Origin of the sequence: Gracilinema caldarium (genome assembly GCF_029265695.1) — a bacterium.
Taxonomy (GTDB): Bacteria; Spirochaetota; Spirochaetia; order Treponematales; family Breznakiellaceae; genus Gracilinema; species Gracilinema caldarium_A.
Map to the genome: position 1 here is coordinate 1 of NZ_JAJUHW010000012.1, position 56845 is coordinate 56845.

Annotated in this window: 58 protein-coding genes and 1 pseudogene (1 of these 59 cut by a window edge); 36 read left to right on the forward strand and 23 right to left on the reverse strand. The window is 50.9% G+C overall.

The annotated features are described in order from the left end of the window. Both Q7P68_RS05695 and Q7P68_RS05700 read left to right on the forward strand, forming a co-directional pair. Positions 1 to 295: FKBP-type peptidyl-prolyl cis-trans isomerase (locus Q7P68_RS05695; RefSeq protein WP_304223885.1), on the forward strand; the 295-nt coding region annotated here is incomplete at its 5' end. 8 nt (positions 296 to 303) lie between these two features. Then, positions 304 to 960 carry a hypothetical protein gene (locus tag Q7P68_RS05700; RefSeq protein ID WP_304223888.1) on the forward strand — a complete coding sequence of 219 codons (657 nt, stop codon included), beginning with the start codon at positions 304 to 306 and terminating at the stop codon, positions 958 to 960. A gap of 72 nt (positions 961 to 1032) precedes the next feature. Here the strand turns inward: Q7P68_RS05700 and Q7P68_RS05705 are convergent, their stop codons facing one another. Next, entirely contained in the window at positions 1033 to 2046 is a 1014-nt protein-coding gene (locus Q7P68_RS05705) for an FAD:protein FMN transferase (protein ID WP_304223891.1), read from the reverse strand. A gap of 123 nt (positions 2047 to 2169) precedes the next feature. Here Q7P68_RS05705 and mgrA point away from each other — a divergent pair, with 123 nt between their 5' ends. After that, positions 2170 to 3165: an L-glyceraldehyde 3-phosphate reductase gene (gene mgrA, locus Q7P68_RS05710; protein WP_304223894.1), complete on the forward strand. Its 996-nt coding sequence runs from the start codon at positions 2170 to 2172 to the stop codon at positions 3163 to 3165. Positions 3166 to 3171: 6 nt separating this feature from the next. Further along, positions 3172 to 3966: an inositol monophosphatase family protein gene (locus Q7P68_RS05715; RefSeq protein ID WP_304223897.1), complete on the forward strand. Its 795-nt coding sequence runs from the start codon at positions 3172 to 3174 to the stop codon at positions 3964 to 3966. On the opposite strand, the gene Q7P68_RS05720 is transcribed toward Q7P68_RS05715, so the two are convergent. Genes Q7P68_RS05720 through Q7P68_RS05755 form a run of 8 tightly spaced genes read right to left on the reverse strand, consistent with a single transcriptional unit; the run spans position 3961 to position 13718 of the window. Continuing rightward, positions 3961 to 4233, reverse strand: a complete 273-nt coding sequence (locus tag Q7P68_RS05720; protein ID WP_304223899.1) for a PG0541 family transporter-associated protein — start codon at positions 4231 to 4233, stop codon at positions 3961 to 3963. The two genes, Q7P68_RS05715 and Q7P68_RS05720, sit on opposite strands and share 6 nt — an antisense overlap. Next, complete coding sequence (locus Q7P68_RS05725; RefSeq protein WP_304223901.1) at positions 4230 to 7433, reverse strand: efflux RND transporter permease subunit; 3204 nt, start codon at positions 7431 to 7433, stop codon at positions 4230 to 4232. Before Q7P68_RS05725 ends, Q7P68_RS05720 begins: the two co-directional genes overlap by 4 nt. 9 nt (positions 7434 to 7442) lie before the next feature. Then, a complete protein-coding gene (locus tag Q7P68_RS05730) occupies positions 7443 to 8387 on the reverse strand; it encodes an efflux RND transporter periplasmic adaptor subunit (protein WP_304223903.1) in 945 nt (314 codons plus the stop codon). 2 nt (positions 8388 to 8389) lie between these two features. Next, positions 8390 to 9790 carry a TolC family protein gene (locus tag Q7P68_RS05735; protein WP_304223905.1) on the reverse strand — a complete coding sequence of 467 codons (1401 nt, stop codon included), beginning with the start codon at positions 9788 to 9790 and terminating at the stop codon, positions 8390 to 8392. Continuing rightward, positions 9787 to 10992 (reverse strand): TetR/AcrR family transcriptional regulator, encoded by a 1206-nt coding sequence (locus tag Q7P68_RS05740; RefSeq protein ID WP_304223906.1) that lies wholly within the window; start codon positions 10990 to 10992, stop codon positions 9787 to 9789. The genes Q7P68_RS05735 and Q7P68_RS05740 overlap by 4 nt, the downstream gene beginning before the upstream one ends. 58 nt (positions 10993 to 11050) lie before the next feature. Beyond that, the gene (locus Q7P68_RS05745) at positions 11051 to 11977 is read right to left on the reverse strand and encodes a sensor histidine kinase (protein ID WP_304223908.1); all 927 of its coding nucleotides are present in this window, start codon (positions 11975 to 11977) and stop codon (positions 11051 to 11053) included. 45 nt (positions 11978 to 12022) lie between these two features. Continuing rightward, positions 12023 to 12547: a cob(I)yrinic acid a,c-diamide adenosyltransferase gene (locus tag Q7P68_RS05750; protein WP_304223910.1), complete on the reverse strand. Its 525-nt coding sequence runs from the start codon at positions 12545 to 12547 to the stop codon at positions 12023 to 12025. After that, on the reverse strand, positions 12519 to 13718 hold the full coding sequence (locus tag Q7P68_RS05755) for an alanyl-tRNA editing protein (RefSeq protein WP_304223911.1): 1200 nt from the start codon (positions 13716 to 13718) through the stop codon (positions 12519 to 12521). The genes Q7P68_RS05750 and Q7P68_RS05755 overlap by 29 nt, the downstream gene beginning before the upstream one ends. 93 nt (positions 13719 to 13811) lie before the next feature. Here Q7P68_RS05755 and Q7P68_RS05760 point away from each other — a divergent pair, with 93 nt between their 5' ends. Together Q7P68_RS05760 and Q7P68_RS05765 are read left to right on the forward strand one after the other, a co-directional pair. Next, positions 13812 to 14570, forward strand: coding sequence for a TrmH family RNA methyltransferase (locus Q7P68_RS05760; protein ID WP_304223913.1), 759 nt, complete (start codon positions 13812 to 13814; stop codon positions 14568 to 14570). Further along, the gene (locus Q7P68_RS05765) at positions 14548 to 15852 is read left to right on the forward strand and encodes a sensor histidine kinase (protein WP_304223915.1); all 1305 of its coding nucleotides are present in this window, start codon (positions 14548 to 14550) and stop codon (positions 15850 to 15852) included. Before Q7P68_RS05760 ends, Q7P68_RS05765 begins: the two co-directional genes overlap by 23 nt. Here the strand turns inward: Q7P68_RS05765 and Q7P68_RS05770 are convergent. Continuing rightward, entirely contained in the window at positions 15836 to 16336 is a 501-nt protein-coding gene (locus tag Q7P68_RS05770; protein WP_304223917.1) for a putative metalloprotease CJM1_0395 family protein, read from the reverse strand. The genes Q7P68_RS05765 and Q7P68_RS05770 overlap by 17 nt on opposite strands. 119 nt (positions 16337 to 16455) lie before the next feature. Between Q7P68_RS05770 and Q7P68_RS05775 the strand changes: the two genes are divergently transcribed. Continuing rightward, positions 16456 to 18147: a CsgG/HfaB family protein gene (locus Q7P68_RS05775; RefSeq protein WP_304223919.1), complete on the forward strand. Its 1692-nt coding sequence runs from the start codon at positions 16456 to 16458 to the stop codon at positions 18145 to 18147. Positions 18148 to 18226: 79 nt separating this feature from the next. Here Q7P68_RS05775 and Q7P68_RS05780 read toward each other — a convergent pair whose 3' ends face one another. After that, positions 18227 to 19588 carry a nickel-dependent putative hexonate epimerase gene (locus Q7P68_RS05780; protein ID WP_304223921.1) on the reverse strand — a complete coding sequence of 454 codons (1362 nt, stop codon included), beginning with the start codon at positions 19586 to 19588 and terminating at the stop codon, positions 18227 to 18229. Further along, complete coding sequence (locus Q7P68_RS05785; protein ID WP_304223922.1) at positions 19585 to 20955, reverse strand: ATP-dependent 6-phosphofructokinase; 1371 nt, start codon at positions 20953 to 20955, stop codon at positions 19585 to 19587. The genes Q7P68_RS05780 and Q7P68_RS05785 overlap by 4 nt, the downstream gene beginning before the upstream one ends. 165 nt (positions 20956 to 21120) lie before the next feature. Between Q7P68_RS05785 and Q7P68_RS05790 the strand changes: the two genes are divergently transcribed. The 3 genes from Q7P68_RS05790 to Q7P68_RS05800 all read left to right on the forward strand — a co-directional run bounded on the left by Q7P68_RS05790 (position 21121) and on the right by Q7P68_RS05800 (position 23648). Beyond that, positions 21121 to 21339 carry a SlyX family protein gene (locus Q7P68_RS05790; protein ID WP_304223924.1) on the forward strand — a complete coding sequence of 73 codons (219 nt, stop codon included), beginning with the start codon at positions 21121 to 21123 and terminating at the stop codon, positions 21337 to 21339. Positions 21340 to 21436: 97 nt separating this feature from the next. Then, entirely contained in the window at positions 21437 to 21661 is a 225-nt protein-coding gene (locus Q7P68_RS05795; protein ID WP_304223926.1) for a NifU family protein, read from the forward strand. Between the two features lie 13 nt (positions 21662 to 21674). Beyond that, positions 21675 to 23648 (forward strand): YgiQ family radical SAM protein, encoded by a 1974-nt coding sequence (locus tag Q7P68_RS05800; protein ID WP_304223928.1) that lies wholly within the window; start codon positions 21675 to 21677, stop codon positions 23646 to 23648. Positions 23649 to 23664: 16 nt separating this feature from the next. Here Q7P68_RS05800 and trpA read toward each other — a convergent pair whose 3' ends face one another. The 6 genes from trpA to Q7P68_RS05830 all read right to left on the reverse strand — a co-directional run bounded on the left by trpA (position 23665) and on the right by Q7P68_RS05830 (position 30953). Next, positions 23665 to 24519, reverse strand: coding sequence for a tryptophan synthase subunit alpha (trpA, locus tag Q7P68_RS05805; RefSeq protein ID WP_304223931.1), 855 nt, complete (start codon positions 24517 to 24519; stop codon positions 23665 to 23667). Beyond that, positions 24516 to 25742 (reverse strand): tryptophan synthase subunit beta, encoded by a 1227-nt coding sequence (gene trpB, locus Q7P68_RS05810; protein WP_304223935.1) that lies wholly within the window; start codon positions 25740 to 25742, stop codon positions 24516 to 24518. The genes trpA and trpB overlap by 4 nt, the downstream gene beginning before the upstream one ends. Next, on the reverse strand, positions 25742 to 27358 hold the full coding sequence (gene trpF, locus Q7P68_RS05815; RefSeq protein ID WP_304223937.1) for a bifunctional indole-3-glycerol phosphate synthase/phosphoribosylanthranilate isomerase: 1617 nt from the start codon (positions 27356 to 27358) through the stop codon (positions 25742 to 25744). The genes trpB and trpF overlap by 1 nt, the downstream gene beginning before the upstream one ends. After that, positions 27351 to 29000 carry a bifunctional anthranilate synthase component II/anthranilate phosphoribosyltransferase gene (locus tag Q7P68_RS05820; RefSeq protein WP_304223940.1) on the reverse strand — a complete coding sequence of 550 codons (1650 nt, stop codon included), beginning with the start codon at positions 28998 to 29000 and terminating at the stop codon, positions 27351 to 27353. The genes trpF and Q7P68_RS05820 overlap by 8 nt, the downstream gene beginning before the upstream one ends. Then, complete coding sequence (locus Q7P68_RS05825) at positions 28997 to 30412, reverse strand: anthranilate synthase component I family protein (protein WP_304223942.1); 1416 nt, start codon at positions 30410 to 30412, stop codon at positions 28997 to 28999. The genes Q7P68_RS05820 and Q7P68_RS05825 overlap by 4 nt, the downstream gene beginning before the upstream one ends. 256 nt (positions 30413 to 30668) lie before the next feature. Further along, positions 30669 to 30953, reverse strand: coding sequence for a hypothetical protein (locus tag Q7P68_RS05830; protein ID WP_304223944.1), 285 nt, complete (start codon positions 30951 to 30953; stop codon positions 30669 to 30671). Positions 30954 to 31166: 213 nt separating this feature from the next. On the opposite strand from Q7P68_RS05830, the gene Q7P68_RS05835 reads away from it, so the two are divergent. From Q7P68_RS05835 to Q7P68_RS05860, 6 genes are all read left to right on the forward strand, one after another. Further along, positions 31167 to 31943, forward strand: a complete 777-nt coding sequence (locus tag Q7P68_RS05835; RefSeq protein ID WP_304223947.1) for a TatD family hydrolase — start codon at positions 31167 to 31169, stop codon at positions 31941 to 31943. 11 nt (positions 31944 to 31954) lie between these two features. Further along, positions 31955 to 32965, forward strand: coding sequence for a tRNA dihydrouridine synthase DusB (gene dusB / locus Q7P68_RS05840; RefSeq protein ID WP_304223950.1), 1011 nt, complete (start codon positions 31955 to 31957; stop codon positions 32963 to 32965). A gap of 56 nt (positions 32966 to 33021) precedes the next feature. Beyond that, positions 33022 to 34104, forward strand: coding sequence for a diguanylate cyclase DgcA (gene dgcA, locus Q7P68_RS05845; protein ID WP_304223953.1), 1083 nt, complete (start codon positions 33022 to 33024; stop codon positions 34102 to 34104). A 5-nt stretch (positions 34105 to 34109) separates the two neighbouring features. Then, entirely contained in the window at positions 34110 to 34418 is a 309-nt protein-coding gene (locus Q7P68_RS05850) for a 2Fe-2S iron-sulfur cluster-binding protein (protein ID WP_304223955.1), read from the forward strand. A gap of 32 nt (positions 34419 to 34450) precedes the next feature. Further along, positions 34451 to 35083 carry a rhomboid family intramembrane serine protease gene (locus tag Q7P68_RS05855; RefSeq protein ID WP_304223957.1) on the forward strand — a complete coding sequence of 211 codons (633 nt, stop codon included), beginning with the start codon at positions 34451 to 34453 and terminating at the stop codon, positions 35081 to 35083. A 76-nt stretch (positions 35084 to 35159) separates the two neighbouring features. Then, complete coding sequence (locus Q7P68_RS05860; protein WP_304223959.1) at positions 35160 to 35855, forward strand: hypothetical protein; 696 nt, start codon at positions 35160 to 35162, stop codon at positions 35853 to 35855. Between the two features lie 84 nt (positions 35856 to 35939). Here Q7P68_RS05860 and Q7P68_RS05865 read toward each other — a convergent pair whose 3' ends face one another. Beyond that, positions 35940 to 36356, reverse strand: a complete 417-nt coding sequence (locus Q7P68_RS05865) for a secondary thiamine-phosphate synthase enzyme YjbQ (protein ID WP_304223961.1) — start codon at positions 36354 to 36356, stop codon at positions 35940 to 35942. Positions 36357 to 36494: 138 nt separating this feature from the next. Between Q7P68_RS05865 and pheS the strand changes: the two genes are divergently transcribed. The 10 genes and pseudogenes from pheS to Q7P68_RS05915 all read left to right on the forward strand — a co-directional run bounded on the left by pheS (position 36495) and on the right by Q7P68_RS05915 (position 45616). Further along, positions 36495 to 38099 carry a phenylalanine--tRNA ligase subunit alpha gene (gene pheS / locus Q7P68_RS05870; RefSeq protein WP_304223963.1) on the forward strand — a complete coding sequence of 535 codons (1605 nt, stop codon included), beginning with the start codon at positions 36495 to 36497 and terminating at the stop codon, positions 38097 to 38099. A gap of 38 nt (positions 38100 to 38137) precedes the next feature. After that, positions 38138 to 39880, forward strand: coding sequence for a phenylalanine--tRNA ligase subunit beta (gene pheT / locus Q7P68_RS05875; protein WP_304223966.1), 1743 nt, complete (start codon positions 38138 to 38140; stop codon positions 39878 to 39880). Positions 39881 to 39898: 18 nt separating this feature from the next. Then, positions 39899 to 40390: an adenosine-specific kinase gene (locus Q7P68_RS05880; RefSeq protein WP_304223968.1), complete on the forward strand. Its 492-nt coding sequence runs from the start codon at positions 39899 to 39901 to the stop codon at positions 40388 to 40390. A gap of 97 nt (positions 40391 to 40487) precedes the next feature. Beyond that, positions 40488 to 40721 (forward strand): AbrB/MazE/SpoVT family DNA-binding domain-containing protein, encoded by a 234-nt coding sequence (locus Q7P68_RS05885; protein ID WP_304223971.1) that lies wholly within the window; start codon positions 40488 to 40490, stop codon positions 40719 to 40721. A 68-nt stretch (positions 40722 to 40789) separates the two neighbouring features. Next, a pseudogene (locus Q7P68_RS05890) lies at positions 40790 to 41062 on the forward strand (type II toxin-antitoxin system PemK/MazF family toxin); the annotation flags it as partial. A gap of 35 nt (positions 41063 to 41097) precedes the next feature. Continuing rightward, a complete protein-coding gene (locus Q7P68_RS05895) occupies positions 41098 to 41961 on the forward strand; it encodes a VIT1/CCC1 transporter family protein (RefSeq protein WP_304223974.1) in 864 nt (287 codons plus the stop codon). Positions 41962 to 42028: 67 nt separating this feature from the next. After that, positions 42029 to 42760, forward strand: a complete 732-nt coding sequence (locus tag Q7P68_RS05900) for an ABC transporter ATP-binding protein (RefSeq protein WP_304223977.1) — start codon at positions 42029 to 42031, stop codon at positions 42758 to 42760. 2 nt (positions 42761 to 42762) lie between these two features. Beyond that, positions 42763 to 43698, forward strand: a complete 936-nt coding sequence (locus Q7P68_RS05905) for a SufB/SufD family protein (RefSeq protein WP_304223979.1) — start codon at positions 42763 to 42765, stop codon at positions 43696 to 43698. Then, a complete protein-coding gene (locus tag Q7P68_RS05910; RefSeq protein WP_304223981.1) occupies positions 43699 to 44928 on the forward strand; it encodes a sensor histidine kinase in 1230 nt (409 codons plus the stop codon). After that, positions 44915 to 45616, forward strand: coding sequence for a response regulator (locus Q7P68_RS05915; protein ID WP_304223984.1), 702 nt, complete (start codon positions 44915 to 44917; stop codon positions 45614 to 45616). Before Q7P68_RS05910 ends, Q7P68_RS05915 begins: the two co-directional genes overlap by 14 nt. A 38-nt stretch (positions 45617 to 45654) precedes the next feature. On the opposite strand, the gene Q7P68_RS05920 is transcribed toward Q7P68_RS05915, so the two are convergent. Next, on the reverse strand, positions 45655 to 45843 hold the full coding sequence (locus Q7P68_RS05920) for a hypothetical protein (RefSeq protein ID WP_304223986.1): 189 nt from the start codon (positions 45841 to 45843) through the stop codon (positions 45655 to 45657). A 246-nt stretch (positions 45844 to 46089) separates the two neighbouring features. Between Q7P68_RS05920 and Q7P68_RS05925 the strand changes: the two genes are divergently transcribed. The 3 genes from Q7P68_RS05925 (at position 46090) to Q7P68_RS05935 (ending at position 49132) form a co-directional block, all read left to right on the forward strand. Next, a complete protein-coding gene (locus tag Q7P68_RS05925) occupies positions 46090 to 47319 on the forward strand; it encodes an ABC transporter substrate-binding protein (protein WP_304223989.1) in 1230 nt (409 codons plus the stop codon). A gap of 67 nt (positions 47320 to 47386) precedes the next feature. Further along, on the forward strand, positions 47387 to 48271 hold the full coding sequence (locus Q7P68_RS05930) for a carbohydrate ABC transporter permease (protein ID WP_304223991.1): 885 nt from the start codon (positions 47387 to 47389) through the stop codon (positions 48269 to 48271). Positions 48272 to 48292: 21 nt separating this feature from the next. Next, positions 48293 to 49132 carry a carbohydrate ABC transporter permease gene (locus Q7P68_RS05935; RefSeq protein ID WP_304223993.1) on the forward strand — a complete coding sequence of 280 codons (840 nt, stop codon included), beginning with the start codon at positions 48293 to 48295 and terminating at the stop codon, positions 49130 to 49132. Between the two features lie 126 nt (positions 49133 to 49258). On the opposite strand, the gene Q7P68_RS05940 is transcribed toward Q7P68_RS05935, so the two are convergent. Continuing rightward, positions 49259 to 49477, reverse strand: a complete 219-nt coding sequence (locus tag Q7P68_RS05940; RefSeq protein WP_304223996.1) for a hypothetical protein — start codon at positions 49475 to 49477, stop codon at positions 49259 to 49261. 131 nt (positions 49478 to 49608) lie between these two features. Here Q7P68_RS05940 and Q7P68_RS05945 point away from each other — a divergent pair, with 131 nt between their 5' ends. From Q7P68_RS05945 to Q7P68_RS05975, 7 genes are read left to right on the forward strand one after another with little or no spacing between them, the layout of a single operon-like run. Further along, complete coding sequence (locus tag Q7P68_RS05945) at positions 49609 to 51114, forward strand: M16 family metallopeptidase (RefSeq protein WP_304223999.1); 1506 nt, start codon at positions 49609 to 49611, stop codon at positions 51112 to 51114. Between the two features lie 10 nt (positions 51115 to 51124). After that, a complete protein-coding gene (locus Q7P68_RS05950; protein ID WP_304224001.1) occupies positions 51125 to 52588 on the forward strand; it encodes a M16 family metallopeptidase in 1464 nt (487 codons plus the stop codon). Between the two features lie 9 nt (positions 52589 to 52597). Further along, the gene (locus tag Q7P68_RS05955; protein WP_304224004.1) at positions 52598 to 53632 is read left to right on the forward strand and encodes an SDR family oxidoreductase; all 1035 of its coding nucleotides are present in this window, start codon (positions 52598 to 52600) and stop codon (positions 53630 to 53632) included. A gap of 57 nt (positions 53633 to 53689) precedes the next feature. Beyond that, complete coding sequence (locus Q7P68_RS05960) at positions 53690 to 54238, forward strand: FKBP-type peptidyl-prolyl cis-trans isomerase (protein WP_304224007.1); 549 nt, start codon at positions 53690 to 53692, stop codon at positions 54236 to 54238. Next, a complete protein-coding gene (locus Q7P68_RS05965) occupies positions 54186 to 54617 on the forward strand; it encodes a NusG domain II-containing protein (RefSeq protein WP_304224009.1) in 432 nt (143 codons plus the stop codon). The genes Q7P68_RS05960 and Q7P68_RS05965 overlap by 53 nt, the downstream gene beginning before the upstream one ends. Before the next feature lies 1 nt (position 54618). Further along, positions 54619 to 55152, forward strand: coding sequence for a Gx transporter family protein (locus Q7P68_RS05970; RefSeq protein ID WP_304224011.1), 534 nt, complete (start codon positions 54619 to 54621; stop codon positions 55150 to 55152). Further along, the gene (locus Q7P68_RS05975; RefSeq protein WP_304224013.1) at positions 55118 to 55768 is read left to right on the forward strand and encodes a hypothetical protein; all 651 of its coding nucleotides are present in this window, start codon (positions 55118 to 55120) and stop codon (positions 55766 to 55768) included. Before Q7P68_RS05970 ends, Q7P68_RS05975 begins: the two co-directional genes overlap by 35 nt. 9 nt (positions 55769 to 55777) lie before the next feature. Here Q7P68_RS05975 and Q7P68_RS05980 read toward each other — a convergent pair whose 3' ends face one another. Next, positions 55778 to 56452 (reverse strand): tetratricopeptide repeat protein, encoded by a 675-nt coding sequence (locus Q7P68_RS05980; protein ID WP_304224015.1) that lies wholly within the window; start codon positions 56450 to 56452, stop codon positions 55778 to 55780. A gap of 141 nt (positions 56453 to 56593) precedes the next feature. Then, a protein-coding gene (locus tag Q7P68_RS05985) for a bifunctional metallophosphatase/5'-nucleotidase (protein WP_304224019.1) crosses the window boundary here: on the reverse strand, positions 56594 to 56845 show its final stretch. It continues 1653 nt past the right edge of the window; only the last 252 of its 1905 coding nucleotides appear in the window; the start codon falls outside the window, past its right edge; it ends in the stop codon at positions 56594 to 56596.

Below are 56845 nucleotides of genomic sequence, written 5' to 3' on the forward strand. Positions count from 1 at the left end.
AGGAACAGGTACAAAAGTACAAGCAGGTAATACTGTCTCGGTGAATTATAAGGGGATGTTCCTGAACGGTGAGGTCTTCGATGCCTCAGACTTTCATGGCGGCCCCTTCCAGTTTCAGGCCGGTGCAGGCCGGGTTATACCGGGATGGGACCAGATGGTGCTGGACATGAAAAAGGGCGAGAAACGAATAGCAGTGCTTCCCCCGGAACTTGCCTACGGAGAACGGGGGGCTGGCGGCGTTATCCCGCCGAACGCATTCCTCGTTTTTGAAATGGAACTCGTTGCCATAAAATAGGACTTCCCATGGGAATAAACGGGCCGGACGCCGAAGCCGATGCTGAAGCATTTGTAGAAGCGGCCTGGCATTTTAAAGACATCCTGGTAGACACATCGAGCCTTATAGTCCTTGCGGATATCGGGGCCCTGGAAACAGCCGCCAGATTGTGGCGGCTCGCGACCATTGCAGAAGCTGCAGAAGAGGCCGGGCCAGAACTTCGTGCTCAGCTTGGCATGACGGAGCAACAGGGAGGCGCTTTAGATCCGGCCGACAGTGCAGCGCGGCCCCGGATCAGAATTGTTCCCGCAGCACACGCAGCACACGCAGCACACGCAGCACACGCAGCACACGCAGCACACACAGCACACGCAGCGCCCACAGTACCCTCAACACAGGGCCTTATGACAAAACGAATGTCCACAGATCAGAAACTCGTCGAAACGGCAAAGTCCCATCGCTGGCCGGTCTTAGCGGAGGACAGAAAAATTCTCATCGCCGCAGAAGAAGCTGGCCTTGTCTGTTTTGACTGTCTTGTAGCCATAGAACTTTTTAAGGCCCTGTCAGCTGCAGGGCAAGCGGCTTATCCACGCTGGCACAGCAAAATCACAGAACGGAATACCTACACTGCCTACCGCCGTTCATGGGCAGAGCAAATAGCTATCGCATTACAGAAACTCATGTGACTTCTGGCGGGGCTTCTCGAGAAGAGCCCGCGCAATAGTGTCAATACGGACTAAACAACTCAAAACGCCAGCTCAATCAGCCCAACGGTACCGTTCACTCGTTACGGTGAAACTTGAGCGGACACCGGCGGTAGCCCTGAGCGTCCCATCATCAAAAATAAATATGCCTTCCGCGTTCCCCAGGGATTCAAGAAGCGCCTTGCCCTTTTCATAACCCAGGGCAAAAACGGTGGTAGAAAGACCGTCCGCATCGATGGAACGGTCAGTAACAATCGTAACCGAAAGCAGCTTGTTTTGTACCGGATATCCATCGACTGTTGAAAGGATATGATGATAGCGCACTCCGTCTTTTATCAAAAACCGTTCATACACACCAGAGGTTACCATGGTTTTGTTTTTTATCTCCAGAATACCCACATAGGCACCCCGTTCACCCGCAGGATCCTGAACACCAATCCGCCAGTTTTTGCCTCCCTGCTTTTGGCCGTAGGCAAGTACATTTCCGCCTAGATCAATAATCGCCCGTTCTATCTGATTCTTTTTGAGGATCCGGGCTATCTCATCCGCCGCATAGCCCTTGGCAATTGCGCCCAGGTCCAGCGCCATACCCGGCCTTTTCAAAAACACAGTACGCTGCGCTTGATCCAACTCCACATCTTTCCAATTGATAAGGGGTAACACTTTATTGATTTCTTCTGGGGCTGGAACACGGGCATTGTCGGTACCGATACCCCACAGCTTAACTAGAGGACCAACCGTCGGATCAAAGGCTCCGCCGGATAGTTCTGCATAGTGAAGCGCAGCAGACAGTACATCGATGACATCGGCATGAACGGTAACCGCTTCGCGTCCAGCGGCAGCATTCACCCTGTCCAATTCGGTGTCATCCTTGTTCACGCTCATATGGTCTTCTATTTCACGGAGACGCGAAAAAAGCGTTCGGTATAATTCTGGTTTTCCCTTTTCATAGAGGTTGATGGTACAAAGAGTTCCCAGCACATATTCGGTTTGGGCTGGCATCGGTTTTGCGCAGGCGACAAAGGTTAAAGTAAGACCCGCAATAATAATACTTACAATTCGTCTCATAATGCGAGCATACAAAGAAAGCATACTTGGGGCAAGCGGTAGTAGATTACTATTATGCTCATATAGACTGAAGACCATTGGTTTATTACACTGTTATTACCTAAAATATCCAGGAGGAGTCCCTTGTCGTACACAGCCAGCGAACACAGATACGCGGCCATGCCCTACCGCCGGTGCGGTCGGTCCGGGCTTGACTTGCCTGCCCTTTCTTTAGGTTTTTGGCATAACTTTGGCGGAACCTCTCCCTATGAAAATGCCCGTGCCATGGCCCGGACCGCCTTTGACGCAGGGATTACCCACTTTGATCTGGCTAACAATTATGGCCCTCCTCCTGGCAGCGCGGAAGAAACCATGGGCCGTCTATTAAAGGACGACTTTAAGCCTTACCGGAATGAACTTGTTATATCCACCAAAGCGGGGTATCTCATGTGGCCCGGCCCCTATGGGGACCGGGGTTCCCGAAAATACCTGCTGGCCAGCCTGGATGACAGCCTGCGCAGAATGGGTCTCGATTATGTAGATATCTTCTATTCCCATAGACCCGACTATGAAACACCATTAGAAGAAACGATGGGGGCCCTTGCCCAGGCGATCCGGCAGGGCAAGGCACTCTATGTGGGACTTTCTAACTATCCTGCGGAACGGACCCGAGAAGCCGCAGCCATATTGAGGGATCTCGGCGTGCCCTGCCTCATACACCAACCAAAGTACAACATGTTTGAGCGTTGGATTGAACGGGACCTGCTCTCGGCGTGTGCAGACGAGGGGATCGGAATTATGGCCTTTATGCCCCTCGCCCAGGGACTCCTGACAGGTAAATATCTACAGGGAATTCCAGCCGATTCCCGGGCTGCTTCAGAAAGCCCCTTCCTTAAATCCGAGCAAATTACTGAAACGGTGCTGGAAAAAATCCGCAGCCTGAACGCCCTGGCTGCGAACCGGGGACAGAGTCTAGCCCAAATGGCGATTGCCTGGACTCTAAGGGATAACCGAGTTACGAGCGCCCTTATAGGTGCAAGCCGGCCTGAACAGATTCGGGAAAATATCGGAGCACTGGCCAATCTTAGCTTTAGTACCGACGAACTAGCCGAAATAGACCGGATTGTGGGGAGGCCCTGAACTTTAATGAAACAAACACTCCTCACCGCCATGATTGCCGCAGCGAGGGAAGCCGGATCCTTTCAGCTTTCCGAATTCCGCCGCCGGGAACCCGGCTGGGGTGACACAAAGGCGGCCCACGATTTTGTCTCCTTTGTGGATGTGGAATCGGAGCGGCTCATTAAAACAAACCTCGTTAAGACCTTACCAGAAGCGGCCTTTTACGGCGAAGAAACCGAACAGCAGCGGGGAGCCAAATACACCTGGATTGTAGATCCCCTGGATGGAACCACCAATTTTCTCTCCGGCTTGGACCACTTTTCAGTCTCCATCGCCCTCTGGGAAGATGATAGGCCAAAACTCGCGGTCATTTATAAACCCGCCACGGAAGAACTTTTTACCGCCGCGGATGGCCAAGGAGCTTGGCGCAACGGGGACCTCCTGTCGCAAGCAGTTCCCATGGACTGCGGCGCTGCCCTTATTGCCACCGGAACTCCTTACCGGTCCCCCGATACGGCGCAAGCCTTTTACCATGCCTTGGACCAGGTACTTAAGAAATTCCGGGATGTTCGTCGCTGCGGCTCGGCAGCCCTGGACCTTGCCTACGTCGCAGCGGGCTTTTTCCAGGGTTTCTGGGAAGTGGACCTGCAGCCCTACGACGTGGCGGCCGGTCTCCTCTTGCTCAAGGAAACGGGACACCCCTACAGTACCTTTCAGGGAAGGCCCTACGATCCCTTTAAGCACCGGGGCCTCGTGACCGGCCGCCCCGGAGTATACGAAACCCTGCAGCGACAGGTCGCCGCCGCCTATGGGGATCTATAGTCCAAAGAGCTTAATGCCCTCGTGGGGAAATTTTTCTTTTACCACTTCTACGGCGGCGGCGATGCGGCGCCCCTCCGCTTCGTCGCACCAGATTATAAGAGCAAAGTTTTCTTCCGGCCATACCGCGTCTCCCATACGGGGACCGGAAGAGCCGACACCGTGAACTACGGGAATTTTGGTATATTCCTTAGCCACACCGGCCTTTGCAAAGGCATCAAAAAGGTCTTCTTCCACAGAACGATTGGCAAAAAGTTCTAGTCGTATCATTTCGCTGCCTCCTGGGCTGCTTTTTTGCTCAAGCCGGCAGCAATCCGCTCCCGGCGAGCCTCCGCACGGGCCTTGCGTTCATCAGCACGTTTATTAAAGATTGCATAAATAACGGGCATTAAAAACAAAGTCATCAGGGTACCGAAGGAAAGCCCCCCGAGGACGGTTTTCCCGATGGGAGCCACCAGTTCAGACCCTTCGCCGGGGAAAAATGCCATGGGAACGAGACCTAGCACGGTGGTGAGGGTTGTCATCAATATGGGTCTGAGCCGATTACCCGCCGCTTCCACACAGGCATCATGCAGACTTAAGCCCCGTTTCCGCAGCAGATTAGTATAATCCACAAGGACGATACCATTGTTTACGATGACCCCCACGAGAACGAGGAGCCCCACCGCGGTAAGGATATTAAAGACCTCTCCGGTCAGGGCGTAGATGGCTACTATGCCAATTACCGAAAGGGGGATCGTAAAGATAATGATAAAGGGGTCCCGGAAGGATTCGAACTGGCTTGCCATAACACCGAAGACCAGGAACACCGCCACAAGCATGATAAGGGCAAATTTACCCACATATTCCATGAGCTGCTGGTAGTCACCGGCATATTCAATGACCACATCATCCTCAGCGGGTATTTCCTGGGCGATAAGAGCGCGGATTTTGCTTTCTACCTTATTTATGGCCACACCCGCATTGGTTCCGGCAGTTACATGAATAACCCGGCCCTGGTTCTCCCTGCGGATAGTAATGGGACCGGTGGTCTTTTTATATTGGGCAAAACTGGCCAAAGGAATCTTCTGGCCCGCGGGACTCATGACAAAGATTTTATCCAGCGCCGGCAGCTCGCTCCGATCCGCCTGGGGCAGCATGAGTACCACGTCGTATTCACCGCCAGAGGTCCTGAATTTGGTGGCCGTAACCCCGTCTACCGCGGCCTTAAGCTCGTTGCCCACGGTATACACGTTGAGCCCCAGGGCATACATCCGTTCCCGGTCAAAGACCAGTTCAATCTGGGGGAGCCCATCCTTTAGATCAATTGAAGGTTCTTTGGCTTCGCTGACCTTATCCCGCAATAGCTGGGCAATTTTTTCGGCGATTGCTTTCCCTTTTACCAGGTCCTGGGTTTTGATAATAATATCAATAGGGCTCGCAGAACCGATCCGCATAGTGGCGGTGGATGAACTAAAACTCATGGTCGCGCCGGGGAAATCGTTAAAGTGGGCGCGGATCTTATTTTTCATCGTTTCCGCGGTATCAATCCGGTCTTTAAACTCTGGTAAGGTAATCTGTATGCTTCCCCTGTTAACCGATGCGGTTCCGCCAAAGCCGAGGAGTGATCGCTGACCAATGCTTAAAATCATCCGTTTGTAGCCCATTATCTCCTGTTCCAGGATTCCCTGTATTTGCTTCAGGACCGCCTCGGTTTCTGCAATAGGAGTTCCGTTAGGAAGTTCCACCGAAAGGGTTACCGAATCGGCCTGCTGTTCAGGCATAAAAACATAGCCAATTCGGGGAATCGCGATAAGACTCGCCACAAAAAATACCAAAAGGGTCAGTATGGTGGCTAGTTTGTGCCGAAGCACCCGGTCAACGGCCCTGCGGTAGGCGTTGTCCAGGGCGGCAAAGAAGGCCACAAAGGGTTTGTCCAAAAGAGCCAAGAATCCATGGAGGGGCCGCTGAACCCGGGTCGTAAGCGGAAGATAGTGGCTCGTCAGGACCGGTATCAGCATCATGGCCACCGCCAGGGACATGGTAAGGGATATAACTACGGTGAAAGAAAGGCCCGAAAAAAGCTCACCCACGATACCAAGCTGCCCCTTGAACATTACCAGGGGAGCGAAAACACAGATGGTTGTTAAGGTTGATGAGACGATGGCGTTTATCATTTCCTGGCTTCCCAGGATCGCCGCCGCCGTGAGCTTTGCCCCCTTTTCTCGGTATCGGTAAATATTTTCAAGGATAACGATAGAGTTATCCACCAACATACCAACCCCCAAGGCAAGCCCTGCCAGGGTCATAACGTTCAGGGTAAGACCCCAGAAGTACATGAGCATAAGGGTAAAGAAAAGGGATACGGGAATAGTAATGCCGATAATCAGGGTTGGTTTGATGGACCTCAGGAAAATAAAGAGAATAAGAACTGCAAGCAGGGCCCCCTGGAGGGCGCTTGAGGTTACCTGGTTAATAGAGTTTTCGATAATGTCCGTGGTATTGAAAATTTCCGTAATGCTGATTCCCTGGGGAACCTCCTGGGCTATCCGAGTGAGCCGTTTGCGAAGCTCCCGGGCGGTCTGGACTGAGTTCTTGCCGCTTTGCTTTTGGACCGTAATCTGCACCGCCGCCTGACCATTTACATAGACCAGACTGTCTTCATCCCGATAACCCTCATATACGTCGGCGATGTCCCGCAGGCGTACCAGTTTTGAGGCTTCCACTTGGCCGTTCACAAGGCCGCCGCCCTTATATGAAATCACCGTGGACTGAATTTCATCCAGGCTCTGATATTCCCCAGCAGTTGCCAGCAAATATGAAAGCCCATTATCGAGTATGGAACCGGCTGAAACAGAGATGTTTTGACTTGCAAGCATTCCCTTTATTTGGGTAATGGTAAGCCCATAAGCCTCAAGCCGGTTCTGAGGAATTTCCACCTTGATAATCTTTTTCCGTCCCCCAGAGACGGTTCCCATAGCGACCCCGGGGACCTGCTCTATACGGGGAAGTATCGTATTTTCCGCAATTTCCCGCAATTCTTCGGGAGTCCGGTTTCCTGTCACCATGAGTCCCATAATCGGAATCATGGAAGGATCGAATTTAAAAATAAGCGGGGTATCCGTTCCATCAGGAAGGAACCGCTTAACCAGTTCCAGGTTATCCCGGACCGAATTGGCTGCGTCAGCCATATCGGTTCCATAGGTAAACTCCAACATGACCATACTGGAACCCTTGGAACTGGTAGAACTGAGCTTTTCTAGACTCGACACATTAGAAAGGGTTCCTTCGAGGGGCCTTGTTACAGTACGCTCAACCTCTTCAGGACCCGCACCAGAATATCCCGTGTACACAACAAGAATGGGAGGTTCAACCTCAGGGTACAAATCGATGGGCAGATTAAGGGTCGCAAATATCCCCAGTCCGATCAGAAGTGCGAAGGCGATAAAAATGGTAGTGGGTCGTGAAACGACCGTTTTAGCTATACTCATAGGGACCTCTTAAAATGCAGCTTTAAGGGGAGGCGTAGTGTCCACCACCCGAACCCGCACGCCATCCTCCAGGAGGCTCTGGCCACGGAGTACAACAAGGGATCCAGCCTCAAGGCCCTGTCTAATTTCTGCCTGATCATCAATAATGATTCCTGGTACTATAATTCGCTTTTGAGCTATCGTTATAGCTGGATCTTTTGGGTCCGTTTCTACCGTAAAAATATACTGATCTCCATAGCGCCGTACGATGGCCGCGGCGGGTATTTTGACAACATCACTTTTTTCTTCAGTAACAATCTTAAGCTTTGCAAACATCCCTGGCTTTAAAAGCGCATCTTCATTCTGCACCGAGATACGGACCTCCATAGTTCGGGAAACTGGATCTACTGTCGGGCTCAGTTCACGTACCCTGCCAGAAAAAATCCTACCTGGATATGCGTCCAGAGAAAGTTCAACCCCTAGACCAACCTTCATTTTGGAGATAAACCGTTCTGCCACATAAGTACGGGCTTCTAATGACCCTGAACCGGCTAGACGAGCTACCGGCATCGCTTGGGAAATGGTCATTCCAATCTGAACTGGTAACGCCACTACAGTACCCGAAATGGGAGCTTTTACGAGCCCCGTATTAAAGGACATCCCTGGTCGAGATGGATCTACCTCTGCGATGGGATCATCCTTCTGCACCCGTTGACCTATAGCAACGTATAGTTTTGTCACTTTCCCGGCCACATCCGAAAAAGCATCGACCGTTGTTCCAGATACAAGATCGCCTGAGAGTGATAAGTAATCCCTAATTTGACCTCGAATAGCCTCTGTGGTAGTAACTGCGAAAACCGGTATTTGGGTCGCATTATCCTGCTCAGATCCCTTTGCAGAATCTTTTGCCATCTGCCCGCAGGAAGAAAGCATCACGAGGGCGATGAGTATACCTGCATAGTAATCATGTTTCATGTTTAGCTCCTTGTCAGGGTCCCGAAGGGCACCCCCATGGCATATTCCAGGTCCAGAAGCCCGGTCATAAAGTTAAATTGTTCTTTTATTACCTCAAGCTGGGCCTTTCGCAGATCCAGGTCCGCATTGGTAATTTCCATTACATCCTTAAGACCCGCCCTATAGGCCTGTTCGGTCAGAGCATAGGCCTTTTGAGCCAAATCCACGTTCAGCCGCAGGGCACCCATACTTTGCAAAGACTTTTGCAGCTTAAGAACGATGGAATAAACCTCTGTTTCAGTGCCCCGTATGGCGAGAGCAAGATTGCTGTTCAGCTTCGCAATAGTGTCGTCCAGATCTGATAAGCCCTGGGCTTCCCGGGAAACCGGAAGCAGGCTGTTAAGCCGCCATGCCAGGGTAAGGGTAAACATACCCGACCGCTGTTTCCAGGAGTCTCCATTGAACCAGTTGTCTTTAAGCGGATCGCCCTGAAAGGTTGGATCAAAGGTCCAGCCTAAAGAAAGAGAAGGCGTATAGAGCTGATAAAAGTTAGCCCGGCGGGTACTCTGGAGGAGCAGTATGGATCGACGCAGTTCTTCTAGATCGGGCTTCCCCGCTACAGCCCTGTTGATGAGATCTTCCAGATTCAATGAATGAGAGAGCGTTTGCGTCGCATCGGGGGGACTCACCGGCGCCAGATCCAGCTTGGTTCCGTGGGGCAGGCCCAGGTTCATGGCCAGAGATTCTATGGCAAGGAGGTAACTGTTTTCCAAATCTTGAATAGTTGGTTTTAAATTTTCTACCCCGACCTGGGCCTGCAGCACCGTAAGCTCCGGCACAAGCCCCGAACGGTAGTTTTGCCGGGCGGTCTCAAGCCGCCATTCAGCTGCGGCAAGATTTTCTTTAAGGAGACTGATATTTTCCTTCAGTAAAAGAATCTGCAGGTAGCTTTTCCGGACATCCCGTTCTAGCTGAGCGCGAGCCTTTTCATAACTCAGTTTCCCATTTTCATAGTCCATCCGGACATTTTTTAATCCCTCAAAAAGGGCGATATTCAGCATAAGACTGGCGGAAAACCGAGAAGAAAGGCTCCACTGGGGCAGTTCATAGGAAATAGGCATGACCGCATACCCTACAGGTGGGGTGCCAACAAGTGTCGTCGGAACCAGGGAGGTCACCGTGGAAACCTCGTTGGTCCGGGCCAGGGTGCCGCTTACATCCACGGTGGGAATAAATACGTTCCAGGCTGTATCGGCTTTCCGCTGCTTAGTGCCCAAATCCCGTTTTGTATTGTTTAAAGACAAGTTTTGGGCTATCGCCAGGTTCACCGCCTCATCAATATTCAAAGTCCGTACTTCTTGGGCAGATAGAACTGAGCTCACCGCTGCCACAAGAAAGAAGCTCCATAGATATCGATGTTTCATTCTTTCCATCCTTTAACCCCATGGGTCATATAGATAAACAGTTCCCTTAAATTCAACAAAGATTCCTCATTCCCCACATTCTGACGGACTTCCACCATGAGCTGGTTTACCACATAAAAAAGCACCAATCGGGCTAGGGTAAGTCCATCCCAGCGGGCTACCGCAGCTTTAAGTGGTAATTCGTGTATAAAAGAAAAAAGTTCAAGACTTCCTTGGGGGAAAAGCATGCCCAGCTCTATCCGCTGAAGCCGTACCCAATCCAAAACAAGAAGGACGTCCCGGTTGTTACGCAGATAGTCATTGACGGTACGCAGAGTCAGATAAAGGCGATCCATCGGATCGGGAGACAGGTCTAAGACTCTTTTTAAAGATTGGGATATATGTTCAAATTCTTTTAGGAATAGCTGCCTGAGCATTTCCTCCTTGCTTGCAAAATGGGCATAGAGGCCGCTCTTAGAAAGACCTGCTTTTTCTGCCACAAATTTCATTGAAGCATCCCAGGGGCCCGCTTCTCCGATGGCTCGGGCAACCGCCGCAAGGAGCTGGGCTGATGCGGCACTATCATGCCGGGCATCTATAGGCGGTGCTTCTTTCATGGCCATAAAAGCCCTGTCCAGGGCATCAAAATCTGGCATAGACACCGGTGAGCCAGGAACACACAATCCATCATAGACCAATTCGCTTACCATCCGCAGGGACTCCGCTACCGATTCCTCCGCAGGTTCATCAACCTGACATCCCTTCTCAAGATGATAATGGGCTACCGAGAATACCACCGTAATGAGCACCATCCGGAGGTAAAAATGATTTTTCTTTTCTGCCCAGAACACACCGCGCCGCTGGAGTTCCTGCTTAAAGGTCCGGCCCGGTTTTTCCTGCCCTAAGACCAGGTTCAGAAAGAAAATAAAGTCGTATTTATTCCTGGTAAAATAGTCAGCCAGGGCCCGGCCGATGAAAAGGAGCCGTTTATTACGAGACTCCTGGGATAATGCTTCCGGCAAAACTTGCCGGACATGATTGGCAAAGCGGTCAAAAAAATCGTTATAGAGGGCGTCCATAAGGGCGTCTTTGCTGCTGAAATGGCGGTACAGGGCGGGTTTGGTCACCCCCAAATACTGGGCCACATCGGAAAGGCTTCTTTTTTTATAAAAGTCCCGGCCCCAAACTATCAGGGCCGCTTTCAAGATATCCGCTTGAGTCATCTATATGTTACCGACCGGTCGTTAACATACAGCAGATTATATATTATTGTCAATTGGCTCACGCATTGATATCGATTGCTATTTCCGTGCCTGACTTGCTCTGGATATGGAGCGTCCCATTGAGCTGCTTCGTTAATTCCCGTATCAGCACCATACCAAAACTTGTAGAATTATCCGCAGCAAAATCGGGCGGAAGACCTACACCATCATCCTTGATAGAAATGTGCAAAATATCACCCTGTCTTTTTGCTTGTATTGAGATACGACCTGCAGCGCGTCCGGAAAAGGCATATTTCATCGCATTGGTTAAAACTTCGTTAATTATGATACCCAGGGGCTGCAAGATCTTAGAATCTAAATTGATATCATCAATTTCAGTATCTACAGTCACCTTATCCTTGTCAGGGAAGGTGTCCATAATCTCCTCTGTTAATGAAATAACATAATCTCGCAGAGAAAGGGTTTTATAATCTGTTGATGAATATAATTTATCATATAGCACCATCATGCTTTCTATCCGGTTCTGTGCATCATCGAGGGCTGAAACCGCCCCAGCATCCTGCAGCACTGCGGATTGAAGAGACAGAAGGCTTTTCATGGTATTCATATTATTTTTGATACGATGGTGTACTTCTTTTAAAAGGTTTTCTTTTTCATCCAGCAGATTCCTAATTTGTTGTTCATACCTATTCCGTTCATTAAAGATATGGGCTATTCCTAATACACCGCATAACATACAAAGAGAAAGGACAAGCCCGATACTTTCATTGATCATATTAATCGACAACACAGAAGGAGAGTCTTGAAATAGGTAGACAGAACTGAACACAATAATACGGCGTACACTCATCAGTACCAGCGCCAGGGTAATGAAAATCCATGAGACAGTTTTGCCAGATATTTTGATGAGCCTGATTGCGAAATATGCGGCAAGCAGCTGAAGCACTATGGAAGTTAACGGAATGCCATTTAAAAGGATACTCATAACCAAAGCATAGTGTCACTTTCCATAATTTTCCAGAATTGGCCTTTATTTGTACCGGATAGCTCCTTCGGCTTGTTCTTCGTAGCGGGCCAACATGAATAGCAGGTCCGATAAGCGGTTCACAAAACGCCTCGTGGGGCCGTCCACCGCATCCTGCCGGGCCAAAGCTACAATACGCCGTTCAGCCCGGCGGCAGACGGTTCTGCAAATATCCAGCTTGGCAGAGCTGTCGGTGGATCCCGGTATGACAAAGCCCTTGAGGGGCACCGCCGATTCCAGTTCATGAACCCAATCGGTCAGGCGGTCCACATCTGCTTCCACAACAGGCTGTACATAGGCACCGGGACTCAGGGTTGCCAGGGACCCTGCCACCCGAAAAAGATCCCGCTGCAAAATATCGATTATTTCCTTAACCCGATCTGTTTTTACATTACGCCGGGCATCTCCTAAGAATGCGTTGAGTTCATCAATAGTACCATAACATTCGACCCGCAGAGAATCTTTGCCGACCCGTTCACCGGACCACAGGCCCGTAGTGCCGTCATCGCCGGTTTTGGTTGAAATACTCATGATTTTCAGCTCCTTCTACAAACCTATTCAAATCTTCCCGGGACGAAAAGGATCCCTGGTAATAAGTAGGCCCGCCGCCTCCCGTTCCGCCGCTTGCTTCAAGGAGGGACTTGCAAACAGGCCTCAGATCGGCATCGGTTCTGCCGGTCAGCAGTGCAGCCTTAAGCTCAGGGACGCTGGCGACCAAAATAAACTGGTCCGTCTCTTTTTGCAGCGCCCGGCCTACCCGGAGGGCTTCATCCATAGAACGGTCGGAAAAGACTTTACTGATAAGCGGCGATTTGCGTGTTTCTTCAAGAATCTGGGCAGCTTCCAGGGATGCAAGCCGTTCCTTAAGTATAAGCATCTGCTTATCCTGAATGCTCAATTTTTCGGCGAGATTTGCCACAGCCCTGGCAAGTTCATCCTGGGGAACCTTAAGGCTGTGGCTCGCTGCCCCTGCGGCTTCCCGAAGCAGCCGGTACTCCCCTACGACCCGCTGTCCTGCGATAAAACTCAGGCGCATCATACCCTTGTACTTTTCTGCCCCCAGGACAGCCAAGGTTCCAATTTGCCCGGTGGAAGCAAGGTGTATACCCGCGCAGGGTGAATAATCGTATCCGTCAATTTCTACAATACGGAGCAGTTGCTCCCCTTCCGGAGGTTTTTTGCGCAGGGGAAAACTATTCGCATCCTCAGGCGGACAAAGATGGGTGATAATCTTAAAATTCTCCCGGATAAGTTCATTAACTGAGTCTTCTATAAAAAGGAGGTCTTCCGGCGAAAGTACGGATATATCCACATCGATGGTGTTAAAACGGTCACCCAGGTGCATGGAAACCGTGGGCCCCCCCGTAAGTCTTAAAATTGTAGCAGAGAGAAGATGCTGGGTCGTATGCTGGGTAGAAAAGTCGGTGCGGCGCCGGCGGTCAAGTTTGAGCCGGGCCGGCCCTGGTGCTAACGAGGAATCATCGGCTACAACATGGTATATGGTTTCACCCGCAAATTGGACATCCACCACAGGGACATCGTTAATCCAGCCATGGTCCGCAGGCTGGCCGCCGCCTTCGGGATACAGGATTGTTTTGTCCAGCACCAGGGCCGGCCTGTTATCGCAGGTTTCTATAGCAAGAACTGACACGTCAAGTTCATCAAGCCAACTCTGATCATAATAGAGGATTTTTGTTTCCATGATTTCAGTATGATAGCTCTCAAGGCAGGGGTCAAGCGGAGAAAAAAACTCCAGGAATGACAATTTCCCTCTTTTATTGTATACTTACATGAAATGCGGAATAAACTGACCAAGGAGCTTGCGGTCTGCGGTTTTAATGCGGCAGCAGCTCTTGCAAACATACATCCAGAAAACATTAAGCGACTTTTCCTGCGGCAGGACAGGCTCAAACACTTTACCAAGGCATGCAAGTTTTTGGCGGAGCAAAAAAGGCCCTACAAGATTTGCGATGATGATGAACTTGAGCGGCTCTGCAAAAGCCCCCGCCACCAGGGAGTGGTGGCCATGATTCTAGAACCGGAAGTGGAGCCGCTAAAACCCGAAGAGCTTGATGAATGGGCTCGGCAAAAACAGTTCGGGCTTATTCTTGATTCGGTGGGAAATGACAACAACCTGGGGGCAATCATCCGGTCTGCGGCATTTTTTGGCGCCACCTGGGTGATACTTTCTGAACGTGACAAGGAAGCCCGGCTCACAACCAGTGCATACCGGGTTGCAGAAGGAGGCATGGAATATGTCCGCATCCGAAAAGTCCGGAATATGGCGGCCTTTGTCACCGAAGCAGCAACAAAACTCCTTGTATTGGGAGCCCACCACCGAGCACGGCTCCGGCTCCATGATCTTTCCACCCTTACAGAGCCGCCCTACCGGGGTTTTGCCGTGGTAGTCGGAAATGAAGAAACGGGCCTTTCAAACGAAGTTTCAGAGGCCTGTTCCTATCTGGTGCGAATTCCCGGTTCAGGCCAGATTGAAAGCCTCAATGTTGCCCAGGCAGCAACCCTATTCCTCCATGAAATATCCAGCCTTGCTTAAACGAATCAGTCTTTGGATACTGGGGGACCAGAACAACACACCCCTTTCCCCGGACAGGATGCGCAAGGAATACCTTGTCCAATTCCTTCTCGTCCTTTTGCCGATTATTGTATCCACCCTCAGTATAGATGTTTTTCGGGGTCCTGATGTTTTTACCGTGACCCGGATTGGAGCCAGCCTTTCGCTCGCCCTTTGCCTTATGCTCCTTAAATTGAACTTATATGGTGCAGCCATTCCGGTCCTCTTTTTTGGGGGCACCATATCAGTCGCTGCAGCTCTTATTCCTTCGGCAATCTACGAAAGGACATCGGGGGCTCTCATGCCCCTGGCAGCATTAGTCTTTTTTGCAGCCATAGTTCTTATTGGACTTTATTCTGACAAGCTTCGCTGTGCCCTTGGGCTCCTTGTCATAGCAATCACCTTTGATATCCTGGAGCTTTTTTTTAATAGCCACATTACCCCAGCGGTCATCAATGCACGATTTGGTGTCGTGATTCTGCATATATCAGCCCTGGGGATAAACACCTTTCTGCGCCATTATTTTGACCGGGTAAACCAGATTGCCGAAGCTCGGAGAATCATGAACCGGCACTTGGAAAAGCTCATCGCCGATACCCGCCAGGATGGGCTCGACCGGCTCGCATCCCTTACTCACGATCTCCGCTCTCCTATTACCTCGATCATGGGAGTCCAAGCCCTCCTCGCTGCCACAGAACTTACGGAAGAACAAAAGACCTATGTAGATATCCTTTCCCGTTCAAACAAACTGATGTTTGATCTTGTCCAGTCCATATTGGAACCGGAAGTTCAGGATGATAAAACACTAGAAAATAAAGTAAATCTGGTCCATTTAGTGGATCGAGCCCTCGGGAGCTATCGCATTCTTGCTCAGGCTAAGGGACTTAATGTTACGGTATCCATTCCAGAAAACATACCCCGCCCAGACATTCCAAAAGCCGAGTTTATTAGAATAATAGAAAACCTGATGGATAACGCTATTAAATACACAAGTACCGGGAGCATCACCATTTCTGCCCGAAAAAAAACCGAGAATAAAAAGCCATTTGTCGTACTAACCATAAGCGACACCGGTCAGGGTATAAGTGCAGAACGGCTCGCAGAAATAAAAGCAGACACCGTTTCGCCGGATGAACAGTTTTCCACATCCCACGGTCTTGGACTGAGCGGTGCTATCGAAAAAATCAGCCAGGCTGGTGGCAGCCTTGACATCACGAGCAGCCCCGGCAGGGGCACCACGATTACCCTCATACTTCCTGCGTAGCCTTTGATTCCTCTTTCTTCGCTTGTTCCAGTTCCCGCTGAGCCTGCATTTCCATTTGGTACGCTTGGGCCGCGACCCGCATATCCGCTGGGGAAGGGGAACTTACTGCATAGGAAGCATTGATAATTGCCCGGGCTTTCCGGATAGTGGCTTCCGGGTCTCCCGGCACCGGCGTAAGGTCCACTTTGATAGAACCGCCGACGGCGTATTTGGATCCGTCCGGCAGAGTTATATAGGTGTAATTGATGGCTCCCGCCGCATAGGGCCCCAGTACTGACATGTGGGCATGTTCATGGGCCTTTACGTCCTGATCAGCAGACACTAGCTCATCGCTGGGCGTCACTTTTGATTTTAAGGCATCAGAAAAAGATTGGGACTCAACGGACCTATTGATTTCGGGGCGCCGTGCTTCCGCAGGACGAACCCGCACCACGGATCGAAGAGACTCAACAGCACTTACAGACCCAACCGGTCCGACCATCATATATTCCTTTTACTTAAAAAGTAAGTCTTGTTTACCTATTAAGCAATAGCAGACTAAAACGTTTTGACAATCGCCCTTACGAGTCCTAACATTAAATTCATAAAGAGGAGGCTCCCTTTATGAATAAACCAGGCAAGCTACCCAAAACCCTTTTAGTATTGATTTTTCCCCTATTAGCCGTTGATTTGTGGGCCGCACCAGTGCGGATAGCGGTAAGCGATTTTAATGTTGTATCAGACAATCCTAAATTAAAATACATAGGTAAAGGTCTATCAGAGATGATAGCCGTGGATCTTGCAGCTGCCAAAACGATTCAGCTCATTGAACGAGAAAAACGGGATGAAATCCTTGCGGAAATGGAATTCTCATTATCCGGAATCGCCGATGAGTCTTCACTGCTTAAAGCAGGACAACTTTTAGCTGCAGGTTATATTCTTTTTGGCGAAATTATCGATATGGACAGTACCGTACTCGTGTCCTGTAAATTAGTCAACGCAGAAACCTCCGAAATCACATGGCAAGATAAATACACAGGCCCACTTTCTGACTATGACAGCATCAGCCGCAAACTTGCACATTCAGCTCTTGTTGGTCTTGGGTTCTCTGAGGCTGTTGCAGCACAGCCTATACAAAAGGCAAAACCAGCAGTAAGTTCCGAACAGAAAGTCAAAGCTATATTGGCCTTCTCTAATGCTGTCGATGCCTTTGATAAGAAAGATTCGGAGACTGCTAAGCAACAATTATCGGTTATCAAAGCGATAGATCCGCAAAACCCCGCAGTATTGGCATATCTGGCAAAGTTGACCCCGAATACGGCAAAATTTAAAATTCTCATGGATTCCTATATGTCCTACCAAAACCCAGCATACCTAGGAATTATAAAACAAGATAGTTTCCACTTTGCCGTATCAATGCCGGTCATCCCAGTTTATTATATGCCCCTCATCGAAGGAATCAATTACACAAATTACGGAGAAAATCGATATATTACAGAAACAGTAACGGTCAACCAATTTGGCTATGCTTTTCCTTTGAGTCAAAACATGGGCCTGCGCTTGAATATTCAAATGGATGATCTGGATGTCCGTACAACAGTGGGTTCTCCACCAATTAATAATTACAATGGCGGCCTTTGGGATGATCAATATGCACGTGGCGCATGGGGCGCCAATATGGACCTGGGAATTCGTTTGGGTACCAATGCTGCTTTTGGAATAGGAGGAGCTATTTATCTACGATCAGATACAGACACCAATCCTGTCGCTCCTTTTATAAAAAATAGCGGTACAACATGGTCAATAAATGGTGGCTTTCTTGTCAAAACTTCAGATGATTCGATTATTTTTGATAGTCGTATCGGATATATTGCAGAAACCCAAGAACTGGTAGATTATGACACGTTTTTAATGACCGGCGAAACAAGACCATTTCCATTAGCGATTGAAAATAATCTAACCTTTTCTCTTGCTGGCAAAAAACTGTTTATTGCTATAAAAAATGTAGACAATATAGCTCTTGATACCATGCTCATATCATCTACCCTCATGCCTGCTTTTGAATACTTTATATTTGATTGGCTTTCTTTGCGAACTGGTATCGAAGGAGCGCTTCTTGTCTCAAACAAAAACCCGGAAACAGGCTTTGGAGGCATGGCAGGCTTCACAATTCGGATTATTCCCTGGGGAACCGATATAGATCTGAACCTTGCCTACAGAAATAGACCTTCCAGCGCGGTTGTTGGTTATCTATACCCCGATTTCCTTTTCTTGCTGAATATTAATAGAAACGGACTCGTAAAGAAAAGCCGATAAAACAATTTTACCTGGCATGACCTAGCTGTTTGCAGAAATACATCAAGCAGTTCTGCAAACAGTTAGGTTTTAAAAAATCTCATTCTCCAAATCTTCTTCTTTCTGCCCAAAGTCCTAAAGCAGGATTGGGTACAAAGAAGATCCGCTCCCCATCAGGAAGGGTATTCCACCCCAGGGTCAGCTTCTTAATGTCATAACGGTCCATCGCTTCGTCGAGGTCTCCCCACTGGTACCCGACGGACTCTATTTCTTCCCGGCTCACCCCCGGACCCGGACAATAGCGGACCGTAAAACGGTCCTCGCTTGAACCATGAATGAGGTGGGCTGCAGCGCTCAGGGCTTCACTCAGTTCCTCGTCCGCTTCTACCCGGCGCCGAATTTCTGCCGCAGGCCGGTAGCCGTGCTTACGTATCAGGGCATCGATGCCGTGGTCTTCGCCGAAACGCTCAAGGCCCGGCGCCAGTATCAGGAGTTCCCCCCCATCAGCCATGGCCATCCGGGTCCGGTAAACAGCCTTGTTTCCCAGCCATGTAGTGCGGAATTCCTCAGGTTCCAGATACACCACGGCCTTTTGAATAGGTTCGTCCAATAGATCCACATTGACCTGCCGGGCAAGGGCTGCCGCTTTTTCAAAGCAGGATCTGCCAAAGCCGACAAAGAGGCCCCGGACCGCGAGGGAACCCCGGGACTTACCCGTACGGCGGGCTTCTTCTTCACTGCGGCTACCCACCACCGTAAGGGCCCACAGTATGGGGGGGAGCAGGTTCCCGAAACGGCGGTAGCCCTCATCAAAAAGGGCTCGCACCGGGGTATTCACCCGGCCCATCATCCGTTCCATTCCGTAAGCCGCGCCGGTAAAGTGGCTTTTATCGATCGCTTCCTTACCGCCGGTCCCCACAAAAAGGTTCTTAAGGTGGTTTGCCATACCGATGACTTCATGGGGAACCACCTGCCCCAGAGAAACAATGAGGGAGTATTCTTCTTCCAAAATAGCCTTGTTTACCTGTACCGGCCAGTCAAAACGAACCGCCCCCTCGGCGGTCTTTTCTACCCAGTCAGCTTCAAGGCGGCCCAGGGTCAGCACGTCCCGGCGCCAGTCATGCCCGCGGAACTTGGAAAGAGGCGTTCCGGGGAACATACGGCGCAACTCCGCCTCGGTCATGGGCATATGGGTCCCCAGCGCGGGCATGACCATACCAAGCCGGTCTCCTGCGGGGGATGAGCTGAGGATACGGCTTGCAATATCGGTTAAAAAACCCGCCCGGGAATGAAACCGGGTACCGTCAGGAGGCAAAAGCGCCACCGGCCCGGTCCGCACCCGCTCCAAAGCCTTTTGTAAGGCCCAGGAAAAATGAGCATCAATATCCTCATCCGATAGATCCGCATCCGATCCGCCCAGCTCAAGGAGAAGCAGGTCATCCTGGGCTTCGATCAATCTCATTGTGTTTCCTTCCCCTGTTTTACCCCCAGGGCATCACTTAAGGTCTTGCTGTTGACCATCAAAATAGGCTGATGGGTTGCTTCGAGGGTATCCCGCCAGAGGCTTCCTTCAGGATCCACATGGTTACGGCGAGATACTGCTACTTTTGTGGGAAGATGGACAAACTCATTGTTCACCAGTCCTATGAGGACCTTGGTCTTTCCTGCCATGGCAGCATGAACCGCTGCGTTGCCGAGGCGCTCGCAGTAAATAGAGTCCACCGGTTCGGCCGGAGAAGCCCGGATCGTATAGCTCGGATCGATGTATTTAAGGTTGATTTCTTTTCCCTTAGCATCAAAATAGGTCTGAATTTTGTCCCGGAGGTAAATACCCACGTCGGCGAACTTCAGGTTTCCCGACGCATCGGTCTTTGCATCCTTTACCAGCTGGTCCTGCAAGGCCCCTTCTGCAACTACGATGACTGCATGCTTCCGCTTTTCAAGCCGTTTTTCCAAATGGGCTAAGAGACCGTTGGGCCCCTCGATATCAAAGGGCACCTCTGGAATAAGCACAAAGTTCACTTCATGGCTTGCAAGAGCCGTATGGGCAGCAATAAAGCCCGACTCCCGGCCCATCAATTTAACAAGCCCGATACCGTTAATCTGCGAGTGGGCTTCCATGTGAGCCGCAGTAACCGCTTCTACCGCCTTAACTACCGCAGTATCAAAACCAAAGGACTTATCGATAAACGAAAAGTCGTTATCCACCGTTTTCGGGATCCCCACCACAGCAATTTTCAGGTTGCGCCGGGTAATTTCGTTGGCGATATCCAAAGCGCCCCGCTGAGTACCGTCACCACCGATGGCAAACAGGATGTTAAGATTGAGCCGCTCGATTGCATCAACAATTTCGGTAACCTGTTTACCGCCACCCCGGGCCGTCCCCAGAATGGTACCGCCGATTTTATGGATATCATCCACAATATCCGGGTCCAGGGGCTTTATATCAAAACCATATTCGGGGAGGAACCCCTTGTAACCATATTTAATACCCGAAATCCGCCGTACCCCATAGAGGTACCAGAGGGCTCGGACAATGGCGCGGATGACATCGTTGAGACCGGGACAAAGACCGCCGCAGGTTACAATTCCCGCATGGACATGGTTCGGCGAAAAGTAAATCTTTTCCCGGGGACCAGCCTTTTCGAACACCATTTTGCGTTCAACCTTGGGCTGCTCCCCCAGCTTTACTTCCGACCGGTAACGAACAAATTCATCATCACTGACATAATTGGCAATGAAATCTCCCGAAATCCGGGACAGACTAATGGGCGAATCGATGGTACGTTTTCCAAGATCCTCGACGGTAAAATCAAAGTCATCACTCATGGGGTCCTCCTTGGGGCCAAAAGTAAAATCCTTTTACAATTATAAGTTTTCTGCTAGCACCCTTTCAATGGCATGCCAAAAAGTTAGACAAGACTGCCGAGCTTCCATGGGATGTTCATCAACAAAGATAGACCCGATATCCGGTCCTGGAGTATGATGTTGATTATGGAAGATACTTCAGATCAGCTTGATGAACGGCTGGACCGTGTTGAAATTAAACTCGCCTACTTGGAAGATTTTCTTGATCGGCTGCAGCTTGCAGTGCTGGAACAGGGCCGGCAGATGGATAAATTAAACCAGGAACATCGGGTACTCAAGGACAAAATACTTTTTCTTACCAAGGAACTGGAAGAAATACCAAACCGTAAGCCGCCTCATTATTAAGAACTTGAAGCTTCAATAGCTTATTGTTATACTAAACTTCTCTGGTCTATCATAGCAAAGACTGAATATGACCTGTAACCGTACCACGGAGGAATATATGCTCGAAGAAAGAATTAAAGCTGCCCTGGAAGATGTCCGCCCCTCGCTTCAGGCCGATGGGGGGGATGTGGAATTTGTTTCTGTCAGCGAAGACGGGGTTGTCTCTCTAAAACTGGTGGGAGCCTGCGGTTCCTGCCCCATGTCCCAAATGACGTTGCGCATGGGTATCGAAAAATACCTTAAAAAGGTAATCCCTGAAATTACTTCGGTTATCGGCGTCTAATTCAATTCTTGCGGTGACCCGGACTCCAACAAATAAATTTTTGCCAGTCTCCCGGAGCGACCTTGAAGAACGGGGCTGGGACTATGTGGACTTTGTCTTCGTTTCTGGTGATGCCTATGTGGACCACCCCTCCTTTGCGGCCGCAGTAATCGGCAGAGTGCTGGAAGCCCGTAGCTTTCGGGTGGGCATTATCACCCAGCCAGACTGGACCGATCCCACTTCCTATCTTGCCCTGGGCCTTCCGCGGCTTGCGTTCCTGGTCGGCGCCGGCAACATGGACTCCATGGTGGCCCACTATACGGCCAACCGGCGCAAACGATCCGACGATGCGTATACTCCCGGCGGCAAGGCGGGAAAGCGGCCCGATCGGGCTACGTTAAAATATGTAGAGGGTATACGGAGCGTCTGCAAGACCGTCCCCGTCATTATCGGCGGTATCGAGGCGAGCCTCCGCCGGCTTGCCCATTATGACTATTGGTCCGATAGGGTCCGCCGATCCATACTTCTGGATTCCAAGGCGGACCTGCTTGTCTACGGCATGGGAGAGGCTCCGATAACCGAAATAGCCCGCCGCCTTGCCGCCGGGGAAAACATCCGCAGCATCACCAATGTGCGGGGGACCTGCGTCTGGACCCACGGCGAACCAGAACTCGGCAGCACAGAGGCGGTGAGACTCCCCGATTTCGACCTGGTCTCCCGGAACGATGAGACGGGTCGCCGGGCCTTTGCGGAACACTTTATGCTCCAAAAGGAACATGCGGATCCCCTTTCGGGAAAGGTGCTCCTCGAAAAGACGGACCATCGCTGGGTGGTGCAGAATCCGCCGCCCCTGCCGCCCACCGCACAAGAACTCGATGCCATATACGAACTTCCCTACACCCGGCAGGCCCATCCCCAATACGAAAGTGCCGGGGGTATCCCGGCCCTCCAGGAAGTGGCCTTTTCTTTGGTTTCGAGCAGGGGCTGCTACGGGAGCTGCTCCTTCTGCGCCATAACGTTTCATCAGGGCCGGGTGGTGCGGGGACGGACTCAGCAAAGCCTTATCCAGGAAGCGAAAGAGCTCCGGAACCTGCCGGGCTTTAAGGGCTATATTCACGATGTGGGTGGACCAACGGCTAACTTTTATAGACCACCCTGTCCCAAACAGGCCAAAGGTGGCGCCTGCAGCACCAAGGAATGCCTTTCCCCCCAGGTCTGCCCGGCCCTTAAGGCAGACCATCGGGAATATCTTGAAGTTCTCAAGGCACTCAGGGCCATTCCTGGTATTAAAAAGGTCTTTATCCGTTCAGGCATTCGCTTCGATTACTTACTGTATGACAAAACGTCAGGGGGCAGATTCCTCGAAGAACTCTGCGCCTACCATGTGTCAGGCCAGCTTAAGGTGGCCCCGGAACATATTTCGGACAGGGTGCTGGCAGCAATGGGGAAAAGCGGCAACCGGGTCTATGAGACGTTCCGCCGCCAGTTTGAGGAAACGAACCGCAAGCTGGGTCTTAAACAGTACCTCATTCCCTATTTTATTGCGAGCCATCCCGGTTCAGATCTCTTCGCAGCCATAGAGCTTGCCGAGTATATTAAAAAGACCGGCTTTGTCCCCGACCAGGTACAGGACTTTTATCCCACACCGGGGACCCTTTCGACCGTCATGTACTATACGGGTCTTGACCCCCGTACCATGGAGCCCATCTATGTGCCCCGGGGCGAACGGGAACGGAAACTGCAGCGAGCCCTCCTGCAATTCGATAAACGGGAAAACTGGCCATTGGTGCTGGAAGCTTTGCAAGAGGCGGGACGGGAGGATTTAATCGGCCGAGGTCCTCACTGTCTCATACCAGATATACGAAGCGTCGGGAAGAATAACAGGGAAATTAGATCAGCAGGGGGCACAAAAAAAAGTGAGCTCCGGTCAGGAGGAGGAAACCGACCGGAGCTCCAAAATAACCAAGCCGCACGCCCTCGTCATAAGGGTAAACAGCATAAGCCTTAGGAAGTTACAATTTTTTTTAGCCGCCAATAATCTCCTGGGCCCGTTCCCGTACTAAGGACCGGATAGCTTCGTTCCGCACGCGGCTCGAACCCTGGAAGGAACCGCTGCGGACAACCCTATGGGCTTCCACAGCATCCGCAATGGCATCCACAAAAACCGAGCCCGCCACCACCGCATGCACATGGTCTGCCACCTGCAGGGCCTGGGCATGGCTTCGGATTCCAAAACCCCCGAGCACCTTGGATCCCCCCGAAGCACAGAGGGATAAAAACTCCTTGGTACTTTCACTAATTTCGGTAGCCTGCCCGGTAATGCCGGTCCGCAGGGCCGCGTAGAGGTAAGACCGGCCCAGGGCCGCCATTGTCATGAGCCGCTGCCGTGACATGGACGGGGCCGCCACAGGCACCGCGCTGATCGGCCCTTCTGTACTCCCAGCGGAAGTCCCGTTGTGAGCGCTGTGAGCGCTGCTAGCATAAGCAGCGCAGGCCGCCGCCAAACCTTCATCGCAATCAAAGGGGAGGTCCGGCACAATGAGAGCCCGGACCCCGGCCTTTCCAGCCTTGTGAACAAAAGTCTCCACACCGGGACTGGCCACCAGGTTCGCATAGGCCATAACAAAAACAGGAATCTCTGGATAACGCCGCTTAAGTTCATCAACTAGACGAAACGCATCGGACACCGAAAAACCCGCAGCTAATGCGGCCGAACAGGCAGTCATTATACTTTTGCCGTCGGCGCTCGGATCGCTAAAGGGTATCTGGACCTCAAAATATTTGGTCCCCGCCTCTGCCAAGGCCTCCGCCGCCGCAAGACAGCCTTCAGGATCCGGGTAATTGGCCACAAGATGCGCCATAAGAGTAATCGGTTTCATTGGAGAACCTCCAGTTCACGCTGCAAAAAGGCTTTCCATTCCCGGGGCCGCAGGAGAGGCGCCGTGATAAAAAGGTCCTTATCGCCCCGGCCAGACATATTCACCACCACGGTTTTCCCCTTAGGAAGGGAGCGTACCAGATTGATGGCCGCAGCTCCGGCATGGGCACTTTCCAGGGCAAATACGACGCCCTCGTTCCGTGCAAAGAACTGAAGAGCCTCCAGGGCTTCCCGATCCGTGGCCCGGCGGAACTCAAGGCGGCCCGAACGGCCCAGGGCCGCAAGCTGGGGACCGATGCCAGGGTAATCGAGGCCCGCGGAAATCGAGTGGGTCTGGCCCACCTGGCCGTCTTCGGTAAGAAGAAAGCGGCTCTTGTAACCATGGACTATGCCGGTGCGGGCCCCTTCGCCGCTCATGCGGGCCGCGTGGTTCCCCGCTTCGGGGCCTCGGCCCCCTGCTTCTACACCTACGAGGCGGGGAGTTTCCTGATCCAGATAGGGCTCAAAAAAACCAATCGCATTAGAGCCGCCCCCTACGCAGGCCACAAGGGCATCGGGCTCACGGCCAAACTCTGCAAGCTGCTGCTGTACTTCCCTGCCCACCACAGACTGGAAGGTCCGGACCATATCAGGGTACGGAGCAGGGCCCAGGGCGCTGCCGATTATATAGAAGGTATCCTCAAAGGAAGCAGCCCAGTCCCGGAATGCCTCGTTTATGGCGTCCTTCAGAGTCCGGGAACCGCTGTGAACCGGGACTACCTGGGCGCCGAAGAGTTCCATGGTAGCCACATTAGGCTGCTGGCGGTCCACATCCACCGCACCCATGTATACAGTGCAGGGGAGCCCCAGTTTGGCGCAGGCCGCCGCCGTGGCAAGGCCGTGCTGGCCCGCACCGGTCTCGGCGATGATCCGCTTTTTACCCATCCGCTTGGCCAGCAAGGCTTGCCCAATGGCGTTATTTATCTTGTGGGCACCGGTGTGGGCCAGCCCCTCCATTTTTATAAACAGGTCCGCACCGCCAAGAAGTTTCGAAGTATGCTCCGCATAAAGGAGCGGCGTCGGCCGCCCGATAAACTCATGCCTGAGCCGCGCAAGTTCCTGCTGAAACGCCTGGTCTCCCAGAGCTTCATAAAAGGCGGCCTCTATCTCTTCTATGGCCCGCAGGAGCACCTCCGGAACATACCGGCCACCGTAGGGTCCAAAATATCCCTTATCACTGTTCATCATATTACTCCAATATGGTTTTCTACTTGTTTTACCCGTGAAGCAGCACCCTTAAGCTCCGTAAAAAAGGCTTCCAGTTTTGCAGGATCCTTAATACCCGGTTCGGCTTCGAGCCTGCTTGATGCATCGATGAGTTCTAGCCCATACCGGTCCACCACAGGGCCCACCGTATCAGGTCCGAGGCCCCCTGCAAGCCATAGCCCCGAAGTTTTAAGATCCGGGATAGCCTCTAAAAAGGCATCCAAGAGTTCCGACCGGATCATAGCGCCCGTACCGCCTGCAAAGCCCTCCACCTTGGTATCCAAAAGGATGCGTACCTGTCCTGAATTGATAAGCCGTTTCGCTAGTTCAATATCTTCTAGGGCTCCGATTCGAAGCACCCGGTAATGGGGCAGCTCGTGCAATACCGGGCTTTCCAGCAGGGGATCCCCATGCCATTGGATTGCGTCAAGAATGCCTTCCTTACAGAGCCTCTGGGCTTCTTTTGCCAGGGGACTCGAAAGCTCCGTAATCACCCCCACGAGAAGAGGTACGGAACTAGCGGTACGGCGCTTAGAATTCAGCATTTTCCGGACTTCCCGGACCAGTTCCGGCCGGGCGGTGCGCTTGCTTTCCGCAAAGATAAAACCCAGCATATCAGCACCGAGTTCTGCAGCCCCTTCTGCATCCTGGAGCCTTGTGATACCGCAGATTTTCACGAGTGGCCGGGAGCGGGAAGCCGTTTCGACAGTCCCCCCAGCCGATAATTCCAGGTTGGCCGAGGTGGCTTCCCCGTCAGCCTTATATACGCCATCTCTCCGTTCTGCCAGGGACCGCCAGAAATGGCCCGTCCTGTCAGCTTGAGTTTCCTGGAATGCCGACACCAGGGCCGCCGCGGCTTCCGGCCGCCTTGCCGCCTCTTCTCCCACCAGGATGCCCTGAAAACCGAGCCGGGCCGCATAACGGGCCGTTTCGGGATTCCGTATCCCCGACTCGTAGACTGCATGAACTGGGATAGATCCGATCAGGGCGGCCGGGACGAGGGGATCTATCGTAAAGGTAGCCAGGTCCCGGGCATTCACCCCCGCAAGAACCGGATAACGTTGGCACACTGCCCTGAGTTTTTCTCCATCTTCCCGGGTTCTGATTTCTACCAGGGCTCGCAGGCCCAGTTCTGCGGCCCGGCCGGCCATGCTCATGAGGCGGTCGGTTTCCAAAATACGGGCAATGAGCAGCACTGCGCCGGCCCCGCAGCGGTAACTTACCTCAACTTCTTCTTCAGTAAGAAGAAAGTCCTTCCGTAAAAAGGCAAGGGGCCGCTCCCGGTCCGTATCGCTTCGTGAGGCTGCAAGGAGATCTTTAAGAGAACCCTTGAAATAATGGGGCTCCGTCAGAACCGATACAGCCCTGGCCCCGGCGGACCTGTATTGGCGGCACAGGGAGGCAACATCCAGATCGGGGGCTATATCTCCCTTGGAGGGAGAAGCCCGTTTAATTTCCAGAATAGCTCCCTTTTCCGTGAGAAAGGGAACTACTGGCCGTTCCCGCACCGGAGGAATGGGCTGTCCCAAGGTGGGACCAAGCCGCGCAAGATCCTCCCTGCGCCGCTCGATGATAGTATCCAAAATATCAGGCACAGGCTTTCCTCTGTTGTGCAAAACAGCGAAGCTCTTCGAGTTTTTCAGCCACCGCCCCCGAAGCGAGGGTATCGGCGGCCATTTTCGCTCCCTCTGCAATGGTAGCTGCCCTTCCTGCCACATACAGGGCAGCTCCCGCATTAAAAGCCACCGCCGCTTCCAGAGCGGGTCGGCCCGCGCCGGCAATAAGGTCCAAAGCCAGGTTTGCATTGTAGCGGGCATCGGCGCCCATTAGTTCAGAAAAGTCGTAGCTTCCCAGCCCCAGAGCCGCGGGGTCAAAAACAAAGCGACGCAGCGCGCCCGATTCATCAATTTCTACTATATCTGTGGGCGCAGACGGCGACAGTTCATCCATACCGTCCCGACTGTGAACCGTGAGCACCCGCTTTATGCCCAGGAGATGAGCTGCGGTGGCTACCGTTTCCAGGAGGGACTCATCGTAGACCCCGATGACCTGATAGGCCGCATCGGCCGGATTGGAGAGGGGCCCTACCAGGTTCATCAGGGTTTTAATGCCCAGGGCCTTCCGAGCCGGAGCGGCAAAACGCATGGCCCCATGGTAAACCGGCGCAAAAAGGAACACAAAGCCGGTTTCTGCCAGCATTGAGCGGGCTTCGGCGGGGCTCAAGCTCACCGGAATCCCCAGGGCCTCATAAAAATCTGCGCTGCCGGACTTGCTCGAAACGGCCCGGTTCCCGTGTTTTGCCACCGGGAGCCCGCAGCTTGCAGCCACAAGGGCTGCCATGGAACTGATATTAAAGGTCCCTAGTCCATCCCCGCCGGTCCCGCAGGTATCGGTAAGATCCTGCAGCATTCGATGTGCAGGGCTATTCTTGAGTTCCGCGCTTCCTTCTTGCAGGAATGGGGTCTTTTTCCGCCGGAGTACCGCTGCACAGCCAGCAATCTCTTCCGCGCTCGGGCCCTTGGCCGACAGGGCAGTCAGCATAGCCGCGATCCGCGATGTATCAAGGGCGCCCTCGGTAAGCTCTTCCATAAAGGACTCAGCTTCGCTTCTCTTCAGGTGCTCCCGCCGCAGGACCTTTTCGAAGGCGCCCTTAAAGGCAAAGGCTTCCCGCCGGTAATTCAGAAAGGCCCTGATCAGGGCTTCGCCGTCGGTGCTAGCCACCGATTCGGGATGGAACTGAATGCCTTCGATTGGCAAAGTCCGGTGCCGCAGTCCCATGATATCGCCATCGCTCGAGCGGGCGGTAATTTCCAGGTCTGGACTCAAGCCTTCCTCAGCAACCACGAGGCTGTGATAGCGGGTAAAGGTTCCTTTGGGACCGATGGTCCTAAAAAGGCCCTTTCCATCCAAATTGATGTCTTCCACTTCGCCGTGGCGTATGTGCTTAGCCCCCACAATAGGAGAACCAAAGGCGTAGCCTATCGCCTGGTGGCCCAGACAGACCCCTAAAATGGGGCATTTGTCTCCAAAACGGCGAATAGCCTCCACGCTGATTCCCGCATCTTCTGGCCTGCCCGGTCCGGGAGAAATCACAAGGTGGCTTGGGTTCAAGGCCTCGAGCCCAGCGATGTCAATTTCATCGTTCCGAATAACCCTGATGGGTTCGGTGGTGAGCCGGGCAAAATATTGATACAGATTGTAGGTAAAAGAATCGTAATTATCGATGATGACGATCATCGCTTTCCTCCTTGTAAAGCGGCCCTGAGGGCAGCTAGCTTTTCGTTGGTTTCTTCCCATTCACGGTCCGGCGTTGACGCATAGACGATGCCCGCCCCGGACTGGAGATGCCAGAGACCGTCTTTGACCAGGGCCGACCGTATGGTGATGCAGGTATCAAAACCGCCATGTACATCAAAGTATCCCACCGCGCCGGCATAAAAGCTCCGATCAAAGCGCTCAAGGGATGATACTATCTCGATGGCCTTAAGCTTCGGGGCGCCGCTTACCGTCCCGGCGGGGAAGGCCGCCCGGAGCACCTGGGGACCCTCTATGCCCTCGTCGGGTACGCCCTCGACCTCGGACACGATGTGCATAACATGGCTAAAGTGTTCGATTTCCATGTTGCGGCTCACCGTAACAGAGCCGGGCTTGCAGACCCGTCCGAGGTCGTTTCGAGCCAGGTCCACGAGCATAAGGTGCTCCGCCCGTTCCTTAGGATCAGCCAGGAGGTCCTGTTCAAGCTGCCGGTCTTCTTCGGCGGTCCTTCCCCGCCGCCTCGTCCCCGCGATGGGCCGTATCGAGGCAATGCCGTTCCTGAGCCGTACGAGGCTTTCCGGAGATGCCCCCAAGAGCTGGTAAGCCCCAAAATCAATATAAAACAGATAAGGCGATGGACTTGTAGAACGGAGGCGCCGGTAGCCCTCCAGGGCTGGGAGGCTGCTTCGGCCGGTTAAACGCCGGGACAGCACTGCCTGCAAGAGGTCCCCCGCCACGATATGTTCATGGATAGCCTGAACACCATCCTTAAAGGTCCGTTCTTCGAGGGCTTCATCACTTACAATTTCAAAGGGCGCGGATTCTGCGGCCTTTTCCAAATAGGTAAAATCCAGGTCATCCAGCCGCCGCCTGATTTCCGAAATCCGTTTATTAAGATCTATCTGGTGTTCCTCATAGTTAAGACCCACCAGGTGCATAATATCCGTATAGTGGTCGATGATAAGATAGAGGTGGCCCACGATAAATTCTGCTTCGCTCACTCCAATAGGATCGGGCTTTTGGGCCAAACGAACCCTGTCGCAGCGGCGTACGAAATCGTAACCCAGAAAACCAATTCCCGCACCAGGAACGGGGAGGTCAGGCGCGGTGTTTTTATTCTGCAGAGCTACCCGGGCCAGCACATCCAAAATGTCCTTGGCCGTGGCATCCGGCCAGGGGCTCTCCTTGCCATTCAGTTCCCAGTAGACCCCATCGGGCCGCTGCCGAATCCTAAAGGCCTCGTCCAGCTGGATAATAGAATAGCGCTCCCGCCCTTTCTTAAAGGACGCGGACTCAAGAATAGCCACGGCCCCCAATTTTTTAGCTGCCGTAAAGGGGGTAAACCGTTCACCCGGCAGGGAAACCACCACCCCGTCATCACGAATATCCGCCATACAATCCCCTTGCGTTTCTTTATATAGTAACACTTGGGAATATAGCAACACAAAACGTTTCTGTCAATAGAAACATTAAAATATTTTATTTATTTTAGCTATTGGAAAAGTCAGTCATTACTCTTCGAATTATGAAATTGGATCAAATATCAATGTTAAAATACAGATGAGTTTAATTTGTAAATTGAAAATAAAGATAAAAGAAAGCCCCCAGCTGCTCAATTAAGCAAACTGGGGTTTTTAGTTTGCAATACGCTTACCACCAGCCGAAGGCGGTGCCGCAGCGGGTCAGGTACCACACAAACACGATGCCTACAACCACGGCGTAGGTAAGGAACCAGGGCATCATGGCTCCCCGTTCCTTCTTGAGCAGGGCCCACTGGAACATGCTGAACCCGATACATACGATATAGCCGATGAGGGCAAAAATACCGTAGGTAACATTGGGAATGGCCAGAGAATCAAGGCCGAATACAAAAGTAAATGCAAAAAGTACAACGAGACCTAGAAAAAGCAACATACTGGTTCTGTTATCCATCATAAACTCCTTAGCGAAGCAATACGGTAAAAATAGTATAACTTGTCAGCCCCTGCTTGTCCATTACAAAACTAGCTTTTTTCCTTATCTGATTTTCTTATCGAAAGCTGCTTCGCAACACGTTTCATGCATTTCATTGACGATACATCGATGCTGTGTTATATTATGAGTAATCCAGTTTGGAATCCCCCTATCATTATTCTTTTGGACTAAGCCATGCAGTATTTTGATACTCACGCCCACATAGGGCTCATCTATGATGACCCTATCGAGCAGCTCATTGTTACTCAGGAAGCCCGGCAAGCATCGGTAAGTCGGATTGTTTCGATATGTAACAGTCTGCACGACTTTGTCAAAGTATACGAAAACTTGAAATCAGCTACTCACGTATACCATGCAGTCGGTGTTTCTCCTTCGGAAGTACAGAATCCTGGGAAAAACTGGGTTCAGACCATTGAACAGAGCGTACGGCTGCCTCGGGTTGTCGCTATTGGCGAAATCGGATTGGACTATTTCCGTAAATTTGGGGACAAGAAGTCCCAGATAGAACTGTTCATTACCCAGCTTGAACTGGCAGCAAAGCTCGATCTGCCTGTCATTATTCACAACCGGGAAGCTGGACAGGATGTTTTAGAAATACTCCGGGACCGGCTGCCGCCCAAGGGTGGTGTGCTTCACTGCTATTCGGAAGATGCAGCCTATGCCGAGAAAGCTCTGGATCTGAACCTGTATTTTTCTTTTGCAGGGAACCTAACATACCGGAACGCCCGTAATCTCCACGAAACGGTGCGCATGTTGCCCCTGGATAGGATCCTTATCGAATCGGAAAGCCCCTTTATGGTTCCAGCGGAATACCGGGGCAAACGAAACATGCCTAAATACCTCCCGTCCACGGCCCATTTCCTGGCGGATATGCTTGAAATGGACGAAGAAGAGCTTGCATCAATCCTTTGGGAAAACTCTAACCGGTTCTTTGGGCTGCCGCAGGCATAACACCATTGAACATGGAAAAAACCATGACAGATGCAGAAAAACCGCTCTACCGGTCAGTAAGCATAGGCAGCCTTGAACTCGAAGGCAATCTATTCCTTGCACCGGTAGCGGGTTACTCAGACCGGGCATTTCGCTCGGTCTGCATCGAATTTGGCGCCAATTTTACCTGCACCGAGCTTATTTCTTCGGAAGCCCTGATAAGGGACTCAAAAAAATCAGAGTACCTGCTCCTCCGGGCTGAAAACGAGCGGGCCTATGCGATTCAACTCTTTGGGTCCGATCCAGAAGTAATGTATCAAGCAGCCCTCAGGTTAGCGCCGTACCATCCCGAAGCGGTGGATATAAACTGCGGCTGTCCTGTTCCTAAGGTGGTTAAAACCGGAGCTGGTTCGGCCCTTATGAAAGACATTCCCCGTTTTGGCAGGATTGTTGAGGCCGTAACAAGGGCTTCTCGGGAAGCCCTCGGGAATGTTCCTGTTACCGTGAAAATAAGATCAGGCTGGGATGAACAGAGCATCAACTATCGGGAGGCTGCTGCTGCTGCGGTGGAAAACGGAGCTGTTCTCGTCGCCCTCCATGCCCGCACCCGCGCCCAGGGGTACTCAGGCTCAGCAAACTGGGACCATATCGCAGATCTCGCCAGCCGGCTCAAGGTACCAGTGGTAGGTTCCGGTGACTTGTTTAGTCCCGAGGATGCCCAGCGGATGCTCAAGGAAACCGGCTGCGCCGCAGTCATGTTTGCCCGGGGAGCCATGGGGAACCCCTTTATTTTTGCCGAAACCCGATCGCTCCTGGAAACCGGCACTTATGAGCCAGTGCCAGCCCCACAACGTATACAAACAGGCTTTACTCAGCTTAAGCGTTTAGCCGCAGATATTGGAGAGCATCTTGCCTGCAGGGAAATGCGTAAACAGTTCTGTGCCTACACTAAAGGGATATCCGGAGGAGCTGCACTGCGCAATGAACTGGTACATGCAGAAACAATACTGCAGTATCAGCACATATTAGCCGATTATTTATAAAGGGATTTTATTAACTCCCTTGTGAAACTAACCAGAGGGTGCTAGGATATTGTAGTATGTCAGAATCTGAAAATGACAAAGTAGATAGCAATCTAGCAGAACTCGAACCATTTGATCCCTTTGTCGTGGATCACGAAAAACAGATATTCGATCTGCGGCAGCTTCTGGAAATATCAAAAAGTCTCAACTCAACCCTGGATTACAGCATCCTGATAGACTCAATTCTTTTTATCTGCATGGCCCAAATGAAGGTTATTAAAGCAGGCCTCTTTGCAAAAAAGGGCCTTGATTCCACCGAGTTTGTGCTCCAGAGAAATTTTAAGGGTTTTGATATCGACCTATCCCGAGAGTATGCTATTCCAGAAAACCACCCGCTCATTCGCCTCTTTGCAGAACGCTATGGATGCTACACCTTGGAGGACATCCACAAATGCATCGGCCCCCTGGAAGGACTTGAACATATCGAAGCCATGGAACCGTCCCTCCTCGTTCCTCTCAAAACCAAGGGACAGATAAACGGCATCCTGATTTTAGGAGAACGGATCGACGAAACTGAATTTGATCCCTACGAACGGGAGTATCTCCTTAACATTGCGACCCTGGCGGCTATTTCCATAAACAACGCATTTCTTTTTGAAATGACCACCACCGACATGATGACTAAACTAAAAATGAAGCACTACTTCTTCACCGTGCTGCAGGACCGCTACGGAAACAATGACATGCCGCCCAAGGGCTTTAACATCATCATGCTGGATATCGATTTCTTTAAGCGATTTAACGATACCTACGGACACGCCTGCGGCGATATGGTGCTCATTTCGGTAGCAAGAACCATCGCCGACCACGTTCGCAGTACGGATATTGCGGCCCGCTATGGTGGAGAAGAGTTTGTGGTGCTTATCGCGGAAGATGGCCCCGAAACGGCTATAAAAATCGCAGAACGCATCCGGCAAGCCATCGAAGATATGGAAACCCAGTACGAAGGCCAAACACTCAAAATTACCGTTTCCTGCGGTGTGGCCAGTTACAACAAACATATCGATAACAATCCCAAGTCCGTAGTAGATCGGGCGGACCGGGCGCTCTATCAATCTAAACAGCAGGGCAGAAACCGGGTTACCTTTCTAGAAAACTGAAGCATATGGTACAAATCAAGGTACATCATATTGATGGCCGGATCTCCCGCATATCCGTATCTCCTGCGGTTTCGCTGCTTAATTCGTTACTTTCTGCAGGCATTGCCATGCACCACCGCTGCGGCGGCAAGGCCCAATGCGGCACCTGCCGCATCAGAATAAGCGCCACAAGCAAAGACAGCACAGTTGCAAACAGTATCTCAGCCAAAGAGGCAGAACGGCTTACAGCCATTAGAGCGGATCCTGCGGCAGGAGACCGGCTTGCCTGCCAGACCTATGTTTTTGCCGACACCGATGTATATCTTTTCGATTGACCAGGTCATCCCCGCTCAAGTATGTTAATACCATGAATACCATTATCCGTAAACCTTTTCGGTACCGTTATGACAATCTGGTCCTCATCCTCATTGGGATCAATCTCCTGGTGTTTCTTGCCCAAAACCTTTTCCCCGAAGCAACAGTCTATTTATCGCTTAATACCCAGCTTGTGCTCCGCTACGGCATGGTCTGGCAGTTTTTAACCTACATGTTCGCCCACGGAGGCATATCTCATCTGCTGCTTAATATGCTGGGGCTCTTCTTTTTCGGCACCCCTGTTGAACGGCAAATGGGATCCAAAGAGTTTCTGCTGTTTTATTTGGTAACCGGCTTTTTTGCCGGCCTTTTTTCATTTGGGCTCTTCCTGCTCACCGGTTCTGCCTCGGTATTTCTCCTTGGGGCATCAGGTGCCCTCTTCGCAGTCCAGCTCGCCTATGCAACCTTTTTCCCCGATTCCATAGTCTACCTATGGGGCATACTGCCTCTGCGGGCCCCTGTTATGGTTTTGGGTTTTACCGCCCTGGAACTCTTTTTTTCGGTTACCGGTATTGCTTCAGGCGTCGCCCACTTTACCCACCTGGCGGGTTTTGCCTTCGCATGGCTTTATTTTATCATCCGATATGGAGAGAATCCCTGGCATTATCTTAAGATTCGCCGATAAATAAAACAAAGGAACCTTGCACGCCGCTCCTTTAAGCGGCAATCTGCAATCAGTAAATCCCCTTAAGGAGCAGCCGGTGCTCAAGCAAACCATAAAGGTACATACCGCATTGCTCACCCTTTTAGTACTCAGCAGCCTTCCCGCCTGGCCGCAGATGGTTCTCCGGGGAGAAGTCAGGGTAGATCTAGAGCCTGTTTATATTCAGTATATTGAGGAACCCTATCCGCTGGATACAAAAACTGCCCAAAAGCGGGCCTTGGAAGAAGCGGCCCTTTATTTCGGAGCCATGATATACGGATGGGCCTATGACTATGAAATAGGCGAAAAGGCCCGGGCCATTCCCGAACAGTTTGAACTTACAAGCCAGGGAACCATCCCCTTCGGCGACGAGAAACTCTTTGCTACCGATGCCTGCCTCGAAGGGAGCTATCTTTTTGTTTGGATGGATTACCGGCCCGACCCAAGTCAGGAACGGCGGATTGAACAATGGAAGAGCGGGACCATCAAGAAAGTGCAGGCCATCGGGAACGGCCCCCTTGCAGGACCAGGAGCCGCAGGCTGGCTCGATGGCAAAAAACAGGCCCTGGAGGATGCAGCCCGCGCAGCGGTCCGGTCCCTTTTACGGGGCACCGAGCGGAACCGGCCCAAACACAGTACCGGTTTTGTCGCCCTAGCAGCCTTTCCCCGCTACTGGATGGATGCGGGCCGCTGGCAGTGCGGCGCTACTTTTTATATAGAAGTAATCGACATTACACCCTTTCCTGCCTACTAAGGGTCTCAGAAACAGCTCGCTTTCGGAACAGTTTTCACAGATTCCCTGCAGCCCTCTTACCCTTAACATGTATCGTTGCGCCCGCTATTCCCCGATAATCTTTACCAGGACCCGCTTGCGCCGCTGGCCGTCGAATTCGCCGTAAAAAATCTGCTCCCAGGGACCAAAATGAAGTTCTCCTCGGGTAATGGCAACCACCACTTCCCGGCCCATAATCTGGCGTTTCATGTGGGCATCCGCATTGTCCTCGCCCACATTGTGCCGGTAGGAAGAGACTGGCTCATGGGGAGCAAGCTTTTCGAGCCAGGCATCAAAATCCTGATGCAGCCCCCCTTCATCATCATTGATAAAAACACTTGCGGTAATATGCATGGCATTTACCAGACAGAGCCCTTCCTGCACCCCCGATTCCCGAACGAGGTCGGCCACCTGAGGCGTTATGTTGATAAACTCTCGCTTCTTTCTGGTCTCAAACCAGAGTTCCTTAGTGAGGGATTTCATACAGATTATTATGAAGCATACTTTTAGAATCGTCCACAAATAACAGCTCCGGTCTTTACAGGAAGGCCCTTCTCGGGTAACGTATACCCACATCCCGGATAATAGCAGACATGTGGGCCGGGACTTTTGGGAGTTTTCATGGATACTCAAGCATTGGTTAAAAATCTGCATCCCCTCGAAGTCCGGATAATCCGGCATTATGGTATGCAGGATGAACTCACCATCGAAAAAGTAGAATCCGACCTCGGATTTAAAAGCGGAAACGGAAATCAGGCCCTTTCGTGGCTTTCCAGCAAGGGTCTTGTACGGGAAGTCAGGCGTGAAACAAGCATCTTTTATGAACTGACAGACTTGGGCCGCCAGTGGAAAGAACAGGGGACGCCGGAAGAACGGATGCTCAAGCTCCTTAAAACCAAGCTGGGTCTCCGGCTTCCCGAAATTGCCGAGGCTCTTGGTATCGAAAACAAGGACGTCGGCAGCGCCTTTGGAGCCCTCTCTAAAGCGGGTCTTCTTGCCATGGATGAGGCCAAACGGGTCGTGCTGGCTGCGGCGGCGGACGTACTGGACAACGGCCTGCCTGCACAGGGTGAGGCTGCTGAAAAAATGGTAACCCTGCGCCGGCTCCTCGAAAAGGCCGCCGCCGCCAGCGGCGGAGTACTGGCCGAAGGGGCCCTCACGGCACCGGAAAAGGCCGTCATGGCCGGCATTGCCAAAAAACGAGGCGCCAGCGATGCGGCCTTCCGCATCGCCGAGCGGGAAACGGTGGTCTTTGCCTTTACCGAAGCGCATCCAGAGCTTGCCAAGGCCCTGGAAGCGGCAGGCATTACGGGAGATGAAATCGGTACTCTTACGCCGGAACTCCTCGCAAGCGGCGCCTGGAAGGGAGCCGCCTTCCGGTCCTACAACGTAAAAGTACCGCCAAGCCGCCTCCTTGTGGGCCGCTCCAATCCTTATGCAAAATTCTTGGAAGATGTAAAGGATAAGCTCGTTTCATTAGGCTTTGAAGAATTCGACGGGTCCCTGGTGGAAACCGAATTCTGGAACTCCGATGCCCTCTTTATGCCCCAGTTCCATTCCGCCCGGGATATCCACGACGTGTATTATGTGGCAGAACCGACCAAGGCTAAATTTATAGAAGAACCCTGGCTTTCCCGGGTAGCCGCAGCCCATGAAAATGGAGGAGACACGGGGAGCCGGGGATGGAACTATGCCTTTGACCGGGAATTTACCCGCAGACTCATACTGCGGAGTCAGGGAACCGTACTCTCAGCCCGCCAGCTCCCGACCGCCAAGGTGCCGGGGAAATATTTTGGTATTGCCCGCTGTTTCCGCTACGACCGGGTCGACGCGACACATCTGTCGGACTTTTATCAGACTGAAGGTATTGTCCTCGGAGAAGAGGTCAACCTCAGGACCCTCTTGGGCTTCCTTGAAATGTTTGCCGTGGAAGTCGCCGGCGCCAAGGAAGTTAAATACGTTCCGGGCTACTTCCCCTTTACCGAGCCTTCGGTAGAGGTGCATATAAAACACCCGGTGCTGGGCTGGTTCGAACTAGGCGGTTCCGGCATTTTCCGGCCCGAAGTTACCAAGGCCCTAGGGGTAGACGTACCGGTAGCAGCCTGGGGTATCGGCATTGACCGTATGGCCCTCATGGCCCTGGGACTCAACGACCTGCGGGAACTCTTTAGCTATGATATTGAAAATGTCCGCCTCAGACGGGCAAAGGAAAGCAGCCGGGAATAAGGCCCTGCCGAAATGTTGCAGAGGATGGAGTAAACAAGATGCCTAAAATAGAAGTGAATGAACAGCTTTTTTACAGTCTCGTAGGCCGGCGCTGGTCGAACCGGGATGCCTTTGAAGAAGCCCTTACCTGCGCGAAGGCAGAGCTGGACGAAGATTCAGACAAAAAACTACCCGAAGCAGAACGGGTCTTAAAAATTGAGCTTAACGACACAAACCGGCCGGACCTCTGGTCCACTGCCGGCGTTGCCCGGCAGCTGCGGATCCACGGCGGCGGCGGTATTCCCCAGTATTCATTCTTCTCCCGCCCCGGGGCAGTTCAGGAATCTCAGCGCTACCGGGTCGTGGTAGATCCGGCTCTTAAAGACATTAGGCCCTATATCGCCGCCTATGTGGTAAGCGGCAAAGCCATCGATGACAGCCGCCTTAAGGACATTATCCAAACCCAGGAAAAACTCTGCTGGAATTTTGGCCGCAAGCGGCGTTCCATTGCCATGGGGGTTTATCGGACCAGTCTTATCAAGTGGCCGGTGCGCTATGTAGCCGCCGATCCCGACAGTACCAAATTCACACCCCTGGGTTTGGAGGAAACTCTTTCCCTCCGGGAAATCTGCGAAAAACACCCCAAGGGCCAGGAATACGGCTACATCGTTTCGTCCTTTAAAAAATTCCCCTATCTCACCGATTCGGCGGGAGATACCCTTTCGTTCCCGCCGGTCATTAACAGCGCCCGGATTGGAGCGGTAGAGGAGGGCGACTCGGAACTGTTCATCGAAATGACCGGCACGGACCTGGAATCCTTGACCTTAGCGGTGAACATGACCGCCTGCGATTTTGCCGATATGGGCTACACGGTGCATCCGGTCACTGTAGAATATCCCTATGATACACACTTTGGAAGAACCATTACCTTCCCCTACTATTTCCAGAAACCAACCTTCTGCTCGCTGAAGCGGGTGGAACGGTTCCTCGGCGAAGCCCTGGACGCCAAGGCCTGTGTGGCAGCCCTGGAACGGATGGGCTGCAAGGCTGATGTTGCGGAAGATACGGAAGCAGGATCCACAGAAAAAAGCCTCGGAATCCAAGTCTATCCTCCGGAATATCGAAACGACTTTCTCCATGCGGCAGACGTGGTAGAAGACGTGATGATCGGCCGTACCCTTCCCTCGTTTACGCCCCTCAAACCCCGGGACTTTACCATTGGCCGGCTCACCCCCATCACCCAATTCTCCCGCCGGGTTAAGGAATGCATGATCGGCCTTGGATACCAGGAAATGATCTACAATTATCTTGGGTCCGGCAAAGACTTCATCGAAAAGATGCGGCGGGACGGGTCCCAGATTATTCGAATCAGCAATCCCATGACCGAAAATTACGAGTATGTTCGGGACTCAGTGTTAGCATCCCTCATGATTTCCGAGTCCGTATCTGCCCATGCGGTCTTCCCCCACAAGATTTTTGAGGTGGGCAAGGTGGCGTATCGGGATGATACTGAAAATTATGGGGTAAAGACCCGGCAGCACCTGGGCTTTGTTCATGCTGCCTCGGATGCCAACTTTAACACCGTCGCAAGCCAGATACAGGCTATCTTCTACTACCTTTCCCGGGAGTACGATGTGGAAGAAGCGGAGGACAGCCGTTTTATCCCCGGCCGGGCAGCGGCGATTCTGTACAAAGGAAGCAGAATCGGCGTGTTCGGCGAACTGCACCCCCAGGTACTCGAAAACTGGGGCGTAACCATGCCCTGTACGGCCTGTGAGGTCGATCTGGACGCCCTGCTATAATTACTTAAGGAGCTTGCCATGCAAATAACCTTTGATCTGGTTCAGCTTCCGGTTCCCCAGGACCTGAATATCATTGTGGGCCAGTCCCATTTTATTAAAACCGTGGAGGATCTGGCGGAAATCATGACCGCTTCGGTGCCGAATGTAAAATTTGGACTAGCCTTTAACGAAGCCTCGGGACCCTGCCTCGTACGCAGCGAAGGAAACGATCCGGAACTGGTTAAGGCCGCCGAATCCTGCGCCCTTACGGTAGGCGCGGGGCACACCTTCTATCTTATTATGAAAAACGCCTATCCCATCAACGTGCTGGACCGTATCAAGGCCTGCCCCGAGGTCTGCCAGATCTACTGCGCCACCGCAAATCCCGTACAGGTGGTGGTGGCTATAAGCGATCAGGGCCGGGGCATCATGGGCGTTATAGATGGCTCAAGTCCCAAGGGTGTGGAAGGGGATGCGGAAAAGACTGAGCGAAAGGGCCTTTTGCGCCGCTTTGGCTACAAGTTTGCGTAAGAATAGGTGTAGCGGTTTCAATGAAACCGCTGCACAGCGATTTGTTTACTTGAATAAAGCATATACAATGTATATCTTATAATAAGAGGGAGCAAGTATGCAGACCGTAGTACAGAAATGGGGGAACAGTCTCGGAATACGTATTCCGTCTCTTTATGTAAAAGAGTTTAATTTGAAAAGCGGCAATTTAGTTGAAATTACTGAAGAAGATGGTAAAATCGTAATACACCCGCCTAAAAAAACACTCACAGAATTACTTTCAAAAGTTACCAATGAGAATAAGCATTCAGCAATAGAAACTGGGCCTTCCATGGGAAATGTAGAATGGTAAAAAAATATGTCCCTGATCAAGGCGATATTGTTTGGCTTGATTTTAATCCGCAGTAGGGACATGAACAAAAACGCCGTAGACCTGCACTTGTTCTTTCCTTTAAAGAATATAATGAAAAGATTGGATTAGCAATCTTTTGCCCTATAACAAGTAAAGTAAAAGGCTATCCTTTTGAAGTTGAAATTATTGGAGAAAAAATAAAAGGATGTGTACTGAGTGATCAAATAAAAAGCCTTGATTGGACAGTAAGAAATATTGAATATATTGAAAAAATTACAAATGATAAAAATGATAAATTTGAAGAAGTAATAAATACTGTGCTTTTAATAATAAAGAGATAAGAGCACAGAACATTTGCGTAAAAGGAGGCACTCAAATGGATGAGGCTTTAAAAAAACGGATTCTTGCGGCGCAAAAAAACGAGATTACCGAGTATTATGTATACACAAAGCTGGCGGCCCTTGCCAAAACTGAACAGAACGCCCAGGTCCTCCGGGACATCGGCGAAGCAGAGCGGCGCCACGCAGAGTTCTGGAAGACCAAAACTGGAGTAGAGGTCCAGCCCAACTGGGGCAAGGTGTGGCGGACGGTCATGCTAGCCCGTATTCTTGGGCTTACCTTTGTACTCAAACGGATGGAAAAAAACGAAGGCACCGCATCCCGCAAATATGCGGAAATTGAGGAAGCCTTTCCGGAAGTTAAGAAAATCGGTGCCGAAGAAGCGGCCCATGAACAGAGCCTCCTGGCCATGCTGGACGAGGAACTCTTGCAATATGTGGGCTCCATCGTCCTCGGTCTCAACGACGCCTTAGTTGAACTTACCGGAGCCCTCGCCGGGTTTACACTCGCCTTAGGGGATACAAAAATCATTTCTTTGGCAGGTCTTGTAACGGGTATTTCAGCAGCCTTCTCTATGGCCGCTTCTGACTACCTATCTTCCAAGGCAGAAGGGGATGCACGGGCAGCCCGATCAGCCCTCTATACGGGGGTAGCCTACCTCATCACGGTTATTTTGATGATCCTTCCCTACCTGCTTATACCCTATAAATTTGTGAGCCTCGCCATTACCCTTATCATCGTGGTGTCAATCATCTTTCTCTTTAACTATTACATATCCGTTGCCAAGGACCTCAATTTCAGGCAGCGTTTCTGGGAAATGACCTTTATCAGTCTCGGGGTGGCGGCCTTTTCCTTTACCTTGGGCTGGATACTCAAAATCATGCTCGGGGTAGACGCGTAAGAGGCTGATTCAGGGGCTAGCGCCAGAAGGTTCAAGTGATTATAGTAGTACTGAAAGGAACTCATCGTTGAACTTACTGGAAATTCGCAATCTATCACTCGTAAAAAATGGCAAGCCCCTGCTGCTGAACATTACAGCCGATATTTGGCAGGGCTATGTACATGCGGTCATCGGGCCTAATGGAGCAGGAAAATCCACACTGGCTCAAACTATTATGGGCCTTTCTGGCTACCGGGATATCGAAGGGGAAATAATTTTTGAAGGGAAACCCATACAGGGTCTTTCTGTTGATGAACGCGCCCGGCTCGGTATTACCCTCGTGTTCCAGGAGCCCGCCCGTTTCGAAGGTCTTTCGGTTCCCGACTTTATCCTTGCCGGGGCAAAGGAAAAACGACCTGGACTGGTGGACGAAGCACTGCGGGTCGTCGGCTTGGACCCCCAACGCTATCGTTCCCGGGCGGTCGATAAAACCCTATCCGGGGGAGAACGGAAGCGTATTGAGCTTGCCTCGGTTTATGCCATGAAACCCCGGCTCCTGTTGATGGATGAGCCGGACAGCGGCGTAGATATCGACTCCATTCAGCATATTTTTACCGTAATCCGGGAGCTGAAAGCGGAAGGGACTACGGTCCTCCTTATTACCCACAGCGGCGAAGTCCTGCAGCAGGCGGATCACGCATTTTTGCTCTGTGCGGGCCAGATAGTCGACAAGGGCTCCATGGACCGAATGCTCGATTATTTTAACGGACAGTGCGCCCCCTGCACCCATGTGGGTTGTCCCGACATTGACAGGAAATAGTTATGGCAGCAAACGAAAAAGAAGAACTTCTGGCAGAGCTTTTGGCGTCCATCAATCAACACCATTATGGACCTGGGGTGGCCCATATCGAAATACACGGCAACGAAGTCTTGGGGGCTCACCTGGTGGATGGACTTGAGGTCAGCTCTGAAAGTTTCTCAGATGGTGTGCGGGTCGAAATTCGGGTCCGTGCGGGCGTTCACATTGCTCAACCGGTCCATTTCTGCTTTGGCATTATTCCCGATAACGGGATACAAAAGATTATCTCCCACACGGTTATTGAAGAGGGTGCCAAGGCCCAATTTATGGCCCACTGCACATTCCCGAATGCAGTCAACGTCCAGCACCTTATGGACGCAAAGATTGAATTGCAGAAAAATGCAAGCCTTTCTTATTTCGAGCGGCATATTCACGGTCCCAAGGGCGGGGTAACCATAGTCCCAAAAACGGTAGTTTATTTGGCTGAAAATGCCCGGTATAGCACCGAATTTGAGCTTATCCAGGGAGCTGCGGGAGTGGTAGAGCTGGATTATAAAGGTTATTGCGAAAAGGACGCAGTGCTCGATATGAAAGCCCGGCTCTACGGGAGGCTCAATGACTCTATCCATATCCGCGAGGCAGTAGAGCTTAAGGGAGAAAATGCGGTCGGAGTTTTAACCAGCCATATTGCATTAAAAGAGCAGGCCCAGGCAATTATTGAAAACGAAATTATTGCCGAAGCGCCCTTTGCCAGAGGCCATGTGGACTGCAAGGAAATCGTACAGGGGGAAGCCCAAGCCCGGGCTATTCCTATTGTCTTTGTAAAAGACCATCGGGCCCATGTAACCCACGAAGCAGCCATCGGATCGGTGGATTCCAAACAGCTGGAAACCCTCTTAAGCCGGGGACTCACTGAAGACGAAGCAACCGACCTTATTATTAAGGGGCTCCTGTCATAAATGTGCCGTACGGTAGGACGTAGCCTTCTAGTGATAGCGGTCCTCCTGTACAGCCTTGGCCTTGTTTTATTTATATCCGATGCCTCATCGATTAATTTTGACCTTTGGGCTACCGTAGTTGTTTCCTGGATTTTCTTGGGTATCGCTGGCCTATTTATGGCCCTTGCGCAAACTCTGCCGGGGAAACTGCTTGCCTGGTTTGGGGCGGTAGCGGCCTATATAATCCTGGGATATTCCATAGAAGCCTACCTTACGATAAAGCTCTGTCTGGCTACGGCGTTCTTTATTATGAGCGGACTTTCCCTACAATGGCCGGGGAACGTCCTCGGCGGAGGAATCGCCCTCATGCTGTTTGCCATATTTCAGCATCCGAGCCGTATGCTGGGCGAAACCATGCTTGCGCCTTCGGTGCCCCGGATCGACCGGCCTTCGGAACTTACCTTTATCGGCGTGCTTCTTGCGGTTATGCTGTCCCTATCCTTTATCCGGGCCCTGCTTGATAAACTAAGGACCGCAGAGGAGACGGTTACCCATTTGGATGTGACCATTGACCGCCTTTCCGAATTTAATCAGGATCTCCAGCGCTATGCCCGCACCGCAGACGAAGAAGCAATTACCCGGGAACGGAACCGCATCAGCCGGGAAATCCACGACATTTCTGGCTACATTTTTACCAATATCATTGCCCTCATGGATGCGGCGATCAGCATGGGAGGCCGGGATCCTGAGGCCCTTGCCGATTTGCATACCACCGTCCGGGCCCAAGCAAAAGAGGGCCTTCAGGAAACAAGGCGGGCCCTGCGGGAACTACGGGCCAGCGATACCCATCGGGAACGGGGAATTGCCGCGATATACAAAATAAAAGCTGTCTTTGAACGGGTCACGGGCATACAGGTTGACATAGAAGCGGGCAACATGCCGCCCAGTTTCGGCGAAGAAATCGACATGGCTGTTTACCGGGTGGTGCAGGAAGCGCTCACCAACGCCATGCGGCACGGAAGAGCAAGCCATGTATGGGTCCAGTTTTGGATTATGGAAGATAAGCTGGAACTCAGCGTACAGGATGACGGTCTTGGTTCAAAAGATATTGTTAAAGGAATAGGCCTATCCGGTATGGAAGAACGGATAAAACATCTGGGCGGAACCATTCGGGCAGGCAATGCCCCGGAAGGGGGCTTTAAGGTACTCGTTCATATTCCTTTGGGAGCATCCTATTATGGAAAAAATTAAGGTAATGCTGGTTGATGATCAGCCGCTCTTTGCCCAAAGTCTGCGGACATTTCTCGAAAATTATGCTACCGACATCGTAGTAGTTGGCCTTGCTGAAAATGGTTCTAAGGCAGTAGAACTTGCTCTGGATTTGGCAAAATCCGCCGCTCCCGATAATCCAGAAAGCGGCGCCCCCGATGTGGTACTCATGGATGTTCACATGCCCATTATGAACGGGGTAGAGGCAACAAGAAGGCTGCGCTCGTATCTACCGGAAACAAAAATTATTATGCTGTCCACCTATGACGAAGACGATTATGTGCGGGATGCCCTTAAGGAAGGCGCTTCTGGATACCTCCTTAAGGATATTTCGCCCACCGAGTTGATCGCCGCCATTCGGGCTCTGCGGGGTGGCGTTATGCAGATATCGCCCCAAATTGCGGCAAAACTGGTACATCAACTGTACGATGATTCCAAACCTAAGGCGGAAGCGATATCTAAAAAATTTGAATGGTTTAATACCCTGACGAAACGGGAGCGTGAAATTTTTACCTTAATTGCGACCGGCCTTGATAATGAAGGCATTGCACGAAAACTGAACATCGCTGAACAAACGGTCCGTAACCATGTGAGCATTATTTATTCCAAGCTCGGGGTCAAGGACCGTTTCGAAATCATCCAGCTGGCCAACGAAATCCGCTACCACTAGGCGATCTGTGTGCCATCCGCCCAGCCTCGGGACTGTAGCTATTTGAGCGCTTCGAAGCGATCGCAGAAATGGGACCCCTTAGTTTTTTGATGGTGAACCAAGCAGTTCCCCTCTCGGTGTGTATCAACCTTAAACATTTTTTTATCGCTATAATAGGTTCTCTGGCCTTCCCATTGAATGCATGCATAACAGCGTTTGACGCCTGCCTTTTTCAGATCCTGTTCCATACTTTTTGCCTCCACGTGTATGCTGTCCTGGCAACACACCAGTTATTGATAATTTTTATCATAGAGTGGAGAAAAAAGCGAGAAAAAAAAGCTGACTCAAGTGGTACAATAGTACCAGCATATTTTATAACTTTTGGGACAAGAATCACTCCCCAGCAGTCTAAAGTGGACCTACACTTTCCAGGTACACAGACAGTATACCGCTGTCTGAAATCAGAGTCCTATAACTTAAAGGAGGCTAATGGTATGAAAAAGTACCTCGCCGTCATCGCCGCGTGTTCTATCGCAGCCACCGCTTTCGCAAGCGGTGCAAACGAACTGGTCATCAATTCTTATATGTCTGACCAGGCACCCAAGGAAACCTTCCAGAAATTGGTAGATGATTTCCAGAAGAAAAATCCCGACATCAAAGTAACGGTGAACACCACCGCCCACGAACAGTTCAAAACCCTGCTCCCCAGCTGGCTCACTTCCAAGCAGGCCCCGGATGTGGTTACCTGGTTTGCCGGTTACCGTATGCAGGCCTTTGCCGAAAAGGGACTCCTGGAACCCATTAACGAAGTATTCCCCGGCGGTTCCTTCGAAGCCGAATTCCCGCCGGCCTTCAAAACCGCATCCAGCTATAACGGCAATATCTATTTCATGCCCCAGAGCTGGTACTGGTGGGCAGTGTATTACAACAAGGATGTCTTCGCAAAACTGAACCTGTCCATTCCTAAAACAGCGGACGAGTTTATGGCAGTCTGCGACAAGCTTAAGGCTGCAGGAATTGCTCCCATTGCAATCGGTGCTAAAGACACCTGGACCGCCGGCGGCTGGTTCGACTACATGGACAGCGCGGTTAATGGCGGCGAATTCCATGTAAAGCTTACCAAGGGAGAAGTACCCTATACGGATCCCAAAGTAAAGAAAACCTTTGGCTATATCGCGGAATTTGCAAAACGGGGCTACTTTATGCCCAATGCGGCCAGCTACTCCTGGCAGGAAGCGGCAAACGTGCTGTTCCGCGGCGAAGCAGGCATGTACCTCATGGGACAGTTTATTAAAGACGTTGCCCCCGCGGATGTTAAAGACAAGATTGACTTCTTTAAGTTCCCCGCCTTCGAAGGCAGAACCGAATATGCTGTGGATACCCCCACTGACGGCTTTTTGATTCCTAAGAACGCCAAAAACAAAGCTGCCGCAAAGAAATTCCTTGCATACCTTGCAACCGCAGAAGCCCAGGAAATGTTCTGCAAACCCCTCGGCCGGCTCGCGGCAAACAAGAACGTGGCCGTTCCCAATGCGGATGCAAAACGTGGCCTTGATATGGTCCTCGGAGCAAAGACCGCTATGCAGTTCTACGATCGGGACGCCCCTGAAGAAATGGCTGCCAAGGGCATGAACGCCATAGTCGATATTATCGCCAATCCCTCACAGCTTGATTCTATCCTTACCGCTCTGGATAAAGAACGGGTCCGGATTTACAGCAAATAACTTTTAATAACAATCGCTTGGCCGCTGCCGCCCTGGCAGCGGCCCTGTTTTCCAAGGAGACACACCGATGACCCTGAAAATCCATAAAGACAGACTGTTGCCCTGGGCCTTTCTGGCATTACCCCTCACGATGTACCTTGTCTGGGTCATCATTCCTGTACTGCAAAGTCTGCTTTTTAGCCTTACCTACCGGGACACTATCATGTACGGCCAGAAATTTATCGGTCTGGCCAATTTTGTCCGGCTCTTTCAGGATCCCCAGTTTCATCTTGCATTATGGAATAACTTTATCTGGCTCGTATTTTTTGTCGGCATCCCGATTCCCCTGGGCTTGGGCATTGCAATGCTCTTTAACCAGGAATATCCCGGGGCCCGGCTCTATAAAACACTGTTCTACATTCCCATGACCCTTTCTTTTGCGGTCATCGGAACCATTTGGGCATGGATTTACCATCCCGATTTTGGCGCCTTGAATACCCTGCTCCGCGCAGCCCGGCTCGATAGTTGGGCAAAACAATGGCTCGGAGATAAACGATATATGACTATGGCATTGGTAGCAGTCGGCGTGTGGCGGCAGGTTCCCTACGTCATGATTTTATACCTGGCGGGCCTCAAAAATGTGCCCGAAGAACTGGTAGAAGCCGCAACAGTTGACGGCGCAAACTGGGGGCAACGGTTCCGCCATGTCATTATCCCCATGCTTGCCCCCGCGACGGTAGTAGCAGTTACCATTTCCATTATCGACTCGCTGCGGTCCTTTGATATTGTCTATGTTATGACCAATACCAAAGCCCGGGCAGCAGAAGTATTGGCAAGTTATATGTACTCCTCTGCCTTTCACTATCAGGACTATGGGTATGGATCGGCCATTGCGGTCATCCAGTTCCTGATAACCTTCGGATTCATCGTTGTCTATGTTTCCAACACACTTAAAAACGAGCTGCAGCGCTAAAGGGAGGCGACAATTATGACAATGTCTTCGAATCGGCGGTTTTTATTTAAGTTCGCCTTTTATGTAGTCGGCACTTTGCTTGTAGCAAGCTGGCTCATCCCTATAGCGATAGCATTCTTTACATCTCTTAAGTCGATGGATGAACTCATGGCGAGCCCTCGGATGTGGGCCCCGCCTAAAAAGATAGTGCTTGGCAATTTTGCAGAAGTTTGGACTAAGGTTGGCATGGCCCGCTATGTCATCAATACCCTTATTATTACTATCCCCTCGGTGATCGGGGCCCTACTTATTTCAAGCCTTGGGGCCTTTGCATTGGCCTTTTACAAGTTTAGGCTTAACAAGACGGTCCTTATTGTCTTTATTACCGGGATGCTTATTCCTTTTCAGATGCTCCTGATTCCGGTATACCGCTTTTCGGATGCAACGGGGCTTATCAACACCTATCCGGGGATTATTCTGTTTCACATCGCCTTTCAGCTTGGTTTTTGCACATTCTTCTTGCGCAATTTTATGAAACAAATCCCCTTTAGCCTTATCGAAGCACCCCGAATCGACGGCGCAAGCGACTTCTTTATTTACCGGAAAATTGTACTTCCCCTGTCGGTCTCTTCCATGGCTGCCCTGGGAGTCCTTGAGTTCACCTGGATATGGAACGACCTGCTCTGGTCCCTCATTCTGCTGCAAGTAGACCGGCTTAAGCCGGTTACGCTGGGACTTGCCAACATGCAGGGAGAGTTCATCTCCAATTACAACATGATTGCAGCGGGCTCAATCATCGCAGCGGGAGCTCCCCTGGTAATCTTCCTGCTTTTCCAGCGCTACTTTATTGCGGGCCTAACCGTTGGAGCGGAAAAGGGATAAAGGTAACTTTGTTTAGTAATGCGGCCCCCTGCAAGTACGCTAGTACGCCAGTACTCGAGTACGGCTGGGGGTATTTTTTTGCGACTTTTACAAAGAGAAACAGCCACTGAGAGGTACTCTGATGGCTTACTTTTTTTTCTGGGCCTGGTCGACCAGGGTGTCAAGAGAATCGTCCTTAGCTTCCTTTGCCCGCTTCCGCTCAACAAAATGAAGGGCTTCCTGGGCTGCAATTTGGGCATGCTCGTACCAGATCGTGTACAATTCATTGTTAATCGTGCTGGGATAGGGGGCTCCCTGCAGGGAAGAAACAAGTTCCACAATAATATCCGATGCTTTTTTACGCATTGGCAGCCTCCTTTTACTTATCTATTATAAAACATATTTTTTATTTTGTGGTGGACAAGCAGTTAAAACTCAGGAATACTTTATCCAATGTCAAAAGTCGGTTACTTTTGAATTGGATTAAGGAGGTTTTCATGACCCAACAAAAACGATGGCTCGGCCTTTTTTTTGTTTTGCTTATCAGTCTTTTTTTTGTTTTTCCTGTCGTTGCCGAAAACAGCGCAGCAAACCCGGTTGCACACCGGCTGCTTGCAAACGGTCTTGAAGTATTTGTCGTAGAAAACCATGCAGTTCCCTTGGCTACCATTTGTGTGGTATTCCGGGGCGGAGCTTCTGCCCAAGCTCCTGAAAATGCGGGACTCTTTCATCTCTACGAACATATGCTTTTTGCAGGAAACGAAAAATACCCCACCCAAGCAGCCTTTACCGCTGCACTAAACCGGATGGGAGTCCCCAACTGGAACGGGGCAACCGGCAGTCAATATATCAATTATTACATTACCGTTCCCTCCAACAGACTTTCAGAAGGCATTGAATTCTGGTCCTGGGCGGTAAAAAAACCAATATTCAATGAAGAAAAATTAGAGAGAGAAAAAGAAGTCGTCATTAACGAGATCCGGGGGTACCATACGGATCCTGACCATATTTTCCAGAATGCACTCCAATCCAGAGCATTTTATAAGTTTCCTTGGCGTAAAAACATAGATGGACCTGAAGAAAATATCCGCAAAACTACCGTGGCAGATCTGCAAAAGATACAGGAAACTTACTATATTCCCCGCAATACGGCCCTTATGATAGCGGGAGATATAAGACCAGACCAGGCCTTTGCACTAGCTGAACAATGGTTCGGAGATTGGAAAGGCGGGACAGCCCCGACCATTGCAGAACCTCCCCAGGGCCCCATCCCTGCAAACCTTAAGCTCGCCTATGCGGACGAAACCTTTTATCAGGGGGTTTCCATGGTTCAGTACCTGTGGCGAGGGCCAGATGTGCTCAGGGAAACAAAGGATACATACACCGCCGATGTGCTGCTATTCCTGCTTTCGTCCCCCGTAGGCCGCTTTAAGACGACCCTCATGGAAAAGGGCCCTGGCTTATATGATGAACGGTATATCGATTTTTCATACCCTACCAGCCGCGATGGAGGCACCTTTGGGTTCACAACCTATCTCAGAATGGGCATACCCGGTGCTCCTTCTATCCTCTCCCGTTCCGAAGCGCTGAGAAAACTCGTACTGGAAGAATTTGCCGCTATCGCTGAGGATCCGGAAGGCTATTTTGGCAAAGAAGAACTAGAAAAGGCAAAAACAAAGTTGATAGACCAAAATCTGCTCTCCATGGAAGTGGCATCTTCCTTTGTAACCGGGACCCTCACCTTCTGGTGGTCCGTGGCAACCACAGATTACTTCTTCTCCTATGAAAAAAACTGCAAAGCGGTAAGCTTTCAGGATATCAGGGATCTCATTAAAAAGTACCTGACCGGCCCAAATGGGACATCACAGCCGCCCGTAGCTACAGCGGTCCGCTATTCTACCTCCGATGGCTGGAAAGAAACAGGCCTGCAGTCTGACCTGTCGGCCTATGGCTATCAGGAAGTACAAGAAGAAACTGCCTTCTGGTGGCAGCAGCAACGATAGGGGGAATAAAATGAATAAGCAAAAAACCATAATATCATTACTGTTTCTTGGAGCTGTAATTGCATTCTTTGCTGCAAGCTGCGCATCTACACCCTTTCCATTGGCCAAGGACACGCAAACCTTTCAGGGAAAAAACCTATCAGCCTTTGAACAAGAAAACCTGAAAAGCTTTACTACCTTTACCCTATCCAACGGTATTCCAGTGATAGTAAAACAAAGCAATGCAAGCCAGGTTTTTAACCTATCCCTGGTGCTCCGCGGCGGGAGTCTCATTGCTCGCTCAGAAACGGCGGGCTTTGAACAGGTGGCTCTCCAAACCATGGCCCGCGGATCTAAAACCTATTCATACGAAGATATCCAAACCCTGCTCGATGAAATGAGTGCCTCCATAGGGGCATCCAGTACCTTTGAGTATTCCACCTTTAGTTTAACGGGATTGCAAAAATACATAGACTCCCTCATACCTGTCTGGTCCGATTGCCTTGTAAATCCCCTTTTCTCAGAAAAAGATTTTTCACAAACTCGTTCCGATGCCCAACTTGCCCTGCAGGGAAAAGAGCAGGATCCGTGGACCAAAACAGCCCTTGTCATGAACAAGGAATTCTTTGGCAGTCATCCTTACGGTAATGTACCCGAAGGTACCTTGGAGACTCTGGCTTCCATGACGCTCCAGGATCTCACCACATGGTATGCCGAGCTTTTTTCTGCTAACCGTATGTTTGTTGTCGCAGTCGGCGCAGTGGACCCCCAAAAACTTAAGAAAGAGCTAGAAAAAAGTATTGGCAAAATCCCTGATAAGGGTGTAGAACTCCCTAAACCGGCACCCCAGTTTACTGCTTCTTCTCGTTTAGTCCGTGTTGAACATCCAGCATCTCGTGGACTTGCGTACCTCAGAGGAGATTTTGCGGCCCCCTCGCCTTCAGCGCCTGATTATATGGCCATGAATGTGGGACTTAAAATGGTTTCCGACCTCCTCTTTAATGTGGTCCGCGATAAATACGGGGCAACCTATTCACCCGCTTCCTATATCCGTGCATTTCCCGCTAACTACGGGTCCTTAGTCATGTTTAAAACCAAGGTTCCTGATAAAATTAAGTCCTATATCGATGAGGCTCTTTCGGATTTCGTAAAGGGATACTGCGTTGCTATAGACTCTGCTGCTGCAGAAGATCCTTCCGCACGGGTACCCATTGCAGAGGCTCTGCCTACCTACAAGGCCCTCTTTGTGAACGAGTATTATCAAAACCAGCAGACTACCGCCCAGCAGGCAGCTTCCATTATTTCGTCGGTCATTCTCACCGGCGACTACCGATCCTATCTCAAAGACATGGCTAAAATCGAAAGCATCACCACCGACCAGGTACAACAGGCTGTTTCCAAATACCTGTTACAGGGAAAAATAACCTGGGTAGTGACCGGGTCCCGAGACATGATAGAATCGGTTAAAGAAACTGATTTTGTACCCCAAAAATGAGGGATTAAAATGAAAATCTTGTTTATTGGCGGCACCGGCAATTTATCCTGGGATACTTCGCTCTATGTGCTTTCACAGGGCCATGAGCTTTACCACCTGAACCGGGGGCTGCGGCAGCCAAACTCAGCTGAAACGGTGCGCGACACCGTAATAGGCTCAGCAAAAGCTATTCAACAGCTTACCGCGGACATCCATGATGAAGGGGCTGTAAGGACAGCCTTAGGGAACCGCACCTTTGATGTGGTGGTAAACTTTATTGCCTATACCAAAGAAGATGTCGAACGGGATATCCGGCTCTTTTCCGGGAAAACCGGACAGTATGTGTTTATTTCCAGCGCGTCCGCATACCGTAAGCCGCCGGTTCATCATGTTATCACCGAATCTACGCCACTGGTGAATCCCTATTGGGAATATTCAAGGAACAAAATAGCCTGCGAAGAGTGCCTTATCCAAGAATGGATAGAACGAAAGTTCCCGGTAACTATTATTCGTCCATCCCATACATACAGTAAATCCTGGCTTCCGACCGCATGGACATCATCGGACTTTACCGTGGCTGCCCGTATGCTGGCCGGCAAGGAAGTTGTAGTACACGGAGATGGGCAGTCCCTGTGGACCCTCACCCACAGCAGGGATTTTGCGGTAGGCCTTGCGGGACTGTTGGGGAACCAAGCTGCAATCGGAGAAGCATTCCAAATTACCGGAGACGAAGCCCTTACCTGGGATACCATTCATCACACCTTAGCCCAGGCCCTTGGCGTAGAACCCCATATTGTCCATATCCCCTCAGATTTTATCGCCCGGATGGATCCCGAAATGGGATCCCATTTCCTCGGCGATAAAACCTACTCTGCAGTGTTTGACTGTTCTAAGCTTAAACGGCTCGTACCGGCCTTTAAGACCACCATCTCCTTTAGCCAGGGAATCCGTGAATCGGTGGACTGGTATTTAGAAGACCCTAGCCGCCAAAAAGTAAACAGCCACATTGATGGGGTTATCGATAGGGTTTTAAATGCCTGGAAAAAGGCCATGAATGCGATATAAGTCACCCATAACCTAGGGGAACCTAGGGAGCCCCCCACTGGAAACAGGCGCACAAATGTGATAAAAAAGGTTATGAATATCGCTAAAGATTGCGTAGTCAGCATTGACTACACCCTTACCGACCCCGAAGGACAGATCCTGGATACATCCTCCGGTGCCGGTCCTCTTTCGTATCTCCACGGCAATGAAAACCTTATCCCCGGCCTTGAAAAAGCCCTGGAAGGCAAAACCGCAGGGGATTCTTTCAAAGTAACTATTCCCGCCGCAGAAGCCTACGGACTCCGGGACGAACAGCTGGTTATTAATGTCCCGCTGGATCGTTTCCAGGGAGCCGGCACAGTAGAAGCGGGCATGCAGTTCGAGGCAGAAACCGCCGAAGGGAGCCGCATCGTCACCGTTACCAAGGTAGCCAACGGCATGGCCACCGTCGATGCAAACCATCCTTTGGCCGGTATGGATTTAACCTTTGATGTTAAAGTTGTAGACGTTCGCGCCGCCACAGCAGAAGAGCTGGAACACGGACATCCCCACATGCACGATGATGGCTGTGGCGATGATTGTGATTGTGGCGACGATGAAGGCTGCAACTGCGGCGGCTGCCATTAAAAAAATTATTACCAGATTCCGTCCCTGGGATCTGGTAATACTTACTCTTTCTATTATCATTACTCTCTGGGCATTCTTCCTTGTTTATCATACTGAAAACAGAGAATTGCAGGTTGTCATTGAGGGAGCAGAACAGTCTTGGGTATTCCCCCTATCAGCAAAAGAAGAGATCCATGTCACCGGTCCTCTCGGAGACACGGTTGTAATAATTCACAACGGATCAGTACATATTCATTCCTCTCCATGCCATAACCAGCTCTGTGTAGCCATAGGAGAAATTCGCAATCAGGGACAATGGATAGCCTGTCTACCTAACAAGGTTTTCGTACGTATTATCGGAACTCCTGCAAAGGATAGCCTAGATGGATCTACCTACTAGTATGCAGTCATCCAGTAAGCCTCCACTGGCCGTACTTGGCGCTCTGTGCCTGTTCCTCTCAACCATTGAATACCTCATTCCCAAACCTCTCCCCTTTATCCGCATCGGTCTTGCAAATATTCCTATTATGCTTGCCATAGACCTCTTTTCTTTTAAATCATATATACTGCTCGTTATTCTCAAAGTTGTCGGCCAAGCAATCATTACAGGTTCTTTGTTTTCCTATGTTTTTCTGTTTTCATTAGGCGGGACCTTTGCATCAGCCCTTGGTATGTATGTTCTCCGCAAAGCAATAGGGAAACAGAATATAAGCTTCATCGGCATCGGTATTATAGGAGCCCTCTTATCCAACAGCCTGCAAATCCTGTTAGCCTGGATTTTTATTTTTGGTCCCAGTGCCCAATTTATTGCACCCCCCATGCTTCTCCTTGGGCTCGTAACGGGGCTCCTCTTGGGTATCTTTTGCGAAAGCTTTGCAAAACAATCCCAGTGGTACCAACATGAACTGGAGGCATTACACCGTGCTGGATCGTGAACAACGAAGTGCCTTCTCCTTAAGATTTTTCTCCAGTTACGATCTCTTTGTTTCCGGCATGCTCTGTATTTTTCCCCTGGTATTCAGCCCCCATCTGTATTTCAGGGCTTTTTTGTTATTTTATTTTTATCTTTTTGCTTGGATCCAGGGCAAACGGGCATCATTGCTTATTGCGACCCTTGTCTCAAGCAGTATTGTAGTTTTTAATCTTCTTGTCCCTTATGGCAAAGTACTTATTAAAATCGGAGAATTTCCGCTGACCCAGGGAGCCTTTTTGGCGGGACTAGAAAAGGCGATTACTCTTGAGGGGCTGATTATGCTTTCTAAGGCTACTATCAGATCCGATCTTCAGCTCCCCGGTACATTTGGGGCCCTCGTAGCCCAATCGTTCAAGATTTTTGAAGAACTCTTAGCTAAGAAAAAAAATATTGATTATCGGGATCCCATTGGGAGTATTGACCGCCTTTTGATAGAACTTGCATCGGACAGTCCTGAAAAACCCGAATGGGCTGCTCCTGTCAGAAACAAAGGGGAGCGGATGATCGGACGCATTATCTTGGTCCTGCAAACGCTCATCATATGGATATTGCTGTTTATATCTAAATATTCAAAATAGAAGCCCTTATTATCCCAGGCGCTTCTTTACCCGTTCAGCTCCATCAGAAGCTTCTTTGTAAGAAGGATTTAATTTTAATGCCTGCTGATAAGCTGTAAGGGAGCCAGAATAGTCTCCAAGGGCTTCCCGGACGGAACCTAAGCGGTACCACCATACGGGGAGCCCCGATTCCAGCTTGACCGCTATGGTATATGCAATATCAGCATGGTTATATTTTTGCTGTATGCGGTAAACCTCTCCCATAAAAAAGTAGGCCACCGACACACGTTCCGCGTTTGGAGCAGCATCTACATATTTTTGCATGTATTTGAGAGACAGATTATATTCATTTTGATAGAAATACGCTTCCCCCATGGTCTCCATGACCCGGTAGTCATTTGGATTTACCTTGAGACCCTTTTGAGCCCACTCTATAACTTCACTGTATTTTTTTTGCCGCAACAAAGCCCAGGTCAGTACGGTATAGGAATCCATATTGGTAGCATTCTGCGCGATTTCCTGTTTGCAGATTTGTACCGCCTCATCATATCGGGCATTGGCATCGCTCATACGCCCCTGGGCTTCGAGGTCACGGCCAATCCGATAACTTTTCAGTGCGTCGGGTTTTTCCTGGGCAGAAAGAGTAAGTCCCAACAATAGCATGAGAGACACTATAAATGATAAACGGCGCATTTCCCTATTCATAACACAATAATGCACTGCTCAGCGGATTTTTGCAAGAAGGCAGCCGGTGCACCTCTTACCCATAAAAAGAAGTGCACCCACTCAAAAAAAATAACAGAACAGGCTGCTTGCAGCAGAGGGCCTAAGCAGCCTGCCGGTTTACTAGAAGATGTTCTTTACCCGTTCTTCCTTTGTTTCGGACAAGATTTTGCCCAACACATAGTCGAGCATGACTTCCGAATCCACAAAGCCAGTATCATATTTCCGGCCCTTTGGAATTGCAGCAAGGGTAGTGTTCTTGTCGCCCCCATCGGCCATAAAATTATTAACCACCAGCTTGTAGGTTCCTTTAGGATCAAGAGCTTTCCAGGATCCATCCTTGGCTTTAACCATCACATCGGTTACACGAGCACC

Bases quoted from the DNA above. Each gene is read 5' to 3' on its own strand.
- pheS (WP_304223963.1), top strand. From the start codon at position 36,495: ATGGATACTCAAGCATTGGTTAAAAATCTGCATCCCCTCGAAGTCCGG.
- Q7P68_RS05720 (WP_304223899.1), bottom strand. From the start codon at position 4,233: ATGATACGACTAGAACTTTTTGCCAATCGTTCTGTGGAAGAAGACCTT.
- Q7P68_RS05910 (WP_304223981.1), top strand. From the start codon at position 43,699: ATGTGCCGTACGGTAGGACGTAGCCTTCTAGTGATAGCGGTCCTCCTG.
- Q7P68_RS05755 (WP_304223911.1), bottom strand. From the start codon at position 13,718: ATGGAAACAAAAATCCTCTATTATGATCAGAGTTGGCTTGATGAACTT.
- Q7P68_RS05795 (WP_304223926.1), top strand. From the start codon at position 21,437: ATGCTCGAAGAAAGAATTAAAGCTGCCCTGGAAGATGTCCGCCCCTCG.
- Q7P68_RS05715 (WP_304223897.1), top strand. From the start codon at position 3,172: ATGAAACAAACACTCCTCACCGCCATGATTGCCGCAGCGAGGGAAGCC.
- Q7P68_RS05705 (WP_304223891.1), bottom strand. From the start codon at position 2,046: ATGAGACGAATTGTAAGTATTATTATTGCGGGTCTTACTTTAACCTTT.
- Q7P68_RS05730 (WP_304223903.1), bottom strand. From the start codon at position 8,387: ATGAAACATGATTACTATGCAGGTATACTCATCGCCCTCGTGATGCTT.
- Q7P68_RS05950 (WP_304224001.1), top strand. From the start codon at position 51,125: ATGAATAAGCAAAAAACCATAATATCATTACTGTTTCTTGGAGCTGTA.
- Q7P68_RS05975 (WP_304224013.1), top strand. From the start codon at position 55,118: ATGAACTGGAGGCATTACACCGTGCTGGATCGTGAACAACGAAGTGCC.
- Q7P68_RS05735 (WP_304223905.1), bottom strand. From the start codon at position 9,790: ATGAAACATCGATATCTATGGAGCTTCTTTCTTGTGGCAGCGGTGAGC.
- dusB (WP_304223950.1), top strand. From the start codon at position 31,955: ATGGAAAAAACCATGACAGATGCAGAAAAACCGCTCTACCGGTCAGTA.
- Q7P68_RS05965 (WP_304224009.1), top strand. From the start codon at position 54,186: ATGATTGTGATTGTGGCGACGATGAAGGCTGCAACTGCGGCGGCTGCC.
- Q7P68_RS05790 (WP_304223924.1), top strand. From the start codon at position 21,121: ATGGAAGATACTTCAGATCAGCTTGATGAACGGCTGGACCGTGTTGAA.
- Q7P68_RS05785 (WP_304223922.1), bottom strand. From the start codon at position 20,955: ATGAGTGATGACTTTGATTTTACCGTCGAGGATCTTGGAAAACGTACC.
- Q7P68_RS05905 (WP_304223979.1), top strand. From the start codon at position 42,763: ATGGCAGCAAACGAAAAAGAAGAACTTCTGGCAGAGCTTTTGGCGTCC.
- Q7P68_RS05980 (WP_304224015.1), bottom strand. From the start codon at position 56,452: ATGAATAGGGAAATGCGCCGTTTATCATTTATAGTGTCTCTCATGCTA.
- Q7P68_RS05865 (WP_304223961.1), bottom strand. From the start codon at position 36,356: ATGAAATCCCTCACTAAGGAACTCTGGTTTGAGACCAGAAAGAAGCGA.
- Q7P68_RS05825 (WP_304223942.1), bottom strand. From the start codon at position 30,412: ATGGCGGATATTCGTGATGACGGGGTGGTGGTTTCCCTGCCGGGTGAA.
- Q7P68_RS05700 (WP_304223888.1), top strand. From the start codon at position 304: ATGGGAATAAACGGGCCGGACGCCGAAGCCGATGCTGAAGCATTTGTA.
- Q7P68_RS05915 (WP_304223984.1), top strand. From the start codon at position 44,915: ATGGAAAAAATTAAGGTAATGCTGGTTGATGATCAGCCGCTCTTTGCC.
- Q7P68_RS05935 (WP_304223993.1), top strand. From the start codon at position 48,293: ATGTCTTCGAATCGGCGGTTTTTATTTAAGTTCGCCTTTTATGTAGTC.
- Q7P68_RS05895 (WP_304223974.1), top strand. From the start codon at position 41,098: ATGGATGAGGCTTTAAAAAAACGGATTCTTGCGGCGCAAAAAAACGAG.
- Q7P68_RS05830 (WP_304223944.1), bottom strand. From the start codon at position 30,953: ATGATGGATAACAGAACCAGTATGTTGCTTTTTCTAGGTCTCGTTGTA.
- Q7P68_RS05970 (WP_304224011.1), top strand. From the start codon at position 54,619: ATGCAGTCATCCAGTAAGCCTCCACTGGCCGTACTTGGCGCTCTGTGC.
- trpB (WP_304223935.1), bottom strand. From the start codon at position 25,742: ATGAACAGTGATAAGGGATATTTTGGACCCTACGGTGGCCGGTATGTT.
- pheT (WP_304223966.1), top strand. From the start codon at position 38,138: ATGCCTAAAATAGAAGTGAATGAACAGCTTTTTTACAGTCTCGTAGGC.
- Q7P68_RS05750 (WP_304223910.1), bottom strand. From the start codon at position 12,547: ATGAGTATTTCAACCAAAACCGGCGATGACGGCACTACGGGCCTGTGG.
- Q7P68_RS05885 (WP_304223971.1), top strand. From the start codon at position 40,488: ATGCAGACCGTAGTACAGAAATGGGGGAACAGTCTCGGAATACGTATT.
- Q7P68_RS05925 (WP_304223989.1), top strand. From the start codon at position 46,090: ATGAAAAAGTACCTCGCCGTCATCGCCGCGTGTTCTATCGCAGCCACC.
- Q7P68_RS05725 (WP_304223901.1), bottom strand. From the start codon at position 7,433: ATGAGTATAGCTAAAACGGTCGTTTCACGACCCACTACCATTTTTATC.
- Q7P68_RS05945 (WP_304223999.1), top strand. From the start codon at position 49,609: ATGACCCAACAAAAACGATGGCTCGGCCTTTTTTTTGTTTTGCTTATC.
- Q7P68_RS05850 (WP_304223955.1), top strand. From the start codon at position 34,110: ATGGTACAAATCAAGGTACATCATATTGATGGCCGGATCTCCCGCATA.
- trpA (WP_304223931.1), bottom strand. From the start codon at position 24,519: ATGAAACCGATTACTCTTATGGCGCATCTTGTGGCCAATTACCCGGAT.
- Q7P68_RS05745 (WP_304223908.1), bottom strand. From the start codon at position 11,977: ATGAGTATCCTTTTAAATGGCATTCCGTTAACTTCCATAGTGCTTCAG.
- dgcA (WP_304223953.1), top strand. From the start codon at position 33,022: ATGTCAGAATCTGAAAATGACAAAGTAGATAGCAATCTAGCAGAACTC.
- Q7P68_RS05740 (WP_304223906.1), bottom strand. From the start codon at position 10,992: ATGACTCAAGCGGATATCTTGAAAGCGGCCCTGATAGTTTGGGGCCGG.
- Q7P68_RS05835 (WP_304223947.1), top strand. From the start codon at position 31,167: ATGCAGTATTTTGATACTCACGCCCACATAGGGCTCATCTATGATGAC.
- Q7P68_RS05955 (WP_304224004.1), top strand. From the start codon at position 52,598: ATGAAAATCTTGTTTATTGGCGGCACCGGCAATTTATCCTGGGATACT.
- Q7P68_RS05775 (WP_304223919.1), top strand. From the start codon at position 16,456: ATGAATAAACCAGGCAAGCTACCCAAAACCCTTTTAGTATTGATTTTT.
- Q7P68_RS05780 (WP_304223921.1), bottom strand. From the start codon at position 19,588: ATGAGATTGATCGAAGCCCAGGATGACCTGCTTCTCCTTGAGCTGGGC.
- Q7P68_RS05770 (WP_304223917.1), bottom strand. From the start codon at position 16,336: ATGATGGTCGGACCGGTTGGGTCTGTAAGTGCTGTTGAGTCTCTTCGA.
- Q7P68_RS05820 (WP_304223940.1), bottom strand. From the start codon at position 29,000: ATGATCGTCATCATCGATAATTACGATTCTTTTACCTACAATCTGTAT.
- Q7P68_RS05760 (WP_304223913.1), top strand. From the start codon at position 13,812: ATGCGGAATAAACTGACCAAGGAGCTTGCGGTCTGCGGTTTTAATGCG.
- Q7P68_RS05930 (WP_304223991.1), top strand. From the start codon at position 47,387: ATGACCCTGAAAATCCATAAAGACAGACTGTTGCCCTGGGCCTTTCTG.
- Q7P68_RS05765 (WP_304223915.1), top strand. From the start codon at position 14,548: ATGAAATATCCAGCCTTGCTTAAACGAATCAGTCTTTGGATACTGGGG.
- Q7P68_RS05920 (WP_304223986.1), bottom strand. From the start codon at position 45,843: ATGGAACAGGATCTGAAAAAGGCAGGCGTCAAACGCTGTTATGCATGC.
- Q7P68_RS05855 (WP_304223957.1), top strand. From the start codon at position 34,451: ATGAATACCATTATCCGTAAACCTTTTCGGTACCGTTATGACAATCTG.
- Q7P68_RS05940 (WP_304223996.1), bottom strand. From the start codon at position 49,477: ATGCGTAAAAAAGCATCGGATATTATTGTGGAACTTGTTTCTTCCCTG.
- Q7P68_RS05880 (WP_304223968.1), top strand. From the start codon at position 39,899: ATGCAAATAACCTTTGATCTGGTTCAGCTTCCGGTTCCCCAGGACCTG.